53 protein-coding genes, 2 tRNA genes and 1 pseudogene (1 of these 56 only partly in view) are annotated in these 56,424 nt (G+C 57.1%); 23 read left to right on the top strand and 33 right to left on the bottom strand.

Going from position 1 to position 56,424, the window contains the following annotated elements; genetic code table 11:
• Together HU806_RS18675 and HU806_RS18680 are read right to left on the bottom strand one after the other, a co-directional pair.
• The coding region (locus HU806_RS18675; RefSeq protein WP_186613161.1) for a DUF6531 domain-containing protein at positions 1 to 2,710 on the bottom strand (2,710 nt) is incomplete at its 3' end.
• Positions 2,710 to 3,456 carry a DUF4123 domain-containing protein gene (locus HU806_RS18680; protein WP_186613162.1) on the bottom strand — a complete coding sequence of 249 codons (747 nt, stop codon included), beginning with the start codon at positions 3,454 to 3,456 and terminating at the stop codon, positions 2,710 to 2,712. The genes HU806_RS18680 and HU806_RS18675, both read right to left, overlap by 1 nt.
• Before the next feature lie 402 nt (positions 3,457 to 3,858).
• On the opposite strand from HU806_RS18680, the gene HU806_RS18685 reads away from it, so the two are divergent.
• Genes HU806_RS18685 through HU806_RS18700 form a run of 4 tightly spaced genes read left to right on the top strand, consistent with a single transcriptional unit; the run spans position 3,859 to position 6,062 of the window.
• Positions 3,859 to 4,605, top strand: a complete 747-nt coding sequence (locus tag HU806_RS18685) for a 2OG-Fe dioxygenase family protein (RefSeq protein ID WP_186613164.1) — start codon at positions 3,859 to 3,861, stop codon at positions 4,603 to 4,605.
• Between the two features lie 13 nt (positions 4,606 to 4,618).
• Entirely contained in the window at positions 4,619 to 5,056 is a 438-nt protein-coding gene (locus tag HU806_RS18690; RefSeq protein ID WP_186613313.1) for a GNAT family N-acetyltransferase, read from the top strand.
• Positions 5,053 to 5,766 (top strand): AzlC family ABC transporter permease, encoded by a 714-nt coding sequence (locus tag HU806_RS18695; protein ID WP_186613166.1) that lies wholly within the window; start codon positions 5,053 to 5,055, stop codon positions 5,764 to 5,766. Before HU806_RS18690 ends, HU806_RS18695 begins: the two co-directional genes overlap by 4 nt.
• Positions 5,745 to 6,062 carry a branched-chain amino acid transport AzlD family protein gene (locus HU806_RS18700; protein ID WP_186613168.1) on the top strand — a complete coding sequence of 106 codons (318 nt, stop codon included), beginning with the start codon at positions 5,745 to 5,747 and terminating at the stop codon, positions 6,060 to 6,062. The genes HU806_RS18695 and HU806_RS18700 overlap by 22 nt, the downstream gene beginning before the upstream one ends.
• Here HU806_RS18700 and HU806_RS18705 read toward each other — a convergent pair.
• Positions 5,979 to 6,902, bottom strand: a complete 924-nt coding sequence (locus HU806_RS18705; protein WP_186613170.1) for a LysR family transcriptional regulator — start codon at positions 6,900 to 6,902, stop codon at positions 5,979 to 5,981. The two genes, HU806_RS18700 and HU806_RS18705, sit on opposite strands and share 84 nt — an antisense overlap.
• A 340-nt stretch (positions 6,903 to 7,242) precedes the next feature.
• Between HU806_RS18705 and HU806_RS18710 the strand changes: the two genes are divergently transcribed.
• Together HU806_RS18710 and HU806_RS18715 are read left to right on the top strand one after the other, a co-directional pair.
• The gene (locus HU806_RS18710) at positions 7,243 to 7,653 is read left to right on the top strand and encodes an MbcA/ParS/Xre antitoxin family protein (RefSeq protein WP_186613172.1); all 411 of its coding nucleotides are present in this window, start codon (positions 7,243 to 7,245) and stop codon (positions 7,651 to 7,653) included.
• A complete protein-coding gene (locus tag HU806_RS18715; protein WP_186613174.1) occupies positions 7,653 to 8,330 on the top strand; it encodes an RES family NAD+ phosphorylase in 678 nt (225 codons plus the stop codon). Before HU806_RS18710 ends, HU806_RS18715 begins: the two co-directional genes overlap by 1 nt.
• A 97-nt stretch (positions 8,331 to 8,427) precedes the next feature.
• Here HU806_RS18715 and HU806_RS18720 read toward each other — a convergent pair whose 3' ends face one another.
• The gene (locus HU806_RS18720) at positions 8,428 to 10,035 is read right to left on the bottom strand and encodes a methyl-accepting chemotaxis protein (RefSeq protein ID WP_186613176.1); all 1,608 of its coding nucleotides are present in this window, start codon (positions 10,033 to 10,035) and stop codon (positions 8,428 to 8,430) included.
• Positions 10,036 to 10,310: 275 nt separating this feature from the next.
• Complete coding sequence (locus HU806_RS26530) at positions 10,311 to 10,544, bottom strand: DUF3077 domain-containing protein (RefSeq protein ID WP_527251158.1); 234 nt, start codon at positions 10,542 to 10,544, stop codon at positions 10,311 to 10,313.
• A 434-nt stretch (positions 10,545 to 10,978) separates the two neighbouring features.
• Between HU806_RS26530 and HU806_RS18730 the strand changes: the two genes are divergently transcribed.
• From HU806_RS18730 to HU806_RS18745, 4 genes are all read left to right on the top strand, one after another.
• Positions 10,979 to 12,172, top strand: coding sequence for an SIR2 family protein (locus tag HU806_RS18730; RefSeq protein WP_186613178.1), 1,194 nt, complete (start codon positions 10,979 to 10,981; stop codon positions 12,170 to 12,172).
• A complete protein-coding gene (locus HU806_RS18735) occupies positions 12,162 to 13,922 on the top strand; it encodes an ATP-binding protein (protein WP_186613179.1) in 1,761 nt (586 codons plus the stop codon). The genes HU806_RS18730 and HU806_RS18735 overlap by 11 nt, the downstream gene beginning before the upstream one ends.
• Positions 13,923 to 13,937: 15 nt before the next feature.
• Positions 13,938 to 14,150 (top strand): KTSC domain-containing protein, encoded by a 213-nt coding sequence (locus tag HU806_RS18740; protein WP_186613181.1) that lies wholly within the window; start codon positions 13,938 to 13,940, stop codon positions 14,148 to 14,150.
• Between the two features lie 662 nt (positions 14,151 to 14,812).
• The gene (locus tag HU806_RS18745; RefSeq protein WP_202884434.1) at positions 14,813 to 18,598 is read left to right on the top strand and encodes an anti-phage protein Upx-like protein; all 3,786 of its coding nucleotides are present in this window, start codon (positions 14,813 to 14,815) and stop codon (positions 18,596 to 18,598) included.
• A gap of 277 nt (positions 18,599 to 18,875) precedes the next feature.
• On the opposite strand, the gene HU806_RS18750 is transcribed toward HU806_RS18745, so the two are convergent.
• The 11 genes and pseudogenes from HU806_RS18750 to HU806_RS18800 form a co-directional block, all read right to left on the bottom strand.
• A complete protein-coding gene (locus HU806_RS18750) occupies positions 18,876 to 19,151 on the bottom strand; it encodes a hypothetical protein (RefSeq protein WP_080663468.1) in 276 nt (91 codons plus the stop codon).
• Positions 19,148 to 20,127 (bottom strand): annotated as a pseudogene (locus HU806_RS18755) (integrase domain-containing protein). Before HU806_RS18755 ends, HU806_RS18750 begins: the two are co-directional and overlap by 4 nt.
• Before the next feature lie 896 nt (positions 20,128 to 21,023).
• Positions 21,024 to 21,353, bottom strand: coding sequence for a hypothetical protein (locus HU806_RS18760; RefSeq protein ID WP_025996615.1), 330 nt, complete (start codon positions 21,351 to 21,353; stop codon positions 21,024 to 21,026).
• 1 nt (position 21,354) lies between these two features.
• Complete coding sequence (locus HU806_RS18765; RefSeq protein ID WP_186613183.1) at positions 21,355 to 22,689, bottom strand: tyrosine-type recombinase/integrase; 1,335 nt, start codon at positions 22,687 to 22,689, stop codon at positions 21,355 to 21,357.
• 171 nt (positions 22,690 to 22,860) lie between these two features.
• Positions 22,861 to 22,936, bottom strand: a tRNA-Thr gene (locus HU806_RS18770).
• A gap of 399 nt (positions 22,937 to 23,335) precedes the next feature.
• Positions 23,336 to 24,574: a methyltransferase gene (locus HU806_RS18775; protein WP_186613185.1), complete on the bottom strand. Its 1,239-nt coding sequence runs from the start codon at positions 24,572 to 24,574 to the stop codon at positions 23,336 to 23,338.
• Positions 24,555 to 25,244 (bottom strand): ABC transporter permease, encoded by a 690-nt coding sequence (locus HU806_RS18780; RefSeq protein ID WP_186613187.1) that lies wholly within the window; start codon positions 25,242 to 25,244, stop codon positions 24,555 to 24,557. The genes HU806_RS18775 and HU806_RS18780 overlap by 20 nt, the downstream gene beginning before the upstream one ends.
• Positions 25,241 to 25,936 carry an ABC transporter permease gene (locus HU806_RS18785; protein ID WP_186613189.1) on the bottom strand — a complete coding sequence of 232 codons (696 nt, stop codon included), beginning with the start codon at positions 25,934 to 25,936 and terminating at the stop codon, positions 25,241 to 25,243. Before HU806_RS18785 ends, HU806_RS18780 begins: the two co-directional genes overlap by 4 nt.
• Before the next feature lie 78 nt (positions 25,937 to 26,014).
• Positions 26,015 to 26,770, bottom strand: coding sequence for an ABC transporter substrate-binding protein (locus HU806_RS18790; RefSeq protein WP_186613191.1), 756 nt, complete (start codon positions 26,768 to 26,770; stop codon positions 26,015 to 26,017).
• Positions 26,771 to 26,783: 13 nt separating this feature from the next.
• Positions 26,784 to 27,557: an ABC transporter ATP-binding protein gene (locus HU806_RS18795; RefSeq protein ID WP_186613193.1), complete on the bottom strand. Its 774-nt coding sequence runs from the start codon at positions 27,555 to 27,557 to the stop codon at positions 26,784 to 26,786.
• Positions 27,558 to 27,856: 299 nt separating this feature from the next.
• Positions 27,857 to 28,357 carry a hypothetical protein gene (locus HU806_RS18800; protein WP_186613195.1) on the bottom strand — a complete coding sequence of 167 codons (501 nt, stop codon included), beginning with the start codon at positions 28,355 to 28,357 and terminating at the stop codon, positions 27,857 to 27,859.
• Between the two features lie 316 nt (positions 28,358 to 28,673).
• On the opposite strand from HU806_RS18800, the gene HU806_RS18805 reads away from it, so the two are divergent.
• A complete protein-coding gene (locus tag HU806_RS18805; protein WP_186613196.1) occupies positions 28,674 to 29,114 on the top strand; it encodes a carboxypeptidase regulatory-like domain-containing protein in 441 nt (146 codons plus the stop codon).
• A gap of 9 nt (positions 29,115 to 29,123) precedes the next feature.
• On the opposite strand, the gene HU806_RS18810 is transcribed toward HU806_RS18805, so the two are convergent.
• The 11 genes from HU806_RS18810 to panM form a co-directional block, all read right to left on the bottom strand.
• Complete coding sequence (locus tag HU806_RS18810; RefSeq protein WP_186613198.1) at positions 29,124 to 29,570, bottom strand: hypothetical protein; 447 nt, start codon at positions 29,568 to 29,570, stop codon at positions 29,124 to 29,126.
• Between the two features lie 34 nt (positions 29,571 to 29,604).
• Complete coding sequence (locus tag HU806_RS18815) at positions 29,605 to 31,839, bottom strand: ATP-binding protein (protein ID WP_186613200.1); 2,235 nt, start codon at positions 31,837 to 31,839, stop codon at positions 29,605 to 29,607.
• On the bottom strand, positions 31,836 to 32,441 hold the full coding sequence (locus tag HU806_RS18820; RefSeq protein WP_186613202.1) for a biliverdin-producing heme oxygenase: 606 nt from the start codon (positions 32,439 to 32,441) through the stop codon (positions 31,836 to 31,838). Before HU806_RS18820 ends, HU806_RS18815 begins: the two co-directional genes overlap by 4 nt.
• A 49-nt stretch (positions 32,442 to 32,490) precedes the next feature.
• Entirely contained in the window at positions 32,491 to 33,585 is a 1,095-nt protein-coding gene (locus tag HU806_RS18825; protein WP_186613204.1) for a PDDEXK nuclease domain-containing protein, read from the bottom strand.
• A gap of 196 nt (positions 33,586 to 33,781) precedes the next feature.
• Entirely contained in the window at positions 33,782 to 34,189 is a 408-nt protein-coding gene (locus HU806_RS18830) for a hypothetical protein (RefSeq protein ID WP_186613206.1), read from the bottom strand.
• 61 nt (positions 34,190 to 34,250) lie between these two features.
• Positions 34,251 to 34,580 (bottom strand): DHCW motif cupin fold protein, encoded by a 330-nt coding sequence (locus tag HU806_RS18835; protein ID WP_186613208.1) that lies wholly within the window; start codon positions 34,578 to 34,580, stop codon positions 34,251 to 34,253.
• Positions 34,581 to 34,696: 116 nt separating this feature from the next.
• Positions 34,697 to 34,772 (bottom strand) — tRNA-Phe (locus tag HU806_RS18840).
• Positions 34,773 to 34,874: 102 nt separating this feature from the next.
• Positions 34,875 to 35,147, bottom strand: a complete 273-nt coding sequence (locus HU806_RS18845) for an oxidative damage protection protein (protein WP_186613210.1) — start codon at positions 35,145 to 35,147, stop codon at positions 34,875 to 34,877.
• Positions 35,144 to 36,211 (bottom strand): A/G-specific adenine glycosylase, encoded by a 1,068-nt coding sequence (mutY, locus tag HU806_RS18850; protein WP_186613212.1) that lies wholly within the window; start codon positions 36,209 to 36,211, stop codon positions 35,144 to 35,146. Before mutY ends, HU806_RS18845 begins: the two co-directional genes overlap by 4 nt.
• Positions 36,208 to 38,433, bottom strand: coding sequence for an AsmA family protein (locus tag HU806_RS18855; RefSeq protein WP_186613214.1), 2,226 nt, complete (start codon positions 38,431 to 38,433; stop codon positions 36,208 to 36,210). Before HU806_RS18855 ends, mutY begins: the two co-directional genes overlap by 4 nt.
• Before the next feature lie 110 nt (positions 38,434 to 38,543).
• A complete protein-coding gene (gene panM / locus HU806_RS18860; RefSeq protein WP_186613216.1) occupies positions 38,544 to 38,942 on the bottom strand; it encodes an aspartate 1-decarboxylase autocleavage activator PanM in 399 nt (132 codons plus the stop codon).
• Positions 38,943 to 39,204: 262 nt separating this feature from the next.
• Between panM and HU806_RS18865 the strand changes: the two genes are divergently transcribed.
• From HU806_RS18865 to HU806_RS18900, 8 genes are all read left to right on the top strand, one after another.
• Positions 39,205 to 40,866 carry an OFA family MFS transporter gene (locus HU806_RS18865; protein WP_186613218.1) on the top strand — a complete coding sequence of 554 codons (1,662 nt, stop codon included), beginning with the start codon at positions 39,205 to 39,207 and terminating at the stop codon, positions 40,864 to 40,866.
• Between the two features lie 319 nt (positions 40,867 to 41,185).
• On the top strand, positions 41,186 to 43,513 hold the full coding sequence (locus HU806_RS18870; RefSeq protein ID WP_186613220.1) for a hypothetical protein: 2,328 nt from the start codon (positions 41,186 to 41,188) through the stop codon (positions 43,511 to 43,513).
• 179 nt (positions 43,514 to 43,692) lie between these two features.
• Positions 43,693 to 44,286, top strand: a complete 594-nt coding sequence (gene hisB, locus HU806_RS18875) for an imidazoleglycerol-phosphate dehydratase HisB (RefSeq protein ID WP_003186751.1) — start codon at positions 43,693 to 43,695, stop codon at positions 44,284 to 44,286.
• Positions 44,286 to 44,924 carry an imidazole glycerol phosphate synthase subunit HisH gene (hisH, locus tag HU806_RS18880; RefSeq protein ID WP_186613222.1) on the top strand — a complete coding sequence of 213 codons (639 nt, stop codon included), beginning with the start codon at positions 44,286 to 44,288 and terminating at the stop codon, positions 44,922 to 44,924. Before hisB ends, hisH begins: the two co-directional genes overlap by 1 nt.
• Complete coding sequence (locus HU806_RS18885) at positions 44,924 to 45,178, top strand: DUF2164 domain-containing protein (protein ID WP_186613224.1); 255 nt, start codon at positions 44,924 to 44,926, stop codon at positions 45,176 to 45,178. The genes hisH and HU806_RS18885 overlap by 1 nt, the downstream gene beginning before the upstream one ends.
• Positions 45,179 to 45,277: 99 nt before the next feature.
• Positions 45,278 to 46,027 (top strand): 1-(5-phosphoribosyl)-5-[(5-phosphoribosylamino)methylideneamino]imidazole-4-carboxamide isomerase, encoded by a 750-nt coding sequence (gene hisA / locus HU806_RS18890; protein ID WP_186613226.1) that lies wholly within the window; start codon positions 45,278 to 45,280, stop codon positions 46,025 to 46,027.
• A gap of 83 nt (positions 46,028 to 46,110) precedes the next feature.
• Positions 46,111 to 46,881: an imidazole glycerol phosphate synthase subunit HisF gene (hisF, locus tag HU806_RS18895; protein WP_186613228.1), complete on the top strand. Its 771-nt coding sequence runs from the start codon at positions 46,111 to 46,113 to the stop codon at positions 46,879 to 46,881.
• 63 nt (positions 46,882 to 46,944) lie between these two features.
• On the top strand, positions 46,945 to 47,691 hold the full coding sequence (locus HU806_RS18900; protein WP_186613230.1) for a substrate-binding periplasmic protein: 747 nt from the start codon (positions 46,945 to 46,947) through the stop codon (positions 47,689 to 47,691).
• Between the two features lie 21 nt (positions 47,692 to 47,712).
• Here the strand turns inward: HU806_RS18900 and HU806_RS18905 are convergent, their stop codons facing one another.
• From HU806_RS18905 to gpmI, 4 genes are all read right to left on the bottom strand, one after another.
• Positions 47,713 to 48,492: a divergent polysaccharide deacetylase family protein gene (locus tag HU806_RS18905; protein ID WP_186613231.1), complete on the bottom strand. Its 780-nt coding sequence runs from the start codon at positions 48,490 to 48,492 to the stop codon at positions 47,713 to 47,715.
• A gap of 1 nt (position 48,493) precedes the next feature.
• Entirely contained in the window at positions 48,494 to 49,810 is a 1,317-nt protein-coding gene (gene ctpA, locus HU806_RS18910) for a carboxyl-terminal processing protease CtpA (RefSeq protein WP_186613233.1), read from the bottom strand.
• Positions 49,811 to 49,842: 32 nt separating this feature from the next.
• Entirely contained in the window at positions 49,843 to 51,135 is a 1,293-nt protein-coding gene (locus tag HU806_RS18915) for a murein hydrolase activator EnvC family protein (RefSeq protein ID WP_186613235.1), read from the bottom strand.
• Positions 51,136 to 51,282: 147 nt separating this feature from the next.
• Positions 51,283 to 52,812: a 2,3-bisphosphoglycerate-independent phosphoglycerate mutase gene (gpmI, locus tag HU806_RS18920; protein ID WP_186613238.1), complete on the bottom strand. Its 1,530-nt coding sequence runs from the start codon at positions 52,810 to 52,812 to the stop codon at positions 51,283 to 51,285.
• Positions 52,813 to 52,964: 152 nt separating this feature from the next.
• On the opposite strand from gpmI, the gene HU806_RS18925 reads away from it, so the two are divergent.
• Genes HU806_RS18925 through secB form a run of 3 tightly spaced genes read left to right on the top strand, consistent with a single transcriptional unit; the run spans position 52,965 to position 54,156 of the window.
• On the top strand, positions 52,965 to 53,378 hold the full coding sequence (locus tag HU806_RS18925) for a rhodanese-like domain-containing protein (RefSeq protein ID WP_186613240.1): 414 nt from the start codon (positions 52,965 to 52,967) through the stop codon (positions 53,376 to 53,378).
• Position 53,379: 1 nt separating this feature from the next.
• A complete protein-coding gene (gene grxC, locus HU806_RS18930; protein WP_186613241.1) occupies positions 53,380 to 53,634 on the top strand; it encodes a glutaredoxin 3 in 255 nt (84 codons plus the stop codon).
• A 39-nt stretch (positions 53,635 to 53,673) separates the two neighbouring features.
• On the top strand, positions 53,674 to 54,156 hold the full coding sequence (gene secB / locus HU806_RS18935; protein WP_186613244.1) for a protein-export chaperone SecB: 483 nt from the start codon (positions 53,674 to 53,676) through the stop codon (positions 54,154 to 54,156).
• Positions 54,157 to 54,221: 65 nt separating this feature from the next.
• Here the strand turns inward: secB and trmL are convergent, their stop codons facing one another.
• On the bottom strand, positions 54,222 to 54,677 hold the full coding sequence (gene trmL, locus HU806_RS18940; RefSeq protein WP_186613246.1) for a tRNA (uridine(34)/cytosine(34)/5-carboxymethylaminomethyluridine(34)-2'-O)-methyltransferase TrmL: 456 nt from the start codon (positions 54,675 to 54,677) through the stop codon (positions 54,222 to 54,224).
• Here trmL and HU806_RS18945 point away from each other — a divergent pair.
• Positions 54,676 to 55,116 carry a hypothetical protein gene (locus HU806_RS18945; RefSeq protein ID WP_186613248.1) on the top strand — a complete coding sequence of 147 codons (441 nt, stop codon included), beginning with the start codon at positions 54,676 to 54,678 and terminating at the stop codon, positions 55,114 to 55,116. The two genes, trmL and HU806_RS18945, sit on opposite strands and share 2 nt — an antisense overlap.
• A gap of 422 nt (positions 55,117 to 55,538) precedes the next feature.
• Here HU806_RS18945 and ntrC read toward each other — a convergent pair whose 3' ends face one another.
• A protein-coding gene (ntrC, locus tag HU806_RS18950; protein ID WP_186613250.1) for a nitrogen regulation protein NR(I) crosses the window boundary here: on the bottom strand, positions 55,539 to 56,424 show its 3' portion. The gene runs 551 nt beyond the window's last position; only the last 886 of its 1,437 coding nucleotides appear in the window; its start codon lies off the right edge, out of view; its stop codon occupies positions 55,539 to 55,541.

Raw genomic sequence — 56,424 nt, forward strand, 5'->3', positions numbered from 1 at the left:
GGTCGTCGGCGTATTCGTAGCGGGTGATGCGCCCCAGTTCGTCGCGTTCGGCGGTGACCTTGCCGTAGGCGTTGTAGCTCCAGGCGCGGGTTGCGCCGGTGGGCAAGGTGGTTTGCAGCAAGCGGCCGACGGCGTCCCATTGGTAATGGGTGATGGCGCCGTGTTCGTCTTGACGACTGACCTGTCGGCCGAGCTCATCGTAGGTGTATTGAAGCAGGCTGTCGTCGGGCAGGCATTCCTCAACCAATTGGCCGAGCTTGTTCCAGGCCAATGAATGGAGGCTACCGTCGGGGTGGGCAATGTGGATCAGGCGACCTTGGTCGCTGTAATGGTAGTAAGTGATGTTTCCATCTGGATCGGTCTGCTGGGTGATGTCACCTTGTCGATTGCGGCGATATTTCCAACTGGCTTTGCCACGGTGGACGTCACTTACGAACCCATTGATGTGCTCGTAAATCACCGCCTCTTCTTCTGGCGGAATGACGGCTATCAGCAAGCCGTCTTCGTCGTAGCGGTATTCGGTCACGACGCCCAGCGGGTCTTGCTCCGCAATCAACTGACCCTTTTCGTTATAGGCCTTGCGATGCTGCGCACCGTCCGGATCGGTCTTGCTGATCAGCCGCGCTTTATCGTCGTGGGTATAGGTCTCCTCGCTACCGTCCGCATCGGTTACGGTGACGGTTCCGTTGTTGTCCCAGGCATAACGCGCATGCATTTGCGAAAAACTGGCCCAATGACGAGTGCAGCGGGCCAGCTTGCCTTCGTTCTCCCATTCCCAGAAAAAGCTCGCACCGCCGGCCAGTTGTCGCTCAACGATGACGTGTTGCTCGTTGTAGCGATAACGCTCGGTTTCACCGGCGGCATTTGTCGCCTCGACCAGACGATGCTGGGCGTCATAGCGGTAAGTGACCAGCGTCTGGACAGTCGACCAGCAGCGTTCCAGAGTGTCCGCCGGCTTAAATTGTTGGTAGTCGACCGCGGTGATTCGACTATTGCCGTAACGAAAGAGCAGGCCCCGCCCCGCGCCGTTGTCCAGGCGCTTGATCTGCCCGAGGGTGTCGCGGGTAATGCGCAACCGATTGCCATAGCTATCGCTGATGGCGCTCAACGTCGCCTCATCGTTATGAAGGCGAAAGTGATAGAACGAGGGACGCTGGCCCGCTTGCGCCACAATCAGCTCGCTGGAATCATCGCCCAGGTAAATGGCTGCACGGGAGAGGCTGTTGGTAATCGCCGGACGCTGCTTGCTCGGACGCGGGAAAGGCGTCGACCGATTTTCGTGATCGGTCCAGATGACCTCGTCACCCTTGATTTCGAGCCGATGGGCCAGCGCATGACTCCAGCCGTAGCCCAGGCCGCAGTCGACTTCCACCGCGCTGGTTCGGTACAGGCGTGTCCACTCGAAAGGCAGCAGACCGTCGAGTTGGCCATCGTTGAGCGTCAATAACTCTTCGCCGGTCACCATCGAGACCGGGCATTTGTCGGTGCAGGTACGGGCGGCGGGCTCGGCGCTGTTGCCGGTCGGTGTCGTTGCCTGCTTGGAGGCATCGTCGCCCGTTTTGCCAGCGACTAGCCTGGCGTTTTTCTTGGCATCGATGCGTAGCTCGACCGCGCCTTTTTTCATCGGCGCGGCCATGCCCCGCACCGCCACCGGAATGTATTTGGCGACATAGCCCATGAAGCCATTGATGATGGCGAATACGGACTCTACGAAGCCTATTACCGCCTTGAAGATGATTTCCCCGTATTTCTTCACCCGCGCCGCGAGATAAATGACCCCGGATCCCTCGGCAACCAGTGTCAGGACAATCGCCACCACAATATCGATTACGACGCCCATGGCTGCGGCGGTGGTCATCCTTGCGTAATCTTGGGCCGTTTGCATCGGCGGCAGGCTCGCTAGCCAGATCAGCGCGCAGCGCATCATCAGGAAAAGCGCGGCCTCGTCGCTGGCCAACAGCATGGCCTTCTTCATGACCTCGGGTGTTTGCTTGGCCACCTCGATGAGATGAAGGGCGCCTTCGCCCAGTTCATCTACGAATTTCGCCGGGTTCTTCAGGATTTCAAAGACCAGGCTGATGCCATCCCACACGCCTTTGATAGCTTCCCAGCCACCCTCGAGAATGCCGCTGCCCACCGCCAGGACGGTACCGGACAAAGACAGGCTCGACCACTGCTGCCGGTATCCCGCCGGACCTTCCCATTTATTGCGCAGGAATTTTTCCAGCTCGCCGGTCAGCCCGTCATAGGCACTGAACAACGCGTTGATCTGAGCGGGCGTGACCTTGCTGTGCACGCGTATCTGGTAGTACTTGCCGGGAACACCGTCAGCCCAGCGGGCCTTTCCTTGAGCGTCCAGCTTGATAGCGCTGGTTGCCCCGGTGTCGACATCGACGATATCTACATCGATATCACCAATCGGGATGTCGTAGACCGACTCGAACTTGCTTTCGATCAACAAGGGCCCTTTCATTGGGCACCGCGCTACGTTCGAGTTGAAATCGCCGTCAGTCATGCCCACCGATTTCTGACTGTCCCCGATCTTGATGATGCGCTCCATGCCCGTGAGGGAAGGCAGGTCCCTGAGTCGGCTGAAGTCATCGGCACGTTGTGCATACCAGGCTTGGGTCTGCTCTTGATAACGCTTCAAACTGTCCTTGAATGTCGCCAGTTCCTCGTCGACGAAAGCAATGTGAGCCTTTGCTGACATCAACCTTGCTCCTGGAGCAAATCATTCAGCAGCGTTTCCCGAAGATTGTCCCGAGCACCCGTCTGCCGTACGTAACGGCTGACTTTCAGCCGCAGGTTACCTTTGGGCCAAGTGGTAAACAGATACAGATGTTCCTCTTCCAGCCACTGCATCAGGCCGTCCAGTGACACTGATGGGTTCTGCTTCGCCAAAGCATCAGACAAGTCCGTCGGCATCTCCCACCATGGCCAATCCCTCGCCGCCGGCACTTTCCTGGGCGATGTCTCCAAGGATTTGCCATTGATCAGATATCGCTCAAAGACCGGCAGCAGGTTCCCGGCTTCGGCGCCCAGGCCTTCAAGGATTTGCTGGAGGTATCGCCCATCCCAAAACCGGAAGAACACTTCATTGCCGTCCGGCATCTTTATTTGCGTAAGGCTGCGCAGGTGCGCCAACACCGTTTCCGGCTCACAGCGGGATACGGCAAGCCAGCCCCAATCGAGCGCCTCGGTTTGCGCGATCCATGGCAAGAACGCCGAGCCGGGCTCGAGCTGGGTGACATAGGGCATCACTGGTTGCCAAGTGGCATAAGGTGTGTCGCCCCAGATGGGAAGCAATGGATGAGTGGGGGCGGACAGGCGAAAGGTTTCCATAGCATCTGAATCGCTCGCCGCGCTGATCACCAGATAAAGGTGCTCGTTTTCCTGCAGCGGCTGTTGGGCCAGCCATGCCACAGGGTCGAGGGACACGAATGCCTGTGTTGCCATTGAGGCTCTCCTTCGAAGAGGGGCGAGGTCCGGGCTTCACCCGGCAAAGACGTCACTCACTCAAGGATCAAGCCAGGTTCTGCGAGGGGCCCGTAAACCGGCGTTTCCGTGCGATTTCGGACAGTTGAAGGCGGGGTGGCGGGGGATACGGGCAAAAAAGTGCCTGACAACTTGCGTAGTACTGCGTCACATCTTGCGCATCTGGTGTGAGGCGAGATTTTCTTACGGCGGTTTGCCTTGAATATCGGCGTTGCACAGACTGTTCTGCTGGCGAAAAGTCGTACTAGTGAAACTTTTTGCCTCGTTTCAAGCTGGGCTTTAAATGCCTCAAATACTTTTTCATGGACGCAAATCCTGCACCTACTAGATTAGTCCGCTCAATGCAGTGGAGACCTATGAAAAATGATCGTTCTGAACAGGGAAGTGGGCGAAGCGCTAAGGCGTGACAAATACGTCAACGTCCGCGGTGGAGACTTCAATCTCTACGGTCATTTCGGCGACTTTGTCCGGCTGACCAAAAGCTGGGAAAACATGGAACCCGACAGCTATTACGGCCAGGCCGAGTCAGGCATGCGTTTCCGCCGCTACAGCGATTTCGAATACAACCCCACGACCCGCGAACTCAAGCAGCTTGAACACCGCGCCTATGTCCAGTCCAAAGCCAATAACAGCTACGTCGGTGGACTGGAGCGACACTTCGAGGATTTCTCCAACGAAGTGATCAATTCGCCCGTGATGCGCAGCCTGATCGACACGGACTTCGACGTATACAAAAACGTTCTGCCGCAGGAACTGCATGATGAAATCTGGCAGTGCCAGATCCATCAGATCCGTATCGAGATCAAGCCGGGCAAGCAATTGGAGATCACTCCCGAAGGCATCCATTGCGATGGGTACCCTTTCAGTGGTGTCCATTTCTGGGGGCGTAATAACGTCGCCGGCGCGGAAAGCCGTCTCTACAGCGCCCAGGAAGAGCAATTGGCGGCAACTACTTACGAGGACATCCTCGATACGACCTTTTTCCTTGATCGGGACATGCGCCACTATGTGACCCCTGCCCGCAACACCCACAGCCATGAAATGGCGTTCAGGCAGATCCTGGCGATTTCGTTTTCGCGGCCGGGGACCGCTTTTGACATTGTTCGCTGAACAGCTCGAACCCATGGATGAATCGGTGCCGCAGATCCTGTTGCGCCGAGCCATGGTCAGGGACGCCGAACGACTGGAGCAATTTTTTCGCGGTTTTGCCGAGGTGTCGTTCTGTGAATGGCAGGATGCGCGGTTCTTGCGTGGCGTGCTGTTGCAGGAAACCACCACCGCCTACATGGCTTTCGATGCGACGGGTGACGTCGTAGGCGCGGTCATCGGCGGTATGCTGGGCACTCGAGGGACAATCAATCACTTGGCAGTCAGCTCGCGACATCGCACCCAAGGCCTGGGGCAGCGTCTGGTGGAAGCGGCATCCGCTGACATGAAACGGGTCGGCGTGCTGCGCATGTTCCTGTTTGTCGACGATACCAATCTGGCCGGCAAGCGCTTCTGGGCTGCCCAAGGGTTCTGTGAGCCTCGGGGCGAAATCACTTTCGAGAGGGATTTATGAACAAGACTTCCAGCCAGCCGCTGGCAGTCGAACCACAAGCCTCGCGAACCTTTGCTGAAGCCAGTCCGGTAGTAGCGGGTTATTTCACGGTTTCGTTTGTGTTCGGTCTGATGGCGGTCAACGCCGGGTTGCCATTGTGGCTCCCGGTGGCGATGTGCTTGTTCGTTTATGCAGGCGCCTCACAATTCGCGGCGTTGGCATTGATCTCCAGCGGGGCGTCGTTGACTACTATTGTGCTCACCACGTTCCTGATCAATGCGCGCCACATGCTCATGTCGGTCTACATGGCCAAGGCCTTGCGGGCGTTGGGACTCAGTCGTTTCGAGCGCTGGTGCTACGCGGCGGGGCTCACGGATGAGTCGTTCGCCTTCCACAGCGTCAAGCTGGGCACCGGGGCGCCGGTCAGTGTGCGCTACCTGATCGGTTTCAACCTCTTTTGCCACACCTCTTGGGTGCTGGGCGGCTTGTTGGGGGCCGTTTGTGCGCAATACGCGGCGCACCTGATCAAGTATCAGCTCGACTACGCCTTGACTGCCATGATGCTCTACGTGCTGGTTTCGTTGTGCAACACGCGCAACAAGCTTATCGCGGCGCTGGCGGCAGTTATCTGCATGGGCGCGCTGAGCCTGATAGGCAGCTCGCCGTTCAACGTATTCATCGCCACGTTCGTTGGCTGCGGGGTGGGCGTATGCCTGACCAAACGTTCCTGATCCTCGTCGTTGCGTTGATGATGGCCGTGACCTTCCTGCCCCGCGCCTTGCCGCTGCAGGTGAATACGGACAACTGGCCGCCGTTTGTCGCCCGTGCGCTGGAATACCTGCCGGTGGCGATCGTCGCCGCCATCAGCCTGACTCCGCTACTGATCAAGGATCAGCAGATACAGCTCGACCGTCCGGAGTTCTATGCCGCGATTCCGACGCTGTTATGTGCGTATTTCAGCCGCAACCTGTTTCTCAGTGTGGCGGTGGGCACGGCGGCGTACATCGCGCTCGGTTCGTTCCTGTAGGGTCAGGTCGACGACATCGTGCAGCGCCTGGTCGGATAGCTCGGGATTGTTCACCGCAAGGTGTACTTCCAAGAAATCCTCAAAGTCCGGGAATATCGCCAGGCCGTTGCGCATCGCCGCGTCCCGGGAGACGAGCCCCAAGCCGTCGAGCTGAGTGATCAAAGACAACGTCAGCGTTTCGCTGCAGGAGTAGATCATTCGCTGGTTCGGTCCATACTCGCCGAGGCCCGCATCGAGGAAGCGCAGGAAGCTATGGGAATACGGACATTCTTCTGCCGGACGTACCTGAAATTTGTCGCCAAGCAGGCCAAGGGAATCGTCCTTGTCACCGCAATGGGCGCCGACGACCTGCACCTGCACGCCCGGCATGGGGATGCTGGCAAAGCCATTTTGCTGCCCGATCAGGATTGCCAGGTCAAAATGCTCGTTCTTGAGCTTGCTCAGGTTTTCCATCGACTCGGCGTAACTGAATTCCAGTTGGTACTGGGGAAAAACCGCGATCAGGCGATCAATTATCCGCCGGTTGAAATCCGCCGTCAGCGTGGTGTTGAGCGCCACCTTCAGGCTGCGCTGCCTGGGCGTCTTGAGCGCCGCGACTTTCTCTTCCAGCTGTCGCGTGGCCGCCAAGACCTGATCCATGAACGGCGTCAGTTCGGAGCCTTGGCTCGTCAACGTCAGGCCTTTGTTCGAGCGTCGGAACAACCGAAACCCGAACTGCTCCTCGACTTTGTTCAATTGCGCCGCCAGTGCCTGCACCGTGAGGCACGACTGTTCCGCTGCGGCCGACAACGAGCCGGTCTGCATGATGCGCATGAGGTTGCGTAAGGTTCTGCTATCCATGAGGTAATGCCCTCTACTTAAGTGGGCTCGCTGTTATTTATGCACCCGGCCCCGGCCTGGCGGGGCGATGATCGCTATCATCAAGCACCTTGCCACGGTTGTCGCGGTTTTGTAGCGAAAAGCGCCGGCAGGCGATGATTGGAGCTTAAGTGGGATTTTCGATTTCTGCTGGTTCGGCTTGTCTGTTGATACCGTTAATACAACGACAAGATGTTCCGTTGTAGCAAACCGGTCGGAAAATTATGGTTGCGTCTGTTCGCTTGCGAATTAAATCTTAATTTTTATCCATATATGTACTATTCTCTACGCATCCACCCAGCAACAAAGGAGCCTAAAACTCATGGCGACTTCCTCCATCAACCTCAGCGCCCAGCAACAACTGGATTCCCCGGATGCGGGTCGAGTCGCGTTGAAGTTTTTCTTCAATCTCATGGAGCTGTGGGGCTGCAGTGTCGAGCAGCAGCGTACGTTGTTGGGCAAAGTCGGAAACACGACCTTCTACAAATACAAACAATTACCTGAAAACGTCAGGCTGCCGCGAGACACCCTCGAGCGTATTTCCTATCTCATGGGTATTCACAAGGCGCTGAGCATCATCTTCAGTAACAGCCGAGACCGCGTATATCAGTGGGTCAGCAGCCCGAACACGGCGGCACCTTTCAATGGCCAGTCGGCGCTGTCGTACATGCTGGTGGGACGGGTGGTCGACATTGCCGATGTGCGACGATACCTCGACGGAGTGCGCGGTTGATGACGCCACCGCTGGCGGACCCGAAATGGAAGCGGGCCTATCGGATCGTCAACAGCAGCTTTCCGCCAATCACGCTGTTCGAAGATGTGCTTGACCCGGATGACCTGGCCACGGCCTACGCCCTGGAAGCCCTGACCAATGACCGGCTCATGGAAGAAGCCGGCGTGCTGTCCCGGGTACGCCCTGAAGATCGGGTCTCCGGTCCAGGTTCCTCGCCTGTGATGGCGGCGTTTACCCACATCGGTAAAAGCAGTCGCTTCAGCGATGGCACGTTCGGCGTCTATTACGCCGCCAGCAGCCAGGAAGCGGCCATTGCCGAGACGTGTTACCACCAGGCTCGGTTCTTGAGTGCGACCAACGAGCCTGACCTGGAATTGACCATGCGCACCTACGTCAACCACGTTGTCAAACCCTTGCACGACATTCGCCACGATTATCCACATCTGCACAATCCAGACCCCACGGCCTACGGCCCGTCCCAGGTGTTCGCCCGGGAACTGCGCGCGACATTGTCGTGGGGGCTTTTGTACAACAGCGTTCGTCTGCCCGGTCACGAATGCGTTGCTGCTTTTCGACCGCCAGCGGTATCGATTCCAGTGCAAGGCAAGCATATCCGCTACGTCTGGAGCGCCCAGAAGCGGGAGATTTCGTTTGTGTTCGAGGTGAATCAGGTTTGATTCGAGACTTTATTATGGCTGGGCGATAATTATTGCCCAGCCATAACTAGCGATAAACGGGATCAGGGCTGCTAGCAGCCCGGACCGCAGCGAACGATCAAATCTTGAATTGCTGCACCGAAGACTGCATCGACCCCGCGGCGTCATTCAATTGGTCTGCCGTGTGCTGCAGATTGTGAATGGACAAAGTGTTGTCCCTGGATTGCGCGGCAATCGCTTCTACCCGCTGAGCCATTTCGTCACTGGCTTTGGATTGCTCGGCGATGGTGTGGGAAATTTCCTCGACGACCTCCGCAGCATGCCGGGCACCGGTACGGATTTCACTGATGGACACCCCGGCCTGCTGGGCCAGGTTAACGCCTTCGTCCACGCGGCTGACGCACGCTTGCATGTTCGCCACCGCATCCCGAGCGCTGGTCTGGATACGCTCGATCATCGTGGTGATTTCCTGGGTGGATTGCGTGGTGCGGGCCGCCAGGTTGCGTACTTCATCGGCCACCACCGCAAAGCCGCGCCCGGCCTCACCGGCGCGGGCCGCTTCAATGGCGGCGTTCAGCGCCAGCAGGTTGGTTTGCTCGGCGATGCTCTTGATCACTTGAATGATGGAGTGAATGTCCTCGGAAGACGCATCCAGCGCGGTGATTTTGCCGGAGGACTGGTTGACCACCTCAGCGATCCGGTTCATGCCTTCCACCACGCCGAGAATCACTTGGCCGCCGCTGCTCGCCAGTTGCTCGGACTGCGCCGAAATCGTCCGGGCGCTGTCGGCGTGCTGATTGATCTGGCTGATGTTGGCGATCATCTGCTCCATGCTCGCCGCCATGCTGGTGGCGCTGTGGGCTTGCTGGTCGGCGCTGGACACAATTTGCCGCGCGGTATCGCCCAACGTCCGGGACGTGCCATGCAAGCCATCGCTCTGGCTGCGGATCGTCGCGATCATCTGCCGCAAGTTGGATTGCATCTGCTCGATCACACTTTGCAGTTGCCCCAGCTCATCATCGCCATGAGCGCCCATCGAACGCTGCAAATCGCCTTGGGAAATCGCCTGGGTGTTGAGGATGATTTTATTCAGCGGCGTAAGCACGGCTTTAAGCAGGCTCCACGACAACAGCGCCAGCGCCACGCAGGTCGCCAGCAAAGTGATGATCAGCCAACGTTCAGAAGTATGAATGCTGTGGTCCTGATGCTCGCGAGACGACTTCGCCTGGTCTTCGATCAGCTCGCTGACCGCCTCGTTGCGCTCCTCCAGGGCCTCAAAGGCCTTGTCGAACTCGGCCCGCAACGCCCGGCCATCCTGAGCGCCGCTCAGCGCCTTGCCAATCACCTGCTTGGCTGAAGCGATATAAGCATCGGCCTGAGGCTTCAACTCGGCAATTGTCTGGGAAATCGTTCCCGGCAAACGAGCCTCGGCGTTCTCGGCGATGACCTTACGCATCCGCTCCGAATGTTCATCGAATGCCTCGGTCACTTCCTTGGCGCCGGCGGCATCGCCTGGCGCAACCAGCAAAGCAGCCAACACATCGCCACGAATGGCGTCATGCATCATGTCCGCCTCCATGTGCTTGCGCATGGCTGAAATACTGGTCTCGTTCTGTGCCAAGGCGTCGGTCATGGCGTTATAACCCCACAGCCCGATACCGCCCAGCAACAGCGCAAAAAACAGACTGACCAACCCCGAACCTACAATCTTGGTGCGGATTTTCATCGTTTGCTGCTCCTGGAGCGGGGATTCTGGGCAAGTGTAGTTGAGCGCCAGCGGAGCCTTGGGACAGGCCATGCTCTTATTTGAGGGTATCGGCGGGGGGCGGGATTAGATGAATATCCATAATTGTGTGGACCAGGAAATAGGGTCAACCTGTGGCGAGGGGATTTAGCGAAACGTCGCACCAGCCCCGCTGGGCTGCGATATAGGTAGTGCGTTCCTTGTCTGGCGAAACCCAATGCTGCCCCGCTCATGGAGCAGCACCGAGTCACCGTCCCTTAAGCCGGATTATTCCCCGGAGCTTCCAGCACCTTAACCACGTCATCGATGACGGCCTTGCTCATCTCCTGCAAATAACACGACGCCCAGGCATACCGATCCGCGCCGCAAATCATCGCCGCGTCCTCGGCTAACAGCTTGGCAATGTGGAACAGGTCGGAAGCGTGGCGCAGCTGATGCGCCTTGATTACTTCGGGTTTCCTACGCCCGGTCGCTGAATTGGCAGCGACGATTGGAAAGTATCGGGCGATTGGGAAGGCAGCAATCGTGGCGCGATGCTGGCAGCGTCCTTTCAGATTTCCAGAAAGTCAAAACCAGGCATCTAGGCTGGGGACCCCGCCTCAGAGACAACAAAGCCCTCGCATTTCTGTGAGGGCTTCGTTTTGTATGGTGCGGCACCAGGAGTCGAATCGGAACATTACTTATTGAAAATAAAAGTAAATTTTTAGTTAAGAAACTATCTCTACCTCCATTTGTATCCTCAGATACTTCCGAAACTGACGGTTTTGGCTTGGTTGTCACGCTTTTATTTCGAATTTTCGCTAACAGAGTTTCGGCATTCTCCGCAAGATGAGCCTCGTTCGATAAGAAATGGTGCTATAAAGCCACTAGTACAGCTGCACTGCCGGATAGCGATGCATCGAGGTATCACCATAGGAAGTGGGAAATGGAAGAAATAAATGTACTGAAAGAAATTCGCGAGCTTAAAAGCCAGCTGTCATACGCTAAAAACCTCGGATTTTTTATGGGGGCAGGTACTTCCTGTGCATTAGGACTGCCAAATATCTCGCAATTAACTGTTCAGGTCGAAAAATCTTTAAACGACGAACTGTTAGAGTTTTTTAATATTATAAAATCTGACTTGTCTAAACCTGCGGAGACAATCAGTATTGAAGATATTCTTAATCAAATAAGACGTATACGTGAAATTACTGAAGAACGAGCCGATAGAGATTTTCTTGGAGTTACAGGCGTAAATGCTCGCGATTTAGACGTGGAAATATGTAAGAGTATTTATAATCTAATTACAGAAAAAGAGGTGGGCGCAGACCTCACAATTACAAAGAAATTTTTCGCATGGATGAATATGCAAAGTCGAGATTTTTCAAAAGAGGTGTTTACTACAAATTACGACTTGGTGATAGAGAAATCGCTTGAAGCTATTAGAGCACCATATTTCGATGGTTTTGTTGGTTCATATGAACCATTTTTTTGGCAGGAAAGTGTTGAAAAACTCGTTCGAAGGAGCGATCTAACTCAAAATTGGATCCGTCTATGGAAAATCCATGGTTCTCTTAGTTGGTTTTGGAAAAAAACTGCAAATCTGAAGTCACACAAAATTGTGCGTCTCGGAAAAGTTGAAAAAATAGAAGAAGAAAAAAATGAGATAGTTATTTATCCTTCAAAAGAAAAATATGATTCATCTCGTAGACAGCCCTTTCTGGTTTATTTTGATCGGCTTAAAAATTATCTGTTGAGTGGTGAGCTTCTTTTTGTTTTTAGCGGGTACTCCTTTTTAGATCAGCATATTAATGAGATTATTTTCAATTGTTTGCGCCAAAATAATCGGCTCAGTGTGGTGGTGTTTTTTTATGCTGATAGTGAAGTTGAAAAGCTACACGCTCTTTCAGCGGGGTATTTAAATCTATCGGTGTTTGGTCCGACCACCGCAATCATTAATGGCACGTTAGGAGTGTGGCATTTCGATAAGGCAGAGCTCAAAAACAAAGAGAGTAGCGATAGTTTTTGGCACGAAGGTAATAAGAAGTTATTGCTAGGTGATTTCAATCACTTGGTGGAGTTTCTGGTAGGCAACTCAGGACGCCGTAGCGAAATTGAGGTGTCTATAGATGAAAACTGATTCGACATTTTTGGGTAAGGTCATTCGTGTTGACTCAAGCACTGTAGAGGTAGAGGTGTCATCCGAAATTCCTTCGGCGGCTCCAATAATAAACGGACGTTTGTATAAAATCGGGCAGATTGGTACGTTCATAAAAATGCCAATGGGGAATATCACTATTTACGCTATCGTTGCAGCAGTAAGTGATAGACCATTTGCAGACGATGGTGACGGAGAAAATCGTAATAGCTCGAAATTTCTTTCTGTTCAACTTATCGGCGAAAAAATTGGCGATGGAGAATTTGAGAAAGGGGTTGGTACCTACCCGACAATAGGGGATGAAGTACACTTAGTGATTGAGCAAGATTTGTTTGAGATTTACGGAGAAAAAGATGCTGGCTCCATTGAAATAGGAAAGCACTCCTCGTCTGACAACTTAGGTGTCTACGTAGATGCGCATAATTTGGTTCTACGGCATTGCGGCATTTTGGGGTCCACAGGAAGCGGGAAATCAAACGCAACTGTAAGTATTCTAAAATCTATTTTGGATGGCTATGTTGGCTCCAGGGTCATGTTGGTAGATCCGCATGGAGAGTACGCTTCAGCTTTTCCTAACTCCAAAGTACTTAGAATTAATGAAGTCATTGAGCCATTGGTTATCCCGTTTTGGCTCATGACATTTGAAGAACTCGCTTATTTTTTGGTGGGGGCTGATTATCGTGATGAGCAAAAAATTGAATATCGCTTGCTTCGCGATCTCGTAACGGAGTTAAAACGGGAGAATGTTAATTTAAAAGCAGGTGTAGTCAATCGTGATCTTATAACTGCGGACTCCCCCATTCCCTTCAGTGCCCGACGTCTATGGTACGAAATGAATTGGAATATAAATGCTTCTTTTTCGACGAGTGTAAAAGATGAACAGTTGAAAAATACTGCTCAACAACTTGCACCTGGTGATGCGGAACAATTGATTCCGGCATCATTCGAAGCGTATGCAATGAATAATGCGGCGCCTTATAAGTCTAAACATATGGAGTACTATTCATATGAGAAGAAACTACTTTCTCGGCTGAAAGACTCCCGATACGATTTTTTGTTTGATCCTGGGGATTATAAGACTGCTGACTCACCTAAAGACTTGCATGACTTACTAGCAGATTGGATAGGCTGCCCGCAGCGCTTAACAATTTTGGATCTCAGCGGTGTACCGTTTGAAGTTTTAGATATAACGATTGGGTTGATCACAAGATTTGTTTACGATAGCATGTTTTGGGGGCGTCGAGAGCCATATACGGGTAAGCAAAGACCTCTTCTATTAGCGTTTGAAGAGGCCCATACGTATTTAGGAAAAAATGACAAAAGTAGTTATTCGAAAGCGGCCGTTGAAAAGGTTTTCAAAGAAGGGAGGAAGTTTGGTGTAGGGGCTCTTGTGATTTCACAGCGGCCATCTGAGTTATCTGAAACAATTCTTTCTCAAATCGGAACTTTGATAGCTCTTAGGCTCACCAACTCAAGTGATCAGTTCATAGTGAAATCTGCGGCCCCTGATAATCTTAATAGTTTAATGGATCTCCTGGCATCCTTGCGCGTTGGCGAAGCTGTGATATCTGGAGAAGCTATAAAAATCCCATCCAGAGTTCGACTAAAGCTAAATTACCCGCGTCCGACTAGTGAAGACCCAAAACTGATTGAATGCTGGACTCAAGAATTTCCTCCTGATGGAGAGAACTACAAGACGGTAGTGACAAAAATACGTGAGCAAAAACTTTAAACAATGGAGATTCACATGGAACGTAGAAGCGTATCATCCAGCATGATTAGAAGTATTGGCTACGAGGAATCGATCTCTACTTTAGAGATTGAATTCAATAGCGGCGTGATTTGGAACTATTATGACTTTCCGCTTTCAAGTTGGTACGAGTTTGATGCGGCAGAGTCACATGGAAAATTTTTTCACAGCTCTATAAAAGGGCATTATCGTGAATCTCAGGTTGGATGATTTGGCATTTCTATAAACATCTGCTAGGCATAAATTTTACCGGGAGCTGCCAGCTGTAATTGGCAGCTTTTCGCTGTTATTTACGGACATCTCATCACGATTAATTATAGATGCTAAGTTCACGCTGAACTGCCAGGGTTTGTCTATCCGTAAAGCGAGCAAACGTACAGTTAATAGTTAGTAATAACGCATTGACGCAGCGTGTCGGTTCACATGTTATTTGAGAAGCCAGACGAGGTGTTTTTGTTGCCATCAGCAGTAATGCCAAACCAAAAAACTTCCTAATAAGCACACCTGTTTCTCTAATGAAAATTGAAATCTACAACTACAAACATGGGATGCCACTCAACATCCCCCTTAAGAATTATCGAGAATCGAGAAAAACAGGTGATCTATTGGATAACAGGGACGCTCATTAGCTGGTCCTACGTCAAGATTCAAAATTCCTTTTTGAGGCCGTAAGCATTGGTCAGTAAAAGCACCTCAGACCTTTCTGGCTTCTCGGCTCCCAGTGGAATTCAAATGATGGCTGATCGATGTCGCACCGGTGTACATTCGACGTCAGTACATCACTAATCACAAAGGGACTTGTATGAAAAACGATGCCTTTGGAGCACGCGACTTGTCGCTGACATCATTCACCCTGCCGGGAGGTGCGTGCTTTGGATCGCGTTGATTCGGAAATGAATGATGCGTTTGATTTCCAGGTGTTTCATGCGCTTATGGGAGAGCAACAACGCTGGGCCCAGCTGCGTATAAACCTTCAAGAAGCTTCCAAGGAAGCTGCGGTGCTTTGCCGCGATCTGGCTCGGTTCGACCCCGCGTCTGCTGTGCCGATGATATCGGGGTTGTTGACTATCCCGGAATACCAATCCAACTGCATCCGCCTTGAGCTTTTGGTTGCTCTGGCGCTGATTCATTGCAATGGACGCAAGACACCGAGCATTACCGATTTGCAGCGATGGTTTGCCGAGTTGGGGAAAACACGCTGTGTCTTGGGTGAAGACCCTGCGGAAGACGTATTTGTCTCTCTGGTGCAGACAGATCTCGGCGATTACCGGCTGCTGGAGGGTGTATGGGAGTCGGCCGGATTCTATACGCAACGCGTGATCAACGTGGTGGCCACGATGCCAGATCGGGGATCTTTCAGTCGGTTGAAGCGGGCAGTGCGATCGCTTCTGGTCATATCTGATCTCGTATGCTCAGCAGGCAGATTGAGTCGCTACCAGTTGGGATCGGACGTTCGGCACGCGTCTCTATCGCCCAAGGGTATTGGGTCACGTACCTCCTTGATGTTGCGGGTCACGATTCCGTTTACTCAACTGACGGAGCATGGCGTAGCACTTGATGACCTTGAGCCATTTTTTCTGTCACCGAAGATGCGTTCCAGTCTGCTGTCGCAAGAAGTGGGGTTAAGTGTACTCGATCGAATGCCGTTGCTAGTTCAACGCGACATGTTGGTTGTCGCTCTACCTACGGCACTATCGACCGCACTACGCAGTTTTGTGATCGAATTCCTCCAAGATTCTGGACATGTCGATGTCTTCGATGAAGTAATTGCCGATGAGTTCGCGTTGCTGTTAGGCAACACACCGTTGTTTGGTGGCCCCTTACGCGCACCGGTCTCATGGCGTTCCATAGGTACCCATCGATGGGCAACGTTCGTTCACGAAGTTGATCTCGGACACATCCTGGCTTTCCATCTGTTCTTTCCTTCTGTACGAGGGCATGACGCAGGTGGCTTAAAGCACGATGGTGCACTGGATGTGGAACTTGTTGAGGCCCTACATCAATCGATGCGAGGCGCCGAACAGCATTTCGGAGCCAAGGAAAACTTCCGCAGAGGTCTGCACGTGGTCGTTGGATGCGGCTGGGGCAAAGGCTACTCGGCGGCTATTGTTCCACCGGAAAATGGGAAGTGGGCCTTTGAATCTATATCCGCGGCTGACTTGGTGCGCTTGAGCGCCATTAGCGATATGACACCGGCTCATTTCTGGCGCTTAGAGGAGGGGCTCAGCGCCATCAAGCGTGCAGGCGTCGAATTGGTTAATCTCAATGGAGTACTCAACCTTCTTGGATGGATGCGGCGGAACCACGGTCATTTGGTGCCGCACGATGAGCTTCCGCCAGGCCGCATTTCCCCCGAGCGTCCGGTGCTCCTCAACCCACCACTAAACCTCTTGCGCGATATCCGAGCAGAGGCGGACCTCGCCTACGATCATCATAGTGTGCGTGATACCCTTGGAACATGGCACGACGTGTGCCATATCAATCCAAACCCGCTATTTCAGAGTACGGTCGAGCGGCGACTTTACAGCTGCTTGGACTGCGCGGGGAAAGGCCTACTGATCGCGCTCTATGAAGGCCGCCTGCATTTGTGGGTAGAGTTAGATACGCCCGAAATGGGAGTTCGGGATATTCCGTATCGGCTGTGGGATATGGTATGCGCCTGGCTGCCCCGTATCGGGGCCGCACTCGATGTGCGGTTGTCAGAACAAATAGCGCAAGTATTAAAAGTCAAAGTTGTCTTTGAAGATGATCAAACATCTTTGGAAACACAGGTTGTAGATGACCTTCTGACACTGTGTTCTACAAGGTCGGCCGAAGAGCCGCAGGCGCGCATGGTGGTGTTCGCTAAAGGCTTCATGAGTGGATTCAGGATTCCCACCAACGTCGCCGAACGAGCGGTTGTACGTACGTTGACGCGGGCCTATTTGGAGTTAGTAGGTGAGCCGCAGGCCGACTCCGTCGCTCGTGAGCTAGAGTCCGCCATTGTTGAAAACGATGAGGCCCGGAGCTTTCATGTGCACCATGCGCATAGATTTTTGGACTACGTTCAGGATCAGCTACCTGAGGAGTTGATAGAAATCGACCTCCTCGACATCGCAACAGTGCGGCTCGGCCTAGGCTGGCGGGTCGAACGAAATGATGACTCAGATACCATTAAGGGTAAGCACGCTTGTAACGTCTACCTCAATGGGCTTGTTACGGTACTCGTTGGCGACATCGTGGCAGGCCTAGGCCGCTTTAATCGAGGCGAGACTCTTCATCGGCTCCTGCTCAACTGCGAGAAAGCAGGATCAAAGGAGCGACATTGGAAGCGTACGTCGGCGGCGGTAATAGGACTGCACGGTACGGCTCCTGATGCGATCCAGACTGTTGTAAAAGAGATGTCTAGATTCGCCGGAGCGAATATCTCAAGTCGTGTTCTTGCGGAAATTGCGTTGTGCGCCTGCCCACTAGAAGGTGGCATCCTACCGGCTGATCTGGAGCTGAGTACGTTATTGGCTCGCGTATCATTGTTGATGCGGTTAGGGGGGTTGTCGGATGCGATCCACTACAACGCGCTGACGCCACAGTTGGTGATCTCGCCGCTTGGCGACATCTTATTCAAGGATGATTTTGGCAACAATGTTGTCGAGCCGATGCTTGCGCAGGCGATCGGGGACAACTACGTTGAAAGTGCTCCTCAACAGCGTAAGCATTACTTGCCACCGGAGATTATCCCGTTTACTCGTGGGCGATTAAGTGAGGAGTTCTGGAGCGCATGGACAGTAGAGATGGGCTTCGACTGCGATGAGGCGCGTACTATCATCGGCGTACTTGAAGATATGGCAATACGGGAAAATGTCCCGGTCCTGAAAATCCGTCGAAGTGCATATTACTCCCTCGCCGAGGAGCATGTTGGCGAGGGACAGGTACGTAGGTTTCTAGAGCAGTTCAGTCTGGTGTCCCGGCCTCGTTGGGACAAGCCGCCCAAAAAATTTGCTGGTAAGGACATCTATCCATGGCGCTTCGGACGGCGCCTATCTCTGGTCTCACGTCCGATTCTTCAAGTGGATACTAGCGACGATCCACTTTTGCTAATTGCCCCCGACCTGCTCAGAAGGGGCTTCGCTTACGTCGTTGATGGTGCCTTTCGCGGTGAGCTTGACCAGTCATTTTTCCAGAGCAATGAGATGAGGAACATCTGGTGGGGCAAGGCTAGTGAGGGGCATACGTTTAATCGAAAAGTCACGCAAACCCTGATCGAGGCCGGCTGGGTGGCTAGAGAGGGTGTAGTGCTGCCTGAGCTTCTGCAGCGCAAGTTAGAGCGCGATTTTGGTGACATCGATGTACTCGCCTGGCGGCCCAATGATGGCGTCGTGCTTGTTATTGAATGTAAGGACCTGTCATTCGCCCGCAATTACTCGGAAGTTGCCGCTCTTCTGTCGGAATACCAGGGAAGTGTCGTCGATGGAATTCCTGACAAGTTGCGCCGCCATCTAGACCGCTTCGAATTTTTGGAGGCTAACCTGGAGTCGGTGCGACGTTTCACCAACCTGCCGTCTCCGAGGTTAGTATCGTGCCTCGTGGTCAGCGGCATCGTTCCTATGCAGTACGCCAGAATCGATGCATTGACACACACTTTTGTCGGGAGCGTCGAAGCATTGTTGGAGGTTCATTGATGCAGATTGATCAGGTGGAAGAGCGAGAGTAAATACAGATAGTCACTCTGTTTATTGGGTGGTGTTCAGGCGGTGGCGCTTTGTGTTTTAGGGGCGCTTGGTCCCTGTTGGGCCAAAGTGTGTTTCTTGGATTCAGGATGTTGCGCAAGTTAGGTGGTCATCAGGCGGTGGCCGTCCAAAATGAGCAAAAGTTGCTGGCGCCGCGCAGCATAGCGCAAAGCCTTGCGCAGGTTTGCGACGCTGACCAGGTCGATTTCTGCCGGTCGCGGACCTACGCTTAACGGTTGAAATACCAGGATTCTCCTAAGCGAAGAGTGATCAAGCGTATGGTTAGTACATAGTAATAGCGCGTCGATTCAGCGTGCGGGTTCATGCGGTGAGTTAGAAACCAGACGAGATGCTTTTGCTGCCAGGTCCATGGATTGTCGCGTTGCCAGCGATCAGCTATTGCTGTTTGGATAGCCTTCGCCTGACTCAGGTGGCGCTGGCGTGTGGTATGAGATCCAGTCAGGACGCTCGCCAGGAACAGCTCCATATCGAATGCCTTACTCATGCTCGGCCCCCGATGTAAGCCGAAATTACGTCGATACGACCGTGCCCCAGCTCATAGCTGATTTGCACCCGGGCTTCTGATCGAGGTGTCGGTCGAGCTGGTAGCAACGGCCACCGTTGATGGGCGCAGGATGCTGGGTGATTTGCTCATATCGTTCGCACGCATAGGCTGCCCGCAACTCGTGGAAGCCTTTGAGGTTGTGCTTATGGATGATGTCCCGTGCGGATCGGACGATTCCCTGCAAAAAATCGAGGTAGCGTTCGTTCGGTGCAAGCAGGTTGCGGCTACCGTCGGGTGAGACCTTTTCGGCAAACCTCAATGCGTCATGAATATGATCATCTACCGTAATCCAACGAGGTGCTGACGCGCCTGAACGGCCACCTTTGGTACCGTCCTGGATGTTGATCTTGCCGAATTGCTTGGCTTCACGTTGTAGACGGGGAAGGTCGGCCAAGATCGTCTCGCGTAAGCGCATACCGGTGGCTCGGGCCAACAATGTGATAGCGGCTGCGCGCGACTGCTGATGTCCACAGAGCGCTTCTACGACCCGCTTCACTTGTCCGTGGTCTTGGCCTTGCGGCACCGAGCTGCGAACACTAGTGCGCTGCATGCCCAGCGCCTCGCTCGGACTCGGCACTTTCACATATTGATCACCGCGAAGCGCGGCCATGGTTCGGTTCACGCTGGACAATCGGTTTTGCGCGGTGGCGATGGCGAGCTCACCTTGTTCAACTTGCTGCCGCAGATGTCTGGCGTAATCCAGCAAAGTCTGCCGAACAATCTGCCGAGCATCGTTAAACCCTGGCCCATCTTCCGACCGACACCAACGAACAAACGCCTGCCAGCGATCACTGTGCGCCTTGACCGTGCCGTAATGCCCGCCGCCAAATAGGTTGCGCAACGCCTGCGGCCCGGCATAACTCAGCTGCCGGCCGTAGCCAAAATTACGCCCATCGCGTCTACCTACTAGCGCCATGATCAAACTCCCCTCGAAGCCAAAACCTTTGAAACCTTCCCCACGTCATCCCGCCAAGAATGTTGAGTGTTATCAGGGATCAAGGCCCCTGCGACCTGTGAGGGTTGTCCACTAACGCGGGACTTGCGGCTCCTTACGACCGGGAGCTTGGGCATCTCATGATCTGACCTCCTGAGCACTTCCGAAGAAGTGGGCGGGTGGAGGCTGCACTGGCTGACGAGATCAGCGCCGCGAGATCCTGAGTCGGGTGAAGGCAGTGATGAGATGACCGGGGCATGCCTGACTGTCAGTCAGGTACAGCCCATTCCTTGGGCTGCGGCACCATCATCTGCATCGCTGTTGCTGGTGACTTCGGTGTTTGTCACGCCGATTGTCACGAGGGGAAATGCCGCAAAGCCTTGTACGAGGTGGGCTGCAGCAGCGGTAGGAGCGCCCGTCTCTTTCCGGAAGAAAGAGACGGGCGCAGGTTGGCGCAATGAAATGGCCAAGCGGATAGGTTGCTGCAGGGCAGCTATAAAGGGTATGAGTTGCCGCAGTGGGCACTCTGGTAGAAGTAGGCATCCATCACATCGCTGTGACCGTGCGAGCCGCCGGACGCTAATCGCACTTTGGGAGAACCACCACGGTGTGGCGTAGCCTTAAAGGTTCTGGCTACCTGGGTTGCTGTCAACGACAGCGCTTTGCCCGATCTTTTCTACGCCTGTGGATAAGTCGGGTCAAGACTCCAATTCTCGGGAGTTCTGCTGCTGTGGATGAAATTATCCACCGGTGGAAGTCTGTGGTTTTCCACAGACAGTTGCGTGGGCATTAGATTTTTTAAGTGAGGTCCATCCAAACAGGGCGGCTTTGCAGCCCTGTTTGGATGGACCCGCGTGGCAGAGCAGATTGCGAGAGTCTTACGGATGTACGCTTGCTTTACTGCGGCACTTTAAAAGCCAAAGCAGTGTCAGCACCGTCGGCCAAAACAACGTGTTGAGAATGTCGTGAGCGCTTGCCTGCCAGCGCCAGTATCCGAAGCTTCCAATATCGTCTCGCCGATCTACCCACTCGCCTGCACACGCAATGATGAAAACAACCAGCCAGCCAAGGTATGGCCTGTAACGTCGGGTGCCAACGATCAACGTTAAATAGACCGCCATGCCCAAATAGATATGCAGCGCGTCTTTTGACAGTCCGGTTGCCGACACAATGGCGAGCTTGATGCTTTGTGCGGTTGAGATATCCATATCAACTCCACCTCTCTGCGCCAGTGCCAGGCTTCGCCTTTATCCGGGTAACGTTATCTCCAATCTGGTTGGCGAATTCGTGTGGAGTGACATGCTCCTGCCGGTTGGCCTCCAGGTACCGGCTCCACCAGTTCATGATCAGCCTGCGTTCCTCGATGAACTCTGCCTTGTGGATGTAAGCGGCGCGGACGTTGTTGCGTTCCTTGTGGCTCATCTGCCTTTCAATGGCGGTCTCGGACCACAGTCCTGATTCAATCAGCGCGCTACAGGCCATCGAACGAAAGCCATGGCCGCAGATTTCGGTTTTGGTGTCGTAGCCCATCTTTCTGAGTGCGCTGTTCACCGTGTTTTCAGACATGGGTTTCCAGGGCTTGGCATCGCCTGCAAACACCAGGTCGAATTTGCCGGTGAGGGAGTGGATCTGTTCAAGCAGGGCCACGGCTTGCGGCGATAAGGGTACAAGGTGGATGTCCCCGGCCATCTTCGTACCCCTTGTTGAAAAGGGTACTCCGTCCAGCGCGGGTCGAGTGTCCGGTATCTCCCAGGTGCCGCGCTTGAGGTCGAACTCGCTCCAGCGGGCGAAGCGCAGTTCGCTGGAGCGGACGAACACATGCAGCGAGAGCATGACCGTCAGCCGGGTAAGTGCGCGGCCTCTGTAGATGTCGATACGCTCCTGCAATTCAGGCAGGCGCGATAAGGGTAAAGCAGGGCGGTGAATCACCCTCGGGGCTTTGATCAACCCTTCAAGGTCGGAGGCAGGGTTTGCCGCGATCTGTCGAGCACGTTTCGCCTCGCGCATGATGCTTTGCAGGTAGTTTTGTACCCTTAAAGCGACGTCAATCGTGCCGCGTTTCTGGATCGCTTCCAGAGGTTGCATCAGGTCATGGGTGTCCAGATCGACAATAGAGCGAGCGCCGATCAGCGGGAAGACATGGGTTTTGAGGCGGCTCAGGACGGTCTTGGCATGGCCCGGAGCCCATTTGGCAGACATCGCTTTGTGCCAGTCCAGTGCAGCGCTTTCAAAGGTTCGGCCTTTGATTGCGGCCTGCGTCTTGGCTTGATGTTTGGTCTCTATGGGGTCGATGCCTTTCGCCAGCATCCGCTTGACCTCTAGGCGCTTGTTGCGCGCATCGGCGAGGCCGACCACGGGGTAGCTGCCGAACGAGGTCAGTCCTTCGCGTCCATCAGGTTTGACATACCTGAGACGCCAGCCTTTACGGCCATTGGGTTGGACTAGAAGGTAGAGGCCGTCGCCGTCGAAAAGCTTGTAGGCGCGGTCAGTGGGCTTGGCTGAGCGGCAAGCCGAGTCGGAGAGTGGAGCAGTGGTGCGCGACATAAGGGTACTCCCCCTTTATCGAATTACCTTACCCCTAACGTTACCCCTAAAACGGCTGGAATCCACCAGATTTTGACGTAACCCGACAGAACCCCAAAACGAAAAAACCCGCCAGAAGGCGGGTTTTTCGGGGGTTCCAGAGATTTTGAAAGCCTTCTCTGGAACCTTGTATGGTGCCGGCACCAGGAGTCGAACCCGGGACCTACTGATTACAAGTCAGTTGCTCTACCAACTGAGCTATACCGGCGTGTGGGCGACGATTATAGCGATTGGGTGGTTTCTGTAAACCCCTGAATTCTGACTATTTTTAAGCAAGCCACTGATCCCGGATGCAATCGCGGATGGGCGGTGTTTGCGGGGTGCGAAAAGTACGGCTGCTCGGTGCTAGCGATAAAGCGGAAAATTCACGTTCCGTTCCAATAAAACGCGCCTTTATATCGGTTTGTCCCGGCGCTTATACACAATCGAAACAACCTCGCCGGCCGCAATTTTCATTTTTGTGACAACCTTCTCGTCCAGCCGCAAATATCTGTTTTCATGGTTTTTTATCCATATGAACAAAAAATGAACAGCTTTGAAACGGTCAGGAAATTGCGGTTTCGTTGAATCCAAGGCTATTTCATCAACAGAGTTATCCACAGCCTGTTTAGCCTGGCCGCCGCTCCGCCAGCAGCATCATATTCCTCGGGGTGAGGGGTGTGTCGCAGAAGGTGCCCAGGCGAACCTCGTAGCCCTTTTGTACGAGGAAGAGCGCTCGATCCAGCACCAGCCAGAGCTCCAAGGGCCGTCGGAATAGGCCTCGCACCAGTTCAAGGTTGCGCACCTGCGCCAAACGCTGGTTACCCGCAGCCTCTAGTGCTTGCCAATCAGGCGAGCCGGTTGTGGGTAAATGCTTGAGGGCCGCGAGATCGATGCAGTATTGGGCGAAGGTTTTTTCCAGCCAGGCGCTGGGGAGCGACGGCGTGGGTAAGTAGTCGTCGCGCCCTGTGATCTGCCGTTGCAGCAGGTCAAATCCCAGGCGTCGAGCCATGGATGTGTCCCGTTGGCGTCGGACGCGGGTACCAGCGGTGATGGTTTCGGTCTGCGGCAGGCTGAGATCATCGAGCGATAGTTGTAGGGCAGAGCCTTTGGCTGCGTCGGACAGCGGCTGATGCTCCGAGGCGCTGATACGGTTGTAGCAGCACGGTGCGATCGCCATGTTTGCGCAACCGCTGGCGCTCGCCAACTGCATGAGTCGCACGTGCAAGTCACCGCAGGCGTGCAGCGCTACGGGCGTGTGTTCGGGCTGAATCGCTTGGGCTGCATCCGCCGCCAGCACGTCTTGCTGCCGATGCGTGGCGGGCAAGCGGTGGCGTTGGCTCAGTTGCTGGCCGCTGACGACCAGGGCTGGATCGTATTCCAGGCAGGTCAGTTGCTGGTTGCCCTGTAGTAGTCGTCGACCGAGGTGACCTTTACCGGCGCACCAGTCCAGCCAGTGAGTCGGTTGCGCGGCGAAGTGCAGGCGACTGGCGAAGGCTTCAATTTGTTGCCATTTGCGACCGGGTACATCGACGTTGAGGCGGTGGATTGACGCTTGCAGCTCCTTGGCCGGCAATTTCGGAACGGCGCTCAAGGTGCAGGAAATGGCCGCCAGCTCAGGGAATGGGGCTGGTGCATCTTCGATCAGCCAAGGTTGGTGATGGTCTGCTTCTGCATTCTCCAGCGAACGCTGGCGTAGCCATCGGGCCAATTCGGGGTGAGACGTTTCCCAAGGCAATTGCAGATGAGTGAAGGGGCGCGGTTTCCAAAGGGCTTGGTGCGCCGTAAGAAAAGCATCCAGGGCCATGAAACGGGCGAGCAACGCCTCGCCCATCAGCACGCCCGCGTCAACGTCCCTGGCAAGCATCGACGCGTAACCAGCGTTCCAGCTGCTTGAAGCCTTGCACCAGGATGAAGGCCATTAACAGATAGAACATGCCGGCCGCGAAGAAAATCTCTACCGGCATGTAGGTCCGGGCGATGATGGTGCGCGCCATGCCGGTGAGTTCCAGCAGGGTCACGGTGCTGGCCAGGGCGCTGGCCTTGAGCATCAGGATCACTTCGTTGCTGTAGGCCGGCAGGCCGATGCGCGCGGCGCGCGGCAGGATGATGTAGAGCAATGCCTTGGGACGCGACATGCCCAAGGCCCGTGCGGCTTCGATCTCGCCACGGGGAATGGCCTGGATCGCGCCGCGCAGGATCTCGGCGATGTAGGCGGCGGTGTGCAGGGTCATGGTGGCCGTGGCGCACCAGAACGGGTCCCGCAGATATCGCCACAACGCGCTGCTGCGCACGGCATCGAACTGCGCCAGGCCGTAGTAGACCAGGAACAACTGGACCAGCAACGGAGTACCGCGGAAAAAGAAGATGTAGGCGTAGGGCAATGCCCGCACGTACCACAAGCGCGATGAGCGGGCGATACCCAGCGGAATCGCCAGTAACAGGCCGGCGATCACGGCGATCGCTACCAGTTCAAGGGTCAATGTGGCGCCCTGGGCCAGCTTCGGCAGCCACTTGATGATGACGTCCCAGTTCATTGGGTGCTCCTGGTAAATCCACGGGCGGCGCGTCGTTCCAGCAGGTGCATGCCGATCATGGCGAGCACCGTCAGGCCCAGGTACATGAAGGCTGCGACCATATAGAAAGTGAACGGTTGCTTGGACACGGTCACGCCGATTTGCGCATGACGCATGATTTCTTCCAGGCCGATCACCGAGACCAGCGCGGTGTCTTTCATCAGGATCATGAACAGGTTGCCCAGGCCGGGCAGGGCGATGCGCCACATCTGCGGCATGATCAACCGGGTGAAGATCCGCCACTTCGACAGGCCCAGGGCGACGCCGGCCTCGCGATGGCCCTTGGGAATCGCCAGGATCGCGCCGCGAAACACTTCCGTGGCGTAGGCGCCAAAGCACAGGCCCAGGGCAATGACCCCGGCGGCGAAGGCGTTGAGGGCAAGGTCGGGGTTGCCGAAGTATTCACCCAAGGCACGCATCAGGTTGACGGTGCCGAAATAGATCAGCAGCACCCAGAGCAATTCCGGAATGCCGCGAACCAATGTTGAATAAGTGCCGCCCAGCCATTGCAGCGGCTTGTATGGAGAAGTCTTGGCCAGGGCACCGAGCAAGCCGAGCACCAGCCCCAGGCAGAGGGCCGTGAGCGCTAACTTGACGGTCATCAGAACGCCAGCGACGAGCGCCGGGCCGAATCCGTAGAGATCGATCATCATGGGTAAGAATTCATATCGCGGCAGGCTTTGCTAAGGGCCGGCGCTGCCAGATGGCTGCGCCGGCCAGGCACGTCAGGATCAATAGATGCTGAACGGGAAGTACTTGTCGTTGATCTTTTTATAAGTGCCGTCGGCAATGATTTCCTTGAGCGCGGCGTTCAGCTTGTTGCGCAGTTCGTCGTTACCCTTGCGCACCGCAATGGCGATCTTATCGCCTTCAACCACTGGATCGCCCTTGAATTCGTAAGCACGGCCAGCGTCGGTTTTCAGCCAATCGTAGTTCACGTATTTGTCCGCCAGGATCGCGTCGACGCGGCCGGAGGTCAGGTCCAGGTAGGCGTTCTCCTGGGTGTCGTACAGCTTGGTGGTGACATCACTGCCCAGTTCATCTTCCAGCCACGTGCCGGCAAGCGTGGAGCGCTGTGCCCCGATGACCTTGCCTTTGAGAGACTCTTTGTCGACTTTGAATTCGACGTTTTTCGGAGCGATGAATTGCAGTTTGTTGGAGTAGTACGGGTCGGTGAAGTCCACAGCTTGCTTGCGCTCTTCGTTGATCGACAACGAAGAGATCAGGAAATCGAACTTCTTGGCCATCAGGGCCGGAATGATGCCGTCCCAGTCGGAAGTGACCACTTCGCACTCGACTTTCATCTTGGCGCACAGGGCGTCGCCGATATCTTTGTCGAAACCCACGACTTGGCCACTGGCGTCCTTGTTGTTGAACGGCGGGTAGGCTGCTTCGATGCCCATTTTCAGTTTGTCGGCGGCCATGGCGCTGGCCGAGAAGACCAGGCTGGCAGCAGCGGCCAAGAGAACTTTCCTGTAGGTCTGCATATGTACTGCTCCGTTAGCGGTTGCTGGACATGAATTGTTTGCAGCGCGCCGAAAGCGGGCTTTCGAAGACCTGCTGTGGCGATCCTTGCTCCTCGACCAAGCCCTGGTGAAGAAACACGACTTCGCTGGATACCTGACGAGCGAAACCCATTTCGTGGGTCACTAGCAACATCGTGCGACCTTCTTCGGCCAGGGCGCGGATCACACTAAGTACTTCCTGGACCATTTCCGGGTCAAGGGCGGAAGTGGGCTCGTCAAACAGAATCACTTTGGGCTGCATCGCCAACGTACGGGCAATGGCAGCGCGTTGCTGCTGGCCACCGGACAATTCGGCAGGGTAGGCGTGGCGTTTGTCGGCGATACCGACCTTGGCCAGCAGGGCTTCGGCGACTTCAGTGGCTTCGGCCTTGCTCTGGCCGAGCACCCGGCGCGGGGCTTCGATGATGTTGTCCAACACGCTCATGTGCGGCCAAAGATTAAAGTTTTGAAATACAAAACCAATCTCGCTGCGAATGCGGTTGATCTGCTTGCCGTCGGCGGCTACCAGCTCACCATTTTTAGCGGCCTTGAGCTTGAGCTCTTCACCTGCCACAAGGATCTGGCCCTGATTGGGGTTTTCCAGCAGGTTTATGCAGCGCAGGAAAGTGGACTTGCCGGAGCCGGAGGAGCCCAGGATCGAGATCACGTCGCCATCGCGAGCAGTCAGCGAGACGCCTTTGAGCACCTCCAGCTGTCCGTAGCGTTTGTGCAAGTTGCGGATTTCAAGCGCGGGCGTGGCCTGGGCCATGTGCGGTCCTCATGATATGTGCTCCCTTGCTGTTGGCAGCCTTCCTGGCGAGGCGGCCAAGCTAGCATGCGTCCGAATGGCCGCCAACAGCGCTACGGGCGGTAAACCGGCGATGTGCGGCAGGTTGTCGCATCGGCGCAGCAGACTGTCGCGCCATCAACAACCTAACGGCCGTTTGAACCTGGGTTGCCGGGGAAAAGTCCGGGGAGTCGCGTAAAAAAAGGCGCGATGGTGCCAGCTTTGGGCGGGGGTTGGAAGGGTTAATCGGATGAGCGTTATCGCCATGAAAGTCTGTTGGGTTATTCGGGAACGTCCTCGAGACCCCACAATATTTTGAGCACCTCTTTGAAGCTGGCTCGTGCAGTTTCGAAATCCGCCTGTACTTCAGGGCTGTGAAACCAATGCTCCGCGGCTTCCTGATCGATATCGTCAGCCCATCTTCGGTAAGCGATCAGGGTATTTTCGGTCAGAATCTGGACCGCCATGGCTTCGTTTTCAGCATTTTCATTATCCAGCAGCTCGGGCTGTTCACTCGTCATGGCAAGAAGTAATCCCATCATCCTGACCATCATGTTGATGCGATCCTCATTTTCTTCGGCATCTTGCATCTCATAAAACACTGACAGGAAATCTCTAGGGGATTCTTCGAACTCGTCTTGCAGGGCATCCAGGAAGTACGGATCGTCGTATTCGGGAAGATCAAAACTGGCGGTAGCAGGTTTTGCACGACTGACGCGTAGTTGCTTGGCTTTTGCTTTTGCACGCTTGGCGCGTTTCTGTTGCTTGTTCGCGGAGGCCATGGGCGTGGTTCCGTTATTTGTTGATGAAAATTAGGTGGTGGTATCGAGCATGGATTCGATCATCAGACAGGCTCGCGTTCGTGATTGGCAGGCTGTTTACGCTCTGCCATGAAGTCTGCTGTCGCGTTATCGCCATCGAACCAGCTATCCCAGCGGTTTTAAATCATAGGGCAATGCAGGGATATGTATACGGTATATACCGGCTGCAAGAATGATCTGGTCCTAATTAATAGTCCCAATCGATCTAAACCTTAACGCGCAACGGTGCTCCAAAAAGAACTCATGTGAGTTGTTTCCAGAACCTGGGGTCTTCGCCATGAAGCTCATTAGCTACTTTGTATTGCCCTTCGTTGTCCTGCTGTTCCCCGTTGTGCTCAACGCCACTAACCTCGCGCCCGTAGGCAACACAGGCGTCCAGGTCCAGCCCACGCAGCAGAACGGCATCACTTATCTGTCCGGCGGTATCGGCGAGGACGAAGCCCGGGCCATCGGTCAGGCTCAGGGTTACAACCTGCATATGACCTTCGCGATCGGTCCGGAGAACAAATACGTCCCGGATGTAGACGTTACCGTTCAGAAGGTTTCAGGACAGGCAGTGTTGACGCTCAGTGACGCCGGACCGCTGGTTTATGTGCAACTGCCACCGGGCAAATACACGGTGGTGGCAACTCGCAACGGCGAGGAGCGGCGCGACACCGCCGAGGTAGGCAGCGGGGCCGCACGCAAGCTGGTTTTCCATTGGAACAGTAGCGAATAGCGAGTCGACTCACTCGCTGGCGGGCTCTTCCATCGATTGGCGATAACGGTCCAGCGCTTCGCTGAAGTCCTTGATGAACTCCGGGGTGCTGAGCCAACGCTGCGCCGCCTCGCGGTCCATGTCGTCGGCCCACATGCGGTAGTCCACCAGCATATCGGCTGCCAGGTTGGTGGCGGCCATGCTTTCGTTTTCGGCGTTCTTCAGGTCCAGCAGGCCCGGGCGCTCGATGATCATTTCGCTGACGTTCGCCAGCAGCGTGTCGAGCATCTCGCTGCGACTTACGGCCTCGGCTTCGCGCAGTTTGGCGAACAGCTCCAAGACGTAGACGGGAGGCTGGGCGGTAGCATGGGCCGGATCGCCATACATGGGGATGGATTTGCGTCCCGTCATGCGGATCTGCTTGGCTTTGTCCTTGGCACGCTTGGCGCGTTTCTGCTGTTTGTTCAGTGAGGCCATTGTGCTTGGGTTTCCAATTCGTTAGGGGGCTGGCTCAATCGATCTTGGGCACGGTGAAGCGAAATTCGCTGCCCTTGCCTGGCTGGCTTTCGGCAAGCAGTTTACCGCCATGGGCCTGGACAATCCCTTTGGAAATGTACAACCCCAGACCGGTGCCGTTCGGGTTGCCTTCCTTGGTGGTCCAGTAGCGGTCAAAAACATGAGGTAACAGTTCAGGCGCGATACCTTCGCCGGTATCGCGGACGCTGAACACGATCTCATCGCCCGCCGACATGGCGCTGATGCCCACGGAGCCTTGCTGCGGGGTGAATTTGATGGCGTTGCCGATCAGGTTGGACAACACCTGGAACAGCCGCTCGGGATCGGCATTGATCCTGAGGTTGGGTTCGGCATGGAAAGAAATATCGATGGACTTGGCGCACGCCAGTGGTGTCAGTAGCGAGCATGCATCCTCGAATATCTGGCTGACGTCCATCGGTTGTGGATTGATGGTGTAGCGCCCGGCATCGATGCGCGAGGTGTCGAGCAAGTCTTCCAGCAGCGCATTCATGCGGCTGGCGGCTTGTTGCATGGTGTCGATGGCCGATGCAATTCGCTTTGAACTGTGGGAACCGTCGGAACTGAACGCCTTTTGCATCATGCCGCAGAGCATGGAGATGACGGTCATCGGGTTGCGCAGGTCATGGGACACTACGGCCACCAGGTCATCGCGGGCCTGCACCGCCTGGCGTTCCTTGCGCACTTGGCGGGCCAGATCGTTTTCCAGCGCCGAGCGACGCAGGTCGTTGGCGGCGAACAAGTCGCCATGGTCCCATTTGGCGCTGATGCCGTCCGTCTCGACTTTCCAGATTTCAAACGAGGTTCGCGGGCGCAGGCGCAATCCGGTCTCGCTGTTTTCGAGGTCGAGAGGCTTTTGAGGATCGCCACTCCAGTTGATGGTTTGCTTCACTTCGGGGCGGAACCACAGCACGCCGTTTTCCACGGGTTTGGGCAGGTGAATTGCCAACACACCGCTCGCTACGTCCTGATAGGCCTTGGCCGGCTCGAAAATGCTGGCCAGGTTGTGGTGTGAAAATACCGGTTGGCCTGTTTCCATGATCCATTTGTGCAGCGCGCGGATCTGTTCCGGTTCCGGGCATTGGCCATGGCGATGTAGCTTGTTGTCCTCGAAGATGGCGACGCCATGGGCTCCGGTCAGCTTCATCAATCGTTGCGGGTCGCGGGACAAGCCGTCGAATACGTTTTCGCTGGACTCGGCCAGGATGGCGGCAAGTGCTTGGAGGTCTTCAAGCTTTGCGTCCCGTTGGCGGGACAATTCAAGGGCTTCCATGGCGCTGATCTGCAGCGACAGGATCTGGCCGATGGTCTGGCAGGCCATACGCATTTCATGGGGCACAAGCAATGGCTGGCGATTGCCACAACTGATCAAACCCCATAATTGCTCGCCCTTCATCAAGGAGATGCTCATGGACGACAGCACGCCCATGTTCTTCATGTACTGACGGTGGATTGGCGAGACGCTGCGCAGCGTGGAAAAACTCAGGTCCAGCGGCGCCTGGGTGTCGGGGCGCAACTCGGGCACTAGCGGTTCCGGCGCATAGTCGGCGTTAGGAATGATGCGCAGCCAGTTGGTGCGATAGAGCTCACGCGCTTGCTCGGGAATGTCCGACGCGGGGAAGAACAGACCTTTATAGAGTTCCATCGATGGCGCGCTGGCCTCGGCAATGACCTGCCCGTGCCCTTCTTCCTCGAAGCGATAGATCAGGACGCGGTCGTAGCCGGTCATGACCTGGATTTCCCGTACACTTATTTCGTACAGGGCTTGAAGGTCTTTCGCGCTTTGCAGGCGTTGCAGCATGCGGCCCAGGTTGGCCTCGCCACTGACACCTTCGGGACGGTAGTCGCTCAGGTGTTGTTCCAACTCAACGATCAGGGCGCCCTGATGGCGATGCACCAGGGCATCAAAACGCTGCTGGTTCGCGACAATGGCCACGGGCACCTTGCCGCTTTCCGGGGCGGCGCGACAGGCGACGAGGATCGCCTCGGCCTGTTCCAGCCCCAGTAGCGCATCCAGCGTCTGGCCCAGCAGCCCATGGGGCTCTCGCCCCATCAACTGCAATACGTTGGCGCTGACCTGGCGAATCACGAAATCGGGTTCGGACAGCATCAGCAATACGCCATGAGGTTGAATGGTACCGGGGAAACGAATCGGCTCGTCTGCGCAATTGGCCAGCAGCTTTTCGAAAGCTTCTTGATCTTCCAGGTTCATAACAGGACCTCCTGACTGTCCAGCCAGCTTTCAAAACAGATAAAGGTTGCCTTCGCGGCGCGTGTGGCTTCGAGCATTTGCTCGTTGCCAAGGTTCCGATCACCCAGAAACTGAAGAAAATCCTTCCAACGTCGGCCGGTCAGCTCGCCATAGATATCGAGGAAAGCAGCACCGCTCGATGCGTCGAGTCCGAGCTGTTCGGCCACCCTGCGTCGCAAGATCCGGCCGCCCAGCGTTGCGCCTTCCAGCACATAGGAAACGCCGAGGGCGGCGGCGGGCGAATCGATTTGCGGAAGACGCTGACAAGTGGGCAATGCATCAATCGCTGCTTCGTCCAGGCCCAGCGCCACGAGATCGCCCCGCAACACCGGTAACTTGATGCGCGGGGATTGATCCAGCCCAGTCGTTCCGAGCGCGGGGGCGTGGAGCCGTCGCTCCAATGGCCGATAAAAACCATAGTAGGCCGCCATCAGGCGCTGATAAAGGCTGAGGTCCAGGTGCTCGGAAAAGAACGGCAAGCGCTTCTCCAGGGCGACATGCAATTCAGCGGTTTCGGCCCGCAATGCCTGGATCAGAGAAGAAGGAGCGGACGATGAAAACATGCAGAATGAAGCTCTTCGAGTGGAGCGTTGGGAAAAAAGCGCATCAATCTTACACAGGTTCGCTGGGTGGACGATCGCCAGTTGGCTTTATTTCATCAAGTGCCTGACCCTGCTGCCGCTCCTCAAGCCGCGCCCGTTCGCGATCCAGCGCCTTGCGCAGTTCTTCTTCGGTGGGAAGCACCGGTTGGTATTGGCTTGCGAACAGCTGTTCATTGCCCTGCAAAACCGAATAACGCACCACCGACTCATCTTTTTGCGCGCAGAGAATGATGCCCACGGTGGGTTTGTCGTCGGGGCCGCGCTTGAGGTCATCGTAGAGGCGCACGTACATGTCCATCTGGCCGATGTCCTGGTGGCTGAGCTCGCCACGCTTGAGGTCGACAATCACAAAGCACTTGAGCAGATAGTTATAGAAAACCAGGTCGAGGTAGAAGTCTTTGCTTTCGGTGCTGATGCGCTGCTGGCGGGCGACGGAGGCGAAGCCTTTACCCAGCTCCAGAAGGAAGCCTTGCAACTGATCGATCAAGGCCTGTTCGAGATCGGTTTCCAGCAGCATGCCGGCGTTGGGCAGCCCTAGGAACTCGAGGACCACCGGATCCCTGACGATGTCCCGGGGGCCGAAATCCAGCTTTTCAAGATGAGCGACCGCTTCCTGCTCCACCGCGGGCCGGTCGCGGCTTGCCAGGAGGCGTTCGTAATAGAAGGTGCCAATCTGGCGTTCCAGGGCGCGAGTGGACCAGTTTTGAGCGACGGCTTCGTTCATGTACCAGCGGCGTGCATTCGCATTTTCGACGCGAAGCAGCGTTCGATAGTGAGTCCAGCTCAATTCGTGACGCAGTGCGTCACAGATCGGAAATGCCTGATAAAACAGACGCATGTAGCGCAAATTCGAAGCGTCAAAGCCTTTCCCAAACCGCGCCGTCAGCACCTTCGCCAGCGACGGTAGCAGCTTTGCGCCATAAGCCGCCCGATCGGCGCCTCCCTGCTCGAATTCAATGATGTGCCGACCGATCTGCCAACAAGTCTGTACCTGAAGCGTATCAACGGCCCGAAGGACTTTCTGGCGTGCCTGGCGAATCAGCTCGCCCAAGTCGTTGATCAAGGGGGCGAGCTGTGGATCATCTTGGGGTAGTGTTGGCGTCATTGAAGTGTCCGGCCATGAAAGGGGGCGGACAAGAATGCGCCACGGCAATTGTCGATGATGCCGGACGGAGCTGATTGCTTGGGCGGAAAAATAACTGATTCAAGCAGGACGGATATGACGCCGACCTATGCGGGCTAACCTTGGCGAGTAGGAACTTTCCACGGAGCGTGTCAGCCATTGCAAGCCATAGGTGCGGTCAATCCTGGCGTTGTGTCAACGCCTGGGACGCCGCCACATAATCAGCCTGGAATTGTTTGCTTTCCACCCAGTCCAGCGCGGTTTGCTCATCGACGCCCGTGGTCAGGCGACGATATTCGATCAACGCGGTAAAGATGAAGTCGGTCGCTTCTTCCTCACCTTCCTGCTCCAGCACAAGTGCAAGGAGCGGATGCCCCAGGAAGGCTTCGCACATGGCCTGCTGGCTGTTTTTTTCGGCGGTGCTCATGAGCTGGAACAGGTCCGACAGGTCCACGGTTTCCAAGTCGATGCGCTCGTCGTTCGGGTCCAGGAAGTCGTTCGGCGCAGCAGCTCGTTGAATGCGGTTGTTCTTGGCCTTCACCTTGGCGCGTTGGCTGCGTTTCTGCTGTTTGTTCGCCGATGACATGGGCGGATTCCTGATGGATAAGGGCTTCTATCCTACAGCTTCAGCGCCGACGCTTCGAATCTCAATCCACCACGAAGAGCGTGGCGCCTGTCGAAGTTGAAGAGCGGTGGGGCTCGGCCTGGTCGGCTACCTGGTAGCTCATGCCTGGCTTGAGCAAGAATTGTCGGCCGTCTTCGAGTTCGGTGTTCAATTCACCCTTGAGGCAAAACAGGATGTGGCCCTTGGTGCACCAATGGTCAGCCAGATAACCCGCCGTGTACTCCACCATCCGCACCCGGATGTTGCCGAATCGCTGAGTGCGCCAATAAGCGGTTCCGGTGACGCCTTTGTGTTCGGTGGGCTCGATGCTTGACCAATCGGTGGTGCCGAAGGGGATGCCGGTGATATCCATGGCGACTCGCTTGCAGGAGAGGGAGCGAACGAATGTAGCTGAGTCGACGAGGCCCGGGAAGAAAATCCCAGGCAATAAAAAACCCGATCAATTTCTTGATCGGGTTTTTCGGTATTTGGTGCCCAGAGACGGAATCGAACCGCCGACACGGGGATTTTCAATCCCCTGCTCTACCGACTGAGCTATCTGGGCAACGGGGCGCATTAAACGGGTTTTTCAGGGGGGCGTCAAGCGAGTTATCAAAAAATATTTAATTATTACCGTCGCTTACGATCCGCTACCGCGCTGGGCGGCTTATTCGGACGGCGGCACGTAGCCCTCGGCCTTGGCGTATTCCTCGCCGGAAAAGTACTTGTCCATCTCGCCCTGCAGATATTTGCGATCTTCGGCATTCATCATGTTCAGGCGTTTTTCGTTGATCAGCAGGGTCTGGTGTTTTTGCCAGTCGGCCCAGGCTTTGGCCGATACATTGTCGTAGATGTCCTGGCCCTTGGCGCCGGGAAATGGCGCGCGCTCCAGGCCTTCCAGTTGTTCTTTGTACTTGCGGCACATGATGGTGCGGGTCATTGCAACTCTCCTGCGTTCAATACGGCGGCCGCGCGTTCAAGCAAGGTTTTCACCGGGGCGGCGAGGCCCAGGCGCGGCGGGGTGGCGAGGTTATACCAGAGCCAGTCGGCCTCGGCCACGAGATGGCCGGTTTCCCGGACCCGGACCAGCCAGGGCTCGATTGCCAACTGGAAGTGGCTGAAGGTGTGTATCAGGCTTGGCATTTGCTGTTGCTGGCCTAGCTCCAATGAATGTTGCAGGGCCAGGTGTTGCAGATCATCGAGGTCATCGAGTTCCGGCAGGCTCCACAAGCCGCCCCATAAACCGATGGAAGGGCGGCGGTAAAGCAAGATGGCGCCTTCGCGATTGGCCAGCATGGGCATCAAGGTGCGCTTCTTCGGCACTTCCTTGCGTGGCTTGGGAATCGGATAACGTGTCTCCAGGCCCAGCATGTGGGCTTCGCAGCCTTGCTTCAGCGGGCAGAACAGGCAGCTGGGTTTGCTGCGGGTACAAAGTGTGGCACCCAGGTCCATCATCGCCTGGGTGTAGGCGTTGACTCTATCCTGGGGGGTGAAACGCTCGGCAGTGGCCCAAAGCTGTTTCGCCACCTTGGGTTCGCCCGGGTAGCCCTCTTGAGCGGTAAAGCGCGCCAGCACCCGTTTGACATTGCCGTCGAGGATCGGCGCCCGAAGACCCATGCTGATGCTGGCGATGGCACCCGCGGTCGATAGGCCGATCCCTGGCAGCTCGGTGAGCTTTTCCACATCCCGGGGGAATTCGCCGCCATATTGCTCGACGACAATTTTCGCGGTTTTCTGCAAATTGCGCGCACGTGTGTAGTAGCCCAGTCCCGTCCACAGGTGCAGTACTTCATCCTCCGGCGCGGCCGCGAGAGCCTGGACGGTGGGCAGGGACGCCATGAACCGGTCGAAATAATTGAGCACGGTGCTGACCTGGGTTTGCTGCAACATGATTTCAGAGACCCACACCCGATACGGGGTAATGCCCTGTTGCCAGGGCAGGTCATGGCGCCCATGGCGGTCGAACCAGTCCAGGACCGCGACGGAAAACTGCTCGGATGTCATCGCTTGAACAGCCCCTTGAGCGCGTCTTTCAACTCGGGGCTGACCTTGTCGCCCAGCTTCTCGTCAATTTTGTCGCCGAGGCGGTCGCCGGCCAGTTTCGCCGCAACCTTGCCCAGGCCATCGTTGTCCAGGCGGCAGGCTTTCGCGCCCAATTCCAGCGGACCTCGGCAGCGCAACGGCCATTCGACATCGACGTAGCGTTCGTTGACCTGGCAGGCCGGATCGGGCATGTCGCTCTTGTCGCCTTCGACGATGACGCCGACGCGGTAGTCCATGCCCAGTACGCGCAAGTCGATGTCACCGTTACCATTGACCATCATCCCGGGAATGCGCACTTTCAGGTCCGGGTTGCTGGCAACGCCGTTGTTGAAAGTAAGATTGCCGTTGAGCTGCTGGAATGGCGTGTCCTTGCCTCGCGGTTCGCCACTGAGGGATTTGCGGTTCAGCGTGGCGATGCCTTTGCACAATTGCTGTTCAAGGTTGGCGTTGAGCAGCATGCCATCGTTGATGACGAACCCGGCTTTGCCGTTGAGGCTGTCGATCAGGGCTTTCTGGCTGTTGCCGCTGGCGGTCACGGCGCTGTTGAGTGTCACCAGGCCCTTGACGGGGGGATTCTTACCCTGGCTTTCGATGATTTTTTCCGCTGGCACGCGATTGATGCGGGTTTGCAGGCCCAGCTGCGGCGTGGGCTGGCGTACATCCAGGGTGCCCTTGGCTTCGAAGTTGCCGTTGTACAGATCGCCACGCAGGTTCTCCAAGGTCAGCAGGCCGCCTTGGCCGTTGGCCTTGAGGGAGGCATTCTGGATGGGCAGCTTGTCGAGGGTCAGCTGGCCGAAAGTCAGGTCGGCATTGACGTCCAGCTTGCTCAGGCGCTCCACCGGAAAGAGCCGGTCGTTGCTCCAGGCGCCTTGGGTCGGGGCGCTTGGCAATGGTGTGCTGCCGGCGCCAGCCATGGCGCTGGCCTCGGTGTTGCTGACCTCGGCCTCGCGGGCGGCCTTGGAGCTGTCGGCTTCGGCGGATTTTGGCGGCAGGTAGCGATCGACATTGAACGTGTCGGCCTTGAGCTGGGCACGCAGGGATTGCTTGGCGATGTCTTCCACGGCGATGCGACCGTTGAAGGTGCTGTCGTCGATCTTGAGGTTGATGTCGTTGAGCTCGACGCTGCTTGGCGTCGCTGCAATGCGGCTCGCCAGTTCGATCTTGCTCAGGCTGCCTTCAGCCATGGCGGGCATTTTCTGACCGACACTGTCGACGAATTTCGCCAGATCGAACGAGGCGATCGAAATGCCGCCGTTCAATTGCGGCGTTTTGTCGAGATCGTTGACTTTCAGCTCGCCGAGGGCGCGCAGTTGATTCAAGGAAAGCTTGAGTCCGGTCCATTCGGCGACGTTTGCCGCTTTATCCAGGGAAAGTTGCCCCTGTGCCGCGAAACTTACCGTCTTGCCTTGCAACGGGTCTCCCGTGGCTTCGCCAGACAGTTTCAGGTCCTCGAACCGGTAGCGTTGCACGGCGCGCTCGAAGCGCAGTTGGCCTGTCACTTCGGTGCGCACGCGAACGGCAGGCTGGTTGCTGGACAGGAAAGCCGTGAGGGTAACCGGGATGTTGGTGGAGTCGTGGATCGGTCCGGTGCTCAGCTGGATGCTTTCGGCGGTGAACTGCTTGCCGGTCTGCTCGTCGGTGTATTCCACCCGCGCGTTGTTCACGGTCAGGCTGTCGATGTCCAGGCGGGTTGGCTGGGCCGGTTTTTCCGCCGGTGTGCTGGCAGGCGGGGATGGTTGCTCGACGGGAGCCGGCGTGTCTGTGGTCGATGCGACCGCGGGAGCCTTGCCGATGTCTTCCCAATTGCCATGGCCGCTCTTGTCGCGGTTGAGTCGCAGATTCAAGCCTTCAACGCGGACATCGCTCATCTGCACTTCGCGGCGCAGCAGCGGCATGACCCGGACTGACAGTCCAAGCATCTGCAGGTCGGCGAAAGGTTGCGTGGGGTTGGCCAGGGTGGCGACGCTGGCTTCGTGCAGTTCAAGACCCAGCCACGGAAACAGGCTCCAGCCAATGTCCCCATTGAGTGTCAGCTCAATGTGGGCCTTGTCGCGGGCTATCTGGCGGATCTCTTCCTTATAGTCGTTGGGATCGAAGAGGTGGGTCAGGGCAAAGCCCAGGGCCACAATGATCAGCAACAGCCCGAGAAGTACCAGACCCAGGATTTTGCCGAACGCTTTCATGGGCGAATCCTTGTAGGTTGAGTTCAAATTTTGCCCGGGAGTATAACGTCCCGGGTCGATGGAGCGTTGGGTGATCTGTCTTGCCGTAGACCTGCCGGGCGTAGACCTGGCTAGCCAACATCCAAGGGCAACTTAAGCTTCGCCGCCAATGCCTGGGCCTCCAAGTGCCCGGCCGGTGCCGAGAGTCGAAGCTCGACATGTTCGTGCCGGGCCATCCTCAGCGCTTCGATCACCAACCGCTCGGCCACGCCACGGCGGCGGGTGATTTTTCGCACGCACATCTGTGACAAGTGCCAGGCGTCCTGGTGCCGTTGAAGGCGTGCCGCACCGAGCAGCCGATCATTGAAACGGGCCGCGATCAGCGAGCCTTCTGCCAGGCAAGCGCTGATCAATTGCGCTGCATCGTAGAACGGTTCCAACAGCCAGGTTGGGGCGTCCTGGTAGATTTTCTGCAGGTCCTGCTGATCCTGACCAGTGGCGTCATTCAGGTGCTCGACAACGATAGGCATGGAAAATCCTGAAATATAAACGAATTAACCCCTACAGAAAGCGGGCGGAGGCGCGATAAGACGAGTGACAGGAAAAAGGTGATATCACTTTGGTTTTTCTGTCACTAGCAAATGTTAACCTTTGTCAGTTCGCCCGTCCTTCTGTGACGTGATGTCGCACTAAAATGGAGCTTCACCACAAAAATACAGCCATGCCTGCGTGCAATGGAGGCTGAGGGTGATGCATGGCTGGCGAACCATTCCAATAACTGGGGGATACACAATGAGCACGAGCATCACGGCGGACGGCATTGCCGACCAGCCAGCGTTCCTCTCCAAGGAGCGCATCATCGCCAAGCCGGGTTTCAACCGCTGGCTGGTTCCACCGGCCGCACTGGCCATTCACCTCTGCATCGGCATGGCCTACGGCTTCTCGGTGTTCTGGTTGCCACTGTCCAAGGCCTTGGGTATCACCAAGCCTGTGGCCTGTGCGCCAGATATGAGCTTTATCTCGCAAGTCTTTTCGTCCCAATGTGACTGGCCGATCTCGATGCTCGGCTGGATCTACACCCTGTTCTTCATCTTCCTGGGTTGCTCGGCAGCCATCTGGGGCGGCTGGCTGGAACACGCCGGGCCACGCAAGGCCGGCGTTGTATCGGCCTTGTGCTGGTGCGGTGGCCTGCTGATTTCCGCGCTGGGTATCTATACCCACCAGATCTGGCTGATGTGGGTCGGTTCCGGGGTGATCGGTGGTATCGGCCTGGGCCTGGGCTACATCTCGCCGGTGTCGACCCTGATCAAGTGGTTCCCGGACAAGCGCGGCATGGCGACCGGCATGGCAATCATGGGCTTCGGCGGTGGCGCGATGGTCGGTGCTCCGCTGGCTGCGGCGCTGATGAGCCACTTCGCTTCGCCGACTGGCGTGGGCGTCTGGCAGAGCTTCCTGGTCATGGCCGCGATCTACTTCGTGTTCATGATCGGTGGCGCCTTGTCGTACCGCGTGCCGCCCACCGGCTGGAAGCCTGAAGGCTGGACCCCGGCGCCGAAGAAAGCCGCGAACGCGATGATCACCCATCGCCACGTTCACGTGAACGTCGCCTGGAAAACCCCGCAATTCCGTCTGGTATGGCTGGTGCTGTGCCTGAACGTATCTGCCGGTATCGGTATCCTGGGCATGGCTTCGCCACTGTTGCAGGAAGTGTTTGGCGGCAAGCTGCTCGGCAATGACCTGCCGTTCGGTCAGCTGGACGCGGTGCAACTGGGCCAGATCGCGGCCATCGCGGCCGGTTTCACCGGTCTGTTGAGCCTGTTCAACATCGGCGGCCGGTTCTTCTGGGCGTCCTTCTCGGACTACCTGGGCCGTAAAAACACCTATTTCGTGTTCTTCGCCCTGGGCTTTGCCCTGTACGCGCTGATCCCGAACCTCGGTCACCTGGGCAGCGTCGCGCTGTTCGTGGCGGCGTTCTGCATCATCCTGTCGATGTACGGCGGCGGTTTCGCCACCGTGCCAGCCTACCTGGCGGACCTGTTCGGTACGCAAATGGTCGGTGCAATCCACGGTCGCCTGTTGACTGCTTGGGCTGCGGCAGGCGTGCTGGGTCCGGTACTGGTGAACTACCTGCGTGAATATCAGTTGAGCATCGGCGTTGAACGCGCCGCGGCCTATGACATCACCCTGTATATCCTCGCCGGCCTGCTGGTACTGGGCTTCCTGTGCAACCTGATGGTTCGCCCGGTCGCCGACAAGTACTTCATGACCGACGCCGAACTGGCCGCCGAACAGGCGCTGGGCCATGACAAGGGCGCCGACAGCACCACTTCGCTGGAATGGAAAGCCGCAGCGGGCACCAAGCCCCTGGCGATCGCCGCCTGGCTGGTGGTGGGCATTCCGTTGGCGTGGGGTGTGTGGGTAACCTTGCAGAAGACAGCGGTGTTGTTCCGCTAAGACAGTTGCCCTGGCTATCAGGCCAGGGCAACCCTAAATGTGGGAGCGGGCTTGCTCGCGAAAGCGGTGGGTCAGTAGGCATTTATGTCAACTGACACTCCCTCTTCGCGAGCAAGCCCGCTCCCACATTTGTTTTAGGGTTGGCATCAGATCAGAGCAACATTGGAGGACCGTTTGTCGCACCTGTAGGATCTGACAGTTGTATCTATATTCGATCCGATCGAATCTTTGTTTTGTATAGCATCATTTTTATTGGGTTTTCTGCATTGTTCTTGAGTAAGGTTTCGTCTCTCATGTTGAACACTTAGGTGATTTATTTATGAATGGCGAAAGGGAAGAAATTCCAGATGGTTCAATCACCGAAAGAAAATTCGTACGCGGTTTATCAGCGCGAATCGGAAGTTTGTTCGATTCAGTCTCAGTGATGCTGGAGGATACAGAGGTTGATTATTCAGCAGTATCTGTTGGGGATATTATTCTGGCGCAAGGCTTTCGATACAAAGTTGTCGCAGAGCTAGACGCATATGATCTTGTGACCGCTGCTGGTTTGAAACTTTGCGTACTTCCAGGTGCGTCGGAGCGAATGTCGATTTCAGCGTTCGGCGCGGATCCTACGGGAGCAGAGGATTGCCTGCTCGCGCTGCAAAAAGCCGCGCGCGCTGCGAACGACGCTGAGGCAACCTTGGTCGCGAGGGGCAGGTTCAAGCTTTCAGGGACGGGCACCGTTGAGTTAACCACCGATTGTGATTTTTCCGGGGCTACATTTGATTGTTCGACGTGGTCTGGACGTTTTGTTTTTGGACGCAAGCATGACAGTGTGACGTATGGGCCCGATTCATCGGTGGTCGGTAAGTTGATGAGTTCTGAAGATTTGGAGGTCGGGTCATCTTACTTCTCTGGATGGAGTGATTGTCCTGAAGTCAGCGACAGCTTCGTCATCATTACTTCCGAGCAGGATTTTTACAGGTATCGTTCGGAGATAAAGAAGCGGATTGAGCTAAACAGGGTCTACAAGGATGGCATAGTGTCGTCGCCGCTCAGGTATTCTTTGGCCGGTGTCGGCGTTTCTGCCGTCAAAGTTTTTCGGGTGGAGGGTCGACGCCGCTCGGTTAAAGGGCTGACCCTCGATATTCGCAATAACAGCGTTTCGAATGAATATGTACGTGTGAGCACCAGCTTGCTCGACCTGGATGTGCGCTTCATTCAAGACGAGAGTGTGTATACACCCAGAAATCCGACCTACGTTATGTTTCTGGAGTGTTGTCACGTCAAGGCCCGCGTGGAAATGCAGTGGGTAATCCGTACTATAAATTCCGATTATGCATACAGTTTTCAACTCGGTTCCTGCTACGACATCGACATAACACCCCGTGCTGACGGAGAGGGATGGGGGGCTACCGGTAGTAATCTTTGTCAACGGGTTACTTACCGAGATGGGGTGCTCAGTCGGGTCGACTTCCATCAGCCATTCATGGAATGGTTGCGTCTGAGAAACATGGTGGTGGGGCAAGCTGGCGTTTTCTTGACCGCGCTCGGTAACTTGGATCTTGACACGGTGATTTTCCTCGCCCGAAGGACGACCAGTCGCAGTGACGCCTTTGTGAAGGCAAGGCATGACACGGGGGGCTTCTGCGATGGTGATCTCCTGATGCGTAACATCACTATTATCACCGACAAGGCGGTCGGTGATCTGGAGCTGCTTAAGCACCATCAAAGTTTAGGTACGGAAAAGCCCGCTGGAAGCCCCATCGAATACCGGTTTTGGCGCAGGATTATGGTGGATGGCCTGGAATTCAGATCCCAATTAACTACACCCCAACGGCTCTGGATCAGTCCCGGCAACATTCAGTTCAGCGGGACACCCGTTGCAATCTGCGAAGAGTTCACGCTTCACAATGCCCACGGTGCCGGACTTACCGTAGAAGTGAATCTGAATGGCAGAACCCCTTCAAAAGTTGGGAAGTTCCCACTCAAGCTTGACCTCGAAAATATTGTCGGTGAGAGCATTTCCACCTTGGGCGATGCCGCGGCTTTTCGAGTCGTTGCATCCATAAGGAATTGTCGTGGTGTTGGCCAACAAGACGGGATTGCCTTCAAACCACAGGCTCCCGGTGAATACACAGTGACGGGCGGTTGCCTCTCCAGGCTCGACTGTTCCGGTACTCAAGCCCCCGCTGCACCCGTCTTGCTCCAGGCCTACGGCGTGCTTGTGGTTGATAGTAAAGATGGAAAAGACTTGGTCGTCGCAGATGAACAATGCGATCTACGTCTGGTGGACTGTACCTTTTATGTCTCAACGCAGAGCCAGCTAGCTTCATTGCTTGCAGCTTTGCTGGAGCGTCCTCGGTTCTTTGTCGATGGCGTCAGGAAAATCTGGTCGCTTGGCGAGGACTTGGGAGGTCAGCCGGGTAACTTTGAGTTGCCTCATCCCCCGCGTGCCGGGCAAAACGTCAGATTGGTGATGGGGCGAACCGGGGACTCAACTGAGACTGAAGTTGAATTGCGCGTACCTCCTGTTGGGAAGCGCACGGTATTTGCAGGATTCCGTGGGGGCGACGAACCAGGTTTGGGAGTTCTGCATCGCACCGCAAATACCACCATTGCCGCGACGGGCCCAGTCCACTTCAGATATATGCGTCTTGGATGAGACGTTCGCGGACGCTGTGTCGACGGAGCACATTTCAAACGGGATGGCTTGTATGGACATGTCTATCACAGACAGCCCGGGATTCAGCCCGTCAGTGATGTCACCTCCTGTGTTTCTGTTTGCCGCTCGCGCCCCTATAATGGCTGCCTTTTTCGCCCAATGATTTTGCGGAGCTGGTGATGGCCGAACGTAAGGCGTCTGTCGAGCGCGACACTCTGGAAACCCAGATCAAAGCCTCGATCAACCTGGATGGCACCGGAAAGGCCCGATTTGATATCGGCGTGCCTTTTCTTGAGCACATGCTCGACCAGATCGCCCGTCACGGGCTGATCGACCTGGACATCGTCAGCAAGGGCGACCTGCATATCGACGACCACCACACGGTGGAAGATGTCGGTATCACTTTGGGCCAGGCCTTTACCAAGGCCATCGGCGACAAGAAGGGCATCCGTCGCTATGGCCATGCCTACGTGCCGCTCGATGAGGCGCTGTCGCGCGTGGTCATCGACTTCTCCGGCCGTCCTGGCCTGCAGATGCACGTGCCTTACACCCGTGCCACTGTCGGCGGCTTCGACGTTGACCTGTTCCAGGAATTCTTCCAGGGCTTCGTCAACCACGCCAACGTGACCCTGCACATCGACAACCTGCGCGGGCACAACACCCACCACCAGATCGAAACCGTGTTCAAGGCGTTCGGCCGCGCGCTGCGCATGGCTGTGGAGCTCGATGACCGCATGGCCGGCCAGATGCCTTCCACCAAGGGCGTCCTGTAATGCAGACGGTCGCGGTTATCGACTACGGCATGGGCAACCTGCACTCGGTGGCGAAAGCCCTCGAGCACGTGGGCGCCGGAAAGGTGCTGATCACCAGCGATGCCGATGTGATTCGTGAAGCCGACCGGGTGGTGTTCCCCGGCGTCGGCGCGATTCGCGACTGCATGGCCGAGATTCGTCGCTTGGGTTTTGACAAACTGGTGCACGAAGTCAGTCAGGACCGCCCGTTTCTAGGCATCTGTGTCGGCATGCAAGCCTTGCTCGATCGCAGCGAGGAGAACGACGGTGTCGATTGCATCTCGCTGTTTCCCGGCCAGGTGAAGTTCTTTGGCAAGGGCCTGCATGAAGACGGCGAGCATTTGAAGGTCCCGCACATGGGCTGGAACGAAGTGAAGCAGACGGTGAATCATCCGCTGTGGCACGACATCCCGGACCTGGCGCGCTTCTACTTCGTGCACAGCTACTACATCGCCGCCGGCAACGCCCGGCAGGTGGTGGGCGGCGGTCACTATGGCGTCGATTTCGCCGCGGCCCTGGCCGACGGCTCGCGCTTCGCCGTGCAGTTCCACCCGGAGAAGAGCCATACCCATGGCCTGCAGCTGTTGCAGAACTTTGCTGCGTGGGACGGGCGCTGGTAATGGCGCGCAAGAAACCGCCGATCCTCACCCTCACGCCCGAGCAGGAGAGTGAAGCGAACCGCAAGATCCAGCGGTTCATGAAGGAGCGTTTCGAGCTGGACTTGGGTTCGTTCGAAGCGGCGGAAATTCTTGACCTGTTTACCCGCGAAATTGCTCCGCACTATTACAACAGGGCGATTTTCGATGTGCAGACGCACCTTAAAGAAAGGTTCGAAAGCATTGAAAGCGACTTGTGGGCGCTTGAGAAGAATTAGAGCAGCGGCAAGCTTCAAGCTTGAAGCTGCAAGTATTGAAATGCGTGCCTGCTTGCAGCTTATGGCTTGCAGCTTGCAGCTCTTTGACGAAGGAAAAGCATGCTAATTATCCCCGCTATCGATCTCAAGGACGGCGCTTGCGTGCGTCTGCGCCAGGGCCGCATGGAAGACTCCACGGTGTTTTCCGATGACCCGGTGAGCATGGCCGCCAAGTGGGTAGAGGGCGGCTGCCGTCGCCTGCATCTGGTCGACCTGAACGGCGCCTTCGAAGGCCAGCCGGTTAATGGCGAGGTGGTCACGGCCATTGCCAAGCGCTACCCGAACCTGCCGATCCAGATCGGCGGCGGCATTCGCTCGCTGGAAACCATCGAGCACTACGTCAAGGCCGGTGTGAGCTACGTGATCATCGGGACCAAGGCCGTGAAAGACCCGGCGTTCGTCGCCGAAGCCTGCCGCGCCTTCCCGGGCAAGGTCATCGTCGGCCTCGACGCCAAGGACGGTTTTGTCGCAACCGACGGCTGGGCTGAAGTCAGCACCGTACAGGTGATCGACCTGGCCAAGCGTTTCGAAGCCGACGGCGTGTCTGCCATCGTCTACACCGACATCGCCAAAGACGGCATGATGCAGGGCTGCAATGTCCCGTTCACCGCTGCGCTGGCCGCCGCCACCAAGATCCCGGTGATCGCCTCTGGCGGCATCCATAACCTGGGTGACATCAAGGCACTGCTCGACGCCAAGGCGCCAGGCATCATTGGGGCGATTACGGGCCGCGCGATTTATGAGGGCACACTGGATGTGGCAGAAGCCCAAGCTTTTTGTGATGGCTATGCGGCCAGCTCTAAGCTCTAAGCTGCAAGCTGCAAGTTGAAGCGCGACCGCATCCGCTTTTTCTTGCAGCTTGAAGCTTGAAGCTTGCAACTCGAGGACTAACCATGGCATTAGCAAAACGCATCATTCCCTGCCTCGATGTGGACAACGGCCGGGTGGTCAAGGGCGTCAAGTTCGAGAACATCCGTGATGCCGGCGACCCGGTGGAAATCGCCCGTCGTTACGACGAGCAGGGTGCCGACGAGATTACCTTCCTCGACATCACGGCCAGCGTCGATGGCCGCGACACCACGCTGCATACCGTCGAGCGCATGGCCAGCCAGGTATTCATCCCGTTGACCGTGGGCGGTGGCGTGCGCACCGTGCAGGACATCCGCAACCTGCTCAATGCCGGTGCGGACAAGGTGTCGATCAACACGGCGGCGGTTTTCAACCCGGAATTCGTTGGCGAAGCGGCCCAGCATTTCGGCTCGCAGTGCATCGTCGTGGCCATTGATGCGAAGAAGGTCTCCGGCCCCGGCGAAACCCCGCGCTGGGAAATCTTCACCCACGGCGGGCGCAAACCCACAGGCCTGGATGCTGTCGAGTGGGCGAAGAAAATGGAAGGCCTCGGGGCGGGTGAAATCCTGCTGACCAGCATGGACCAGGACGGCATGAAAAACGGCTTCGACCTCGGCGTCACCCGCGCCATCAGCGATGCCTTGGGCATCCCGGTGATCGCTTCCGGCGGCGTCGGCAACCTGCAGCACCTGGCCGACGGCATCCTGGAAGGCCATGCCAGTGCAGTGCTGGCGGCGAGTATTTTCCACTTCGGCGAATACACCGTGCCGGAAGCCAAGGCCTATATGGCGCAGCGCGGTATCTGCATTCGCTGACCGCTGGACACCATGACGGGCCCGAGGCACTCTTGGGTCCACCATGGATTGCGGTAGCCCGACATGCTCAAACGCCTTGTTCTTGCCTTTGCCGGTGCCACGTTGCTGCTCGCCGGCACCGCCCGCGCCACAGACACCTCGCTGGTGCTGCTGACGGAAAACTTCCCACCGTACAACATGGCCAAGAACGGCAAGAACTTCGCCCAAGACGGAAATATCCATGGCATTGCCGTGGATATCGTCCGCGAAATATTCAAGCGCGCCGATATTTCCTACAGCCTGACGCTACGTTTTCCCTGGGAACGGATCTACAAACTCGCCTTGGAAAACCCGGGCTACGGTGTGTTCGTCATGGCGCGGTTGCCGGAGCGCGAGAAACTCTTCAAATGGGTCGGTCCCATCGGCCCGGACGACTGGGTCATGCTCGCCAAGACTGACAGCAAGATCACCCTCGACTCGCTGGATCAAGCGCGCCAATACAAGATCGGTGCCTACAAGGGCGATGCGATTGCCGAGACGTTGGCCAAGCAGGGTTTGAACCCGATCGTTGTGTTGCGCGACCAGGACAACGCTAGAAAGCTGATGAAGGGCCAGATCGACCTGTGGGCTACCGGCGACCCTGCTGGCCGTTACCTGGCGCGCCAGGAAGGCGTCAGCGATCTGCGGACCGTATTGCGATTCAACAGCGCCGAGCTGTACTTGGCGTTGAACAAGGACGTACCGGACGAGGTGGTCGCCCGGTTGCAGAAGGCCTTGGATGAATTGCGCAAGGAAGGTGCGGTGGATGCGATCATGGCGCGGTATCTCTGAGAGTCGCGCCAGCCTCACTGGCTACCGATAAACCCCATCCTTCCCGTGCCCGGCCATCGCCTGATTGCTGCGCAGGCTGATCATCGACTTTAGGTCGATCCACTCGATGCCCTGGGCCTTGAGCCGAGGCAGTTCGCGTTCGAGCACGGCGAGGGTCTGCGGATAGGGATGCCCGATCATCACCGCCGAGCCCTGCCGACGAGCCAATTCGATGGCGACTTGAAGCTGGCCGGCAATGGCCGCTTCGGTACGCTCGTCATCCAGGAATACATCCCGTGACACGCTGGCGAGGCCGATCTTTTGCGCTTCGGCGGCGGCGACTGTCCGGGCGCTGGTGCGGCTGTCGACAAAGAACTTGTGACGCTGCTGCAAATTCGCCATCAGCCACGCCATGGCTTGGGGCTGGGTGGTCATGCGGCTACCCATGTGGTTGTTGATGCCACTGGTGTAGGGCACGGCAGCGAACGCGGCGTCGAGGCGCCTGCCCAGTTCTTCGATGGGCAGTTCCGGATGCCAGGCGAACGGCCCGGTGGCCGGGTCCATAGGCATATGCAACATGACCAGCTTGCCGGCGCGATGGGCTTCGCGGGCGACTTCGGCGGCGTGGGGCGTGTCGGGCATGATCGCGGCGGTGACCGGACCGGGGAGGGCAAGTACCTGGCGATCCCGGGGCAGGTTTTGCCCCAGGTCGTCGATGATCAGGCTCAGGTACACCTTGTGCGGCGAAGAAGGAGTGGCGGGCGCCGCGTTAACGGCCCCCGCCAGCAGGCACAGCAGGACGAAGGTAAATCTCAGGACCATCTCAGCGGCCGGACGTGATGTTCAACCCCTTGAGCAAGCTCAAGGCCTGGGCCAACTGATAATCGTCATCCTGCGGCATTGGCTTGGCCTTGGCGCCGGAGCCGGTCGGTTTGTCGGTGCCGCCATTGCCATTACCCAGGTGACCTTGCAGGTCGGCTTCCTTGAAGTATTCGCTGTCCGCCTCGCTGGTGATCTTGGCCTTGCGCACTTCGATGTCCGGGACGATGCCCTGGGCCTGGATGGAGCGGCCGTTGGGCGTGAAGTACAACGCGGTGGTGATCTTCAGGGCACGATCGTTGTTCAGCGGCAACACGGTCTGTACCGAACCCTTGCCGAAGCTGGTTGTGCCCATGACCACGCCGCGCTTCTGATCCTGCAGGGCGCCGGCGACGATTTCCGATGCCGAGGCGCTGCCGCCGTTGATCAGCACCACCAGCGGCACAGCTTCGCTCAGGTCGTTGCCGGTGGCCGAGAAGCGCAGCTCGGAATTGGCGATGCGGCCCTTGGTGTAGACGATCAGGCCCTTGGTGATGAAGTGGTCAACCACTTCCACGGCCGATTGCAGGACGCCGCCGGGGTTGTTGCGCAGGTCCAGGACCAGGCCGTTGAGTTTCTTGCCGTTGTCCTTGCGCAGCTTGGCCAGGGACTTGGCGACTTCTTCGCCGGTCTTGACCTGGAACTGGGTGATACGGATGTAGCCGTAGCCCGATTCCAGCAACTGGCTTTTCACACTTTTGACCTGGATGACGGCGCGGGTCAACGTCACGTCGAATGGCGTACCACCGTCGCGCACCAGGGTCAGGGTGATTTTTTCGCCGATCTTGCCGCGCATCTTGTCCACGGCTTCGGTCATGCTCTGGCCGCGAGTCGGCTGGCCGTTGATCTTGACGATGAAGTCGCCAGCCTGGATGCCGGCCTTGGAGGCAGGCGTGTCGTCGATTGGCGAGACCACCTTGACGAAACCGTCTTCGCTGCCGACCTCGATCCCGAGGCCGCCGAATTCGCCGCTGGTGCTTTCCTGCAGCTCGGCGAAATCTTCAGGGCCCAGGTAGGCGGAGTGCGGGTCGAGGTTGCTTAGCATGCCTTTGATGGCGTTCTCCAGCAGCATCTTGTCGTCCACCGGTTCCACATACGCGGCTTTGATCCGATCCATGACTTCGGCGAAGGTGCGCAGCTCATCCAATGGCAGCGGCGCCTTGGTAGTAACGGTCGTGGCGGTTGTTGGCGACGGCGCAGGTTGCGCGGCGAAAGCCAGGGGCGCACCGATCACGAGGGCGATCGTCAGGGCCAGCGAGGTGAGGCGGGACAAATGCAGCATGTCGAACGAACTCCTGAGTTGGATGGGCGCGCTTATCCTTGCGCACGACACCATTGGGCCGGATCACTTGGGCGACCCTGCTGGCGAATAGCAAAATACAGTGCTGGCGTGTCCTGCCCGCCACTGTTGCCGACCGTGGAGATGGACTCGCCGGCCTTGACCACATCCCCCGCCGACTTGAGCAGCGTCTGATTATGGCCATAAAGGCTCAGGTATCCGTTGCCGTGATCCAGGATCACCAGCAGGCCGGCACCGCGCAGCCAGTCGGCAAACACCACGCGCCCGCCATGTACGGCGTGCACCTGGCTACCGGCGGAGGCGCTGATCATCACGCCGTCCCATTTGGTGCGAGTGTCGTCGCCGCGGGTTTCACCGAAGCGCGCAAGTAATCGACCATTGACTGGCCATGGAAGTTTGCCTCGAGCCGAACCAAAAGCGCCGCCGAAGGTTTCGCCATCACTGGAAACCAGTGCGCCGGGGCTGGATTTTGCCGATTTGCGCGGTGCTTCGCCGGCATCAGCGTCGGCCTGGGATTCACGTAAACGCTTTTTTTCGGCTTCCTGCTGGGCGATCAGCGCTTTCTGGCGCGCTTCTTCCGCCTCCCGAGCCTGGCGGGCCAGGGTTTCCTCAATGGTCTTCAATACATTGGCCAGTTCGGCCTGGTCCTGCTCGCGGGCCTTGAGCTTGCTGTCGCGAGCCTTCACGTCGTCGTTGAGCTTGGCCAGGGCGACCTGGCGCTCCTTGCGGACCTTCTCGAGTTCTTCACGCTGGGTGTCGAGGCTGCTTTTCTGAACCAATAACTGGGCTTGCTGCAACTCGATGTCTTTTTCGACATTGGCCAGTTGGCGCAGGGTTTCGTTGAAGCTCTTGAGTTGTTCCAGGCGTGCCTGGCTCAGGTAGTCGTAATAGGTGAGGGTACGGGCAAACTTCTCGGGGTTCTGCTGGTTGAGCAACAGCTTGAGATATTCCTGGCGACCGTTCTGGTAGGCGGCCCGGGCCTGGATGGCGATCAGCTTTTGCTGTTCAGTGCGCGCGCTCTGGAGTTTTTTTTTCTCTCCATCGAGCCGTTGCAGCTCGGATTCGCTTTTCTTCAGCTCTTTCTGCAAGGCGTCGACCTGCTTCTCCAGCTTGCCCATCTCGGTCTCGGTGCCGCGCAGGTCTTTCTGTACGCTGGATTTCTCTTCCTGCAGCTTGTTCAGCAGTTTTTTCAGCTCGGCAATGTCCTGACGCGTGGCGTCCAACTGTTGTTGGGTTTGCGCGCGCTCGTCAGCGAAGGCCGGTTGGAGCAGGCAGGTCAGAGCAAGGGCTATCAGGACGCGAAGCATAGAGGCGGGCGACACCAGGGAAAGGGACGGCCTAGTATGCCCGCCCCACGCTGCAAAAAAAACGCCCATTTGGGGCTGTGTGATAACTGGCCGAAAAAACACCTGGACCGATGCGGGAGCAACCTTGCTCCCGCATCGGGGCGTTGGTCAGACCAGGATCGACGTGCCGGTCATCTCCGCCGGTTTTTCCATGCCCAGCAGCATCAGCATCGTTGGGGCGACGTCAGCCAGCACGCCGCCGTCGCGGACCTTGAAGTCACGCTTGCCGACATAGATGAACGGCACCGGCTCGGTGGTGTGGGCGGTGTGGGCCTGACCGGTGGACTCGTCGGACATTTGCTCGACGTTACCGTGGTCGGCGGTGATCAGGGCTTCGCCGCCGACTTTTTCCAGCGCGTCAACGATGCGACCGACGCAGGCATCGAGGCATTCCACGGCCTTGACCGCCGCGTCGAATACGCCGCTGTGGCCCACCATGTCGCCGTTGGCGTAGTTCACCACGATCACGTCATAGCGCTGGTTTTCGATGGCGTCGACGATGCGGTCTGTTACTTCCGGCGCGCTCATTTCCGGTTGCAGGTCGTAGGTGGCGACTTTCGGCGATGGGATCAGGATGCGCTCTTCGCCCGGGAAGGGTTCTTCACGACCACCGGAGAAAAAGAACGTCACGTGGGCGTACTTTTCGGTTTCGGCGATGCGCAGCTGGGTCTTGCCGTTTTTCGCCAAGTAGTCGCCCAACACGTTTTCCAGGCTGCCGGCGGCGAAGGCCGATGGCGCAGGGATGCTGGCGGCGTATTGGGTCAGCATCACGAAGCCGGCCAGTTTTGGCTGGCGGGCGCGCTCGAACTCCTTGAAGCCGTCTTCGACAAAGACGCGGGTCAGCTCGCGGGCGCGGTCGGCGCGAAAATTCATGAACACCACGGCGTCGCCGTCTTCAACCTTCACCGGCTCGCCGATGGTGGTGGCCTTGACGAATTCATCGCTTTCGCCGCGCTCGTAGGCAGCTTGCAGGCCTTCCTGGGCGGAGGCGGCATTGAATTCGGAGCTGCCGTCGACGATCAGGTTGTAGGCCTGGGCGACGCGGTCCCAGCGGTTATCGCGGTCCATGGCAAAGTAGCGGCCGATCAGGCTGGCGATCCGGCCCTTGCCCAGTGCCTTGAACGTGTCGTCCAGCAGCTTGATCGACGACTCGGCGCTCTTGGGCGGCGTGTCGCGGCCGTCGAGAAAGGCGTGCAGATAAATATGCGTGGCGCCGCGTTTGGCGGCGAGCTCGGCCATGGCGATCAGGTGATCCTGGTGGCTGTGCACGCCACCGTCCGAGAGCAGGCCCATGAAGTGCACGGCCTTGCCGGCGACCACGGCTTTGTCCACTGCTGCGCAGATGGTCGGGTTTTCGAAGAACTCGCCGTCGCGGATCGATTTGGTCACGCGGGTGAAATCCTGATACACCACGCGACCCGCGCCGAGGTTCATGTGGCCGACCTCGGAGTTGCCCATCTGCCCGTCTGGCAGGCCGACGTCCATGCCGCTGCCGGAGATCAAGCCGTTTGGCACGCTGGCCCACAAACGGTCCAGGACAGGCTTCTTCGCCGCGTACACGGCGTTGGATTCGTGGCTGTCACTGTGACCGAAGCCGTCCAGAATCATCAGGACCAAAGGTTTAGGCGTGGTAGTCATGGAATCCACTCGTGGCTGATTAAAAGAAGACGATGGAAAAGGGACGGGCAGTTTAAAGGTAAGTTCCGGTGCCGTCACCGCCGGGCGGGGTTTGGCCGGCCTTGCGTGCTGTGTATACTGGCCGACATTTTAACGCCCTGGAACCTCCTTCGATGGTTGCTCACCTGATTGAATTTGCCACTAACCACTACATTCTCGTCGGTATCTTCGTCGTACTGCTGGCGTTGCTGGTTGCCCATACGATGCAGGGCGGCGGACGCAGCCTGAGCACGGGCGAGCTGACCGCGCTGGTCAACAAGGATGCCGGCGTGGTGGTCGATATCCGCCCGAGCAAGGATTTCGCCGCCGGTCACATTGTCGGCGCGCTGAACATTCCCCAGGACAAACTGATCGCACGCGTGGGCGAACTGGAAAAGCACAAGGCCAAGACACTGATCCTGGTCGATTCCCAAGGCCAACAGGCCGGCACTCTCGCCCGCGAACTGATGAAGTCCGGCTTCACCGCCGCCAAGCTGTCCGGTGGCGTTGCGAGCTGGAAAGCCGACAATCTGCCCCTGGTGAAGTGAGATGCCCCACGTTGTTGTCTATTCCAGCGATTACTGCCCCTATTGCTCCAGAGCCAAGATGCTGCTCAAGAACAAAGGCGTAGAGTTCGAAGAGATCAAGGTCGACGGCAAGCCGCAACTGCGCGCCGAAATGACCAAGAAGGCCGGGCGTACCTCCGTGCCGCAAATCTGGATCGGCGACACCCACGTGGGCGGTTGCGATGATCTGTTCGCCCTGGAGCGCGCCGGCAAGCTCGACGCGCTGCTCAAGGCCTGAATTCCTATTAATAGAACCTGAAAGTAAGAAGGATCTGCGATGACTGACCAACAGAACACAGCTGCCAGCGAAGAAGAAGCCGCACCGCAATTCTCCTTGCAGCGCATTTATGTTCGCGACCTGTCCTTCGAAGCCCCGAAAAGCCCGGCGATCTTTCGCCAGCAATGGGAGCCGAGCGTGGCCTTGGACCTGAACACCCGCCAGAAGGCCTTGGAAGAAGACTTCCACGAAGTGGTGTTGACCCTGTCGGTGACCGTGAAGAACGGTGACGAAGTGGCGTTCATCGCCGAGGTTCAGCAGGCCGGCATCTTCCTGATCAAGAATCTGGATGCCGCTTCGATGAGCCACACCCTGGGCGCGTTTTGCCCGAACATCCTGTTCCCCTACGCCCGGGAAACCCTGGACAGCCTGGTGACTCGTGGTTCGTTCCCGGCCCTGATGCTGGCCCCGGTGAACTTCGATGCCCTGTACGCCCAAGAGCTGCAGCGCATGCAGGAAGCAGGTGAAGCGACCGTTCAGTAAGCGGTCGATGAAACCTTGAAAAGCGCCTTGATAGGCGCTTTTTTCTTAGGTTGATTCGAATCGGGTTATCTGAAGCCGTTCTGCCGCCAGGCCTCGTAGACCGCCACCGCCACGGTGTTGGACAGGTTCAGGCTCCGACAGCCTTCGCGCATCGGCAAGCGCAAGCGTTGCTCCGCCGGTAGTGCGTCCAGCACCTCTGCCGGCAAGCCACGGCTTTCCGGTCCGAACAGGAATGCATCACCGGCGACGAAGCTGGCGTCATGAAACGGCCGAGAGCCTTTAGTGGTGAAGGCAAATAGACGCGGTTGCCCCAGGCTTTCAAGACAACTCGCCAAGTCGGCGTGTCGCTGCAAGGTGGCATACTCGTGGTAGTCGAGGCCGGCGCGGCGCAGGCGCTTGTCGTCCATCTCGAAACCCAGCGGTTCAATCAAATGCAGGTGGCAGCCACTGTTGGCGCACAGCCTGATGACATTGCCGGTATTGGGTGGTATTTCCGGTTGAAAAAGGATGACGTGAAACATGCACGGCTCCGCAGATAAAGATGAGCGGCATTCTACGCCGCAAACCGATCGACGTTCGAAGCTAATGCCTCGGGTGATGGGCTCCTTGGCGCTTTTCGGGATGATGGTCGGGCTGATGATCGGTCGCATCACCACGCCGGAGCCGAGCGAGCTGCAGCAGGTCGAAGTCCTCGACGGGGCGCTGGTGGCGTGGTTTAACAATGAGCCCAAGCTGCACGGGGAAATCATCGACGGCTCGGTCGCGTTGTTGTTCCAGGCAAAGGGGAAGGCGCAGAAGGGCCAGCTCAAACTCAACGACAGGGATGTGAACTGGCGGGTTCGCTTGAGTGACAAGGGCTTGTTGCTGACGCTGGTGGCGGCGCGTCCGTTGCGGGGAGAGTGGGCCGGCAGCGAAGTCGATGACCGCTGGCGGCTGGAGGTCCGTCTCCAGGAGCAATAAAAGAGGGAATCCCCGGCCTGCCTGTACCAAGGTCCCCAAAACGGGAGGGCTCGCCGCGAAGGTCCAGCCCTGGTGTAAAAGAAGGGAAACCTTGACCTGCCTGTATCAAGGCCCCCAAAACAGTGGGCTCGATGAGCCCGGTATAAAAGAGGGGAATCCCCGGCCTGCCTGTACCAAGGTCCCCAAAACTGGGTAGTGACTGGGTTATTGCAGAGGGCGTGCCAGTTTCGAATGATTTGTCACAAAAAGATGGCCATGAAGCGAAAAGCCCCGTAAACCGGGGCTTTTGCGTTGTGCGGGTTTGGTTTTCCGAGACGGAGCGCTGGGTTCAGCGCTCGCATTACATGCGCAATTGCAGTTCATGGTGCATTGATGCGGTGCATCGCCCCCGGGTGTGGGGGCTGGCGCAAAGCCAAGGACTGTCAGCCCTCATCCCCTTCATCATCATCGCCACCGTCGACCTTCATGCCCAATTCCTTGATCTTGCGGGTCAAGGTGTTGCGGCCCCAGCCCAGCAGTACGGCGGCGTCGCGACGGCGGCCGGCGGTGTGCTTGAGGGCGGTTTCGATCATGATGCGCTCGAAGGCCGGGACGGCGCTGTCGAGCAGGCTCGATTGGCCACGCGCCAAGGCCTGGTCGGCCCATTGGCGCAGGGCCTGTTCCCAGTTGGTCACCGGTGCCGAATCTTGTGGCAGGCTCAACAGTTCCGGTGGCAGGTCGCTGATATGCACTTCGCGACCCGACGCCATCACGGTGATCCAGCGGCAGGTGTTCTCCAGTTGGCGCACGTTGCCCGGCCACGGCAAGTTCTTGAGGTATTCCTCGGTTTCACTCTTGAGCAGCTTCGGCTCTACCGCAAGTTCCTGAGCTGCACGGCCGAGGAAGTGGCGTGCCAGGGTCGGGATGTCTTCACGCCGGTCCGCCAGGCGTGGGATGTGGATGCGGATCACGTTCAGGCGATGGAACAGGTCTTCGCGGAACTTGCCGGCGTGAACCAATGTTTCCAAGTTCTGATGGGTGGCGGCGATGATGCGAACGTCGACCTTGACCGGCGTATGTCCGCCGACTCGGTAGAACTCGCCGTCGGCCAGGACACGGAGCAAGCGAGTCTGGGTATCGGCCGGCATGTCGCCGATTTCATCGAGGAACAGCGTACCGCCATCGGCTTGTTCGAAGCGTCCACGGCGCAGGTTGGCCGCGCCGGTGAAGGCGCCTTTTTCATGGCCGAACAACTCCGATTCCATCAAGTCCTTGGGAATCGCCGCCATGTTCAGCGCAATGAATGGCGACGCCGCCCGTGGGCTGTGG

The sequence above is a fragment of the Pseudomonas sp. SWRI154 genome (assembly GCF_014268645.1).
Taxonomy (GTDB): Bacteria; Pseudomonadota; Gammaproteobacteria; order Pseudomonadales; family Pseudomonadaceae; genus Aquipseudomonas; species Aquipseudomonas marvdashtae.

Excerpts from the sequence above, each read along its gene's own strand:
- HU806_RS18865 (WP_186613218.1), top strand. The coding sequence starts at position 39,205 with ATGAGCACGAGCATCACGGCGGACGGCATTGCCGACCAGCCAGCGTTC.
- HU806_RS18945 (WP_186613248.1), top strand. The coding sequence starts at position 54,676 with ATGCACGGCTCCGCAGATAAAGATGAGCGGCATTCTACGCCGCAAACC.
- HU806_RS18700 (WP_186613168.1), top strand. The coding sequence starts at position 5,745 with ATGCCTGACCAAACGTTCCTGATCCTCGTCGTTGCGTTGATGATGGCC.
- HU806_RS18780 (WP_186613187.1), bottom strand. The coding sequence starts at position 25,244 with ATGAACTGGGACGTCATCATCAAGTGGCTGCCGAAGCTGGCCCAGGGC.
- ctpA (WP_186613233.1), bottom strand. The coding sequence starts at position 49,810 with ATGCTGCATTTGTCCCGCCTCACCTCGCTGGCCCTGACGATCGCCCTC.
- HU806_RS18825 (WP_186613204.1), bottom strand. The coding sequence starts at position 33,585 with ATGACGCCAACACTACCCCAAGATGATCCACAGCTCGCCCCCTTGATC.
- gpmI (WP_186613238.1), bottom strand. The coding sequence starts at position 52,812 with ATGACTACCACGCCTAAACCTTTGGTCCTGATGATTCTGGACGGCTTC.
- HU806_RS18760 (WP_025996615.1), bottom strand. The coding sequence starts at position 21,353 with ATGGATATCTCAACCGCACAAAGCATCAAGCTCGCCATTGTGTCGGCA.
- HU806_RS18885 (WP_186613224.1), top strand. The coding sequence starts at position 44,924 with ATGGCGCGCAAGAAACCGCCGATCCTCACCCTCACGCCCGAGCAGGAG.
- HU806_RS18705 (WP_186613170.1), bottom strand. The coding sequence starts at position 6,902 with ATGGATAGCAGAACCTTACGCAACCTCATGCGCATCATGCAGACCGGC.
- HU806_RS18695 (WP_186613166.1), top strand. The coding sequence starts at position 5,053 with ATGAACAAGACTTCCAGCCAGCCGCTGGCAGTCGAACCACAAGCCTCG.
- HU806_RS18740 (WP_186613181.1), top strand. The coding sequence starts at position 13,938 with ATGGAACGTAGAAGCGTATCATCCAGCATGATTAGAAGTATTGGCTAC.
- HU806_RS18870 (WP_186613220.1), top strand. The coding sequence starts at position 41,186 with ATGAATGGCGAAAGGGAAGAAATTCCAGATGGTTCAATCACCGAAAGA.
- HU806_RS18795 (WP_186613193.1), bottom strand. The coding sequence starts at position 27,557 with ATGGCCCAGGCCACGCCCGCGCTTGAAATCCGCAACTTGCACAAACGC.
- grxC (WP_186613241.1), top strand. The coding sequence starts at position 53,380 with ATGCCCCACGTTGTTGTCTATTCCAGCGATTACTGCCCCTATTGCTCC.
- HU806_RS18810 (WP_186613198.1), bottom strand. The coding sequence starts at position 29,570 with ATGGCCTCACTGAACAAACAGCAGAAACGCGCCAAGCGTGCCAAGGAC.
- HU806_RS18735 (WP_186613179.1), top strand. The coding sequence starts at position 12,162 with ATGAAAACTGATTCGACATTTTTGGGTAAGGTCATTCGTGTTGACTCA.
- trmL (WP_186613246.1), bottom strand. The coding sequence starts at position 54,677 with ATGTTTCACGTCATCCTTTTTCAACCGGAAATACCACCCAATACCGGC.
- HU806_RS18765 (WP_186613183.1), bottom strand. The coding sequence starts at position 22,689 with ATGTCGCGCACCACTGCTCCACTCTCCGACTCGGCTTGCCGCTCAGCC.
- HU806_RS18685 (WP_186613164.1), top strand. The coding sequence starts at position 3,859 with ATGATCGTTCTGAACAGGGAAGTGGGCGAAGCGCTAAGGCGTGACAAA.
- HU806_RS18835 (WP_186613208.1), bottom strand. The coding sequence starts at position 34,580 with ATGGATATCACCGGCATCCCCTTCGGCACCACCGATTGGTCAAGCATC.
- HU806_RS18680 (WP_186613162.1), bottom strand. The coding sequence starts at position 3,456 with ATGGCAACACAGGCATTCGTGTCCCTCGACCCTGTGGCATGGCTGGCC.
- HU806_RS18820 (WP_186613202.1), bottom strand. The coding sequence starts at position 32,441 with ATGTTTTCATCGTCCGCTCCTTCTTCTCTGATCCAGGCATTGCGGGCC.
- panM (WP_186613216.1), bottom strand. The coding sequence starts at position 38,942 with ATGCCTATCGTTGTCGAGCACCTGAATGACGCCACTGGTCAGGATCAG.
- hisB (WP_003186751.1), top strand. The coding sequence starts at position 43,693 with ATGGCCGAACGTAAGGCGTCTGTCGAGCGCGACACTCTGGAAACCCAG.
- hisF (WP_186613228.1), top strand. The coding sequence starts at position 46,111 with ATGGCATTAGCAAAACGCATCATTCCCTGCCTCGATGTGGACAACGGC.
- HU806_RS18855 (WP_186613214.1), bottom strand. The coding sequence starts at position 38,433 with ATGAAAGCGTTCGGCAAAATCCTGGGTCTGGTACTTCTCGGGCTGTTG.
- HU806_RS18720 (WP_186613176.1), bottom strand. The coding sequence starts at position 10,035 with ATGAAAATCCGCACCAAGATTGTAGGTTCGGGGTTGGTCAGTCTGTTT.
- secB (WP_186613244.1), top strand. The coding sequence starts at position 53,674 with ATGACTGACCAACAGAACACAGCTGCCAGCGAAGAAGAAGCCGCACCG.
- HU806_RS18815 (WP_186613200.1), bottom strand. The coding sequence starts at position 31,839 with ATGAACCTGGAAGATCAAGAAGCTTTCGAAAAGCTGCTGGCCAATTGC.
- HU806_RS18690 (WP_186613313.1), top strand. The coding sequence starts at position 4,619 with ATGGATGAATCGGTGCCGCAGATCCTGTTGCGCCGAGCCATGGTCAGG.
- HU806_RS18900 (WP_186613230.1), top strand. The coding sequence starts at position 46,945 with ATGCTCAAACGCCTTGTTCTTGCCTTTGCCGGTGCCACGTTGCTGCTC.
- hisH (WP_186613222.1), top strand. The coding sequence starts at position 44,286 with ATGCAGACGGTCGCGGTTATCGACTACGGCATGGGCAACCTGCACTCG.
- hisA (WP_186613226.1), top strand. The coding sequence starts at position 45,278 with ATGCTAATTATCCCCGCTATCGATCTCAAGGACGGCGCTTGCGTGCGT.
- HU806_RS18800 (WP_186613195.1), bottom strand. The coding sequence starts at position 28,357 with ATGGCCTCCGCGAACAAGCAACAGAAACGCGCCAAGCGTGCAAAAGCA.
- mutY (WP_186613212.1), bottom strand. The coding sequence starts at position 36,211 with ATGACATCCGAGCAGTTTTCCGTCGCGGTCCTGGACTGGTTCGACCGC.
- HU806_RS18750 (WP_080663468.1), bottom strand. The coding sequence starts at position 19,151 with ATGAGTAAGGCATTCGATATGGAGCTGTTCCTGGCGAGCGTCCTGACT.
- HU806_RS18790 (WP_186613191.1), bottom strand. The coding sequence starts at position 26,770 with ATGCAGACCTACAGGAAAGTTCTCTTGGCCGCTGCTGCCAGCCTGGTC.
- HU806_RS18845 (WP_186613210.1), bottom strand. The coding sequence starts at position 35,147 with ATGACCCGCACCATCATGTGCCGCAAGTACAAAGAACAACTGGAAGGC.
- HU806_RS18730 (WP_186613178.1), top strand. The coding sequence starts at position 10,979 with ATGGAAGAAATAAATGTACTGAAAGAAATTCGCGAGCTTAAAAGCCAG.
- HU806_RS18775 (WP_186613185.1), bottom strand. The coding sequence starts at position 24,574 with ATGCTTGCCAGGGACGTTGACGCGGGCGTGCTGATGGGCGAGGCGTTG.
- HU806_RS18715 (WP_186613174.1), top strand. The coding sequence starts at position 7,653 with ATGACGCCACCGCTGGCGGACCCGAAATGGAAGCGGGCCTATCGGATC.
- HU806_RS18830 (WP_186613206.1), bottom strand. The coding sequence starts at position 34,189 with ATGTCATCGGCGAACAAACAGCAGAAACGCAGCCAACGCGCCAAGGTG.
- HU806_RS18805 (WP_186613196.1), top strand. The coding sequence starts at position 28,674 with ATGAAGCTCATTAGCTACTTTGTATTGCCCTTCGTTGTCCTGCTGTTC.
- HU806_RS18925 (WP_186613240.1), top strand. The coding sequence starts at position 52,965 with ATGGTTGCTCACCTGATTGAATTTGCCACTAACCACTACATTCTCGTC.
- HU806_RS18710 (WP_186613172.1), top strand. The coding sequence starts at position 7,243 with ATGGCGACTTCCTCCATCAACCTCAGCGCCCAGCAACAACTGGATTCC.
- HU806_RS18905 (WP_186613231.1), bottom strand. The coding sequence starts at position 48,492 with ATGGTCCTGAGATTTACCTTCGTCCTGCTGTGCCTGCTGGCGGGGGCC.
- HU806_RS18915 (WP_186613235.1), bottom strand. The coding sequence starts at position 51,135 with ATGCTTCGCGTCCTGATAGCCCTTGCTCTGACCTGCCTGCTCCAACCG.
- HU806_RS18785 (WP_186613189.1), bottom strand. The coding sequence starts at position 25,936 with ATGATGATCGATCTCTACGGATTCGGCCCGGCGCTCGTCGCTGGCGTT.